We start from the raw sequence: 56294 nt of genomic DNA, 5'->3' as shown, positions 1-56294 counted from the left end.
ACGGCGCCGAGGTCGAGGCCGCGCGTCGGCTGGGCGGCGACGACGCAGCGCAGCGGGTCGAGGCTGAGCTCGCGGGCCAGCACGGCCTTCTGCTGGTTGCCGCCCGAGAGCGAGGAGAGGGGCGCGTCGAGGTCGGCGGCCCGCACGTCGAACCGGGCCGCGAGGTCGCGCGCGTCGGCGCGCAGCGCACGCCGGTCGAGGAGCCCGAACCTCCGGTAGGCGCCGAGACGCCCGAGCAGGAGGTTCGTCGTGACGCTGAGCGCCGGGACGACGGCCTCGTGGTGGCGGTCCTCGGGGACGACGCCGAGGCCGAGCGCGGTGCGCCGTCCCGGCGTCGCGCGGGTGATGTCGTGCCCGTCGAGCAGGACCTGTCCCGCCGCCGGGGCGCGCGCCCCGGAGAGCGCCGCGACGAGCTCGCTCTGGCCGTTGCCCTCCACGCCCGCGATCCCGACGACCTCGCCGGGTCGGACGGCCAGGTCGACGTCGTCCACCAGCCGCTCGCCGTCCGCGCCCTCCACGACGAGGCCGCGGACGTCCAGCGCGACGGGCAGGGACGCGTCGGGTCGCGGCGGCGCCGGACGGCGGGCCGCCGCCTTCCCCTCCACGTCGACGCTCGCGGCGAGCACCGGGTCGAGCCCCCCGACGTCGCGACCGATCATCAGGGTGACCAGGTCCGCCGTGCCGAGCGCGTCGGGACCGCCGCCGTCCTCGGCCTTGGGGCCGCCGTCGCCGGGGCGGGCGATCCGGCCGCCCCCGACGACGCGCCCGCCCCGCAGCACCGTGGCGCGGTCGCCGACGCGCCGCACCTCCGCCAGCTTGTGGGTGACGAGGACGACGGCCGTCCCGGCGGCCGCAACGCGGCGACAGGTCCCCAGCAGCCGCTCGACGTCCTCGGGGCCGAGGACGCCCGTGGGCTCGTCGAGCAGCAGCAGGCGCGGCCGGTCGAGCAGGGCGCGCACGATCTCGACCTGCTGGCGCGCGCCGATGCTGAGCTCCCCGGTCACGGCCGCCGGGTCGACACGCAGGCCCAGGTCGTCCTCGATCTCCGCGAGCCGCGTCGTGAGCCCCGCCAGGTCGGGGCGCAGCCGCCGCCCGCGCCCGAGCAGGAGGTTCTCCCGCACGGTGAGCGTGGGGACCAGCGAGAAGTGCTGGTGGACCATGCCGATGCCCAGGCGGATCGCCTCGGCGGGGGACGCGGGGGCGTACGGCGCTCCGTCCAGCAGCAGCTCGCCGCGGGTGGGGGGCAGGGTGCCGAAGACGAGGTGGCACAACGTCGACTTGCCGGCGCCGTTCTCGCCGAGCACGCAGTGCACCTCGCCGGCGGCGACCGTGAGGTCGACGTCGTCGAGCGCGGTGTGCGCGCCGAAGCGGCGGGTGACGCCGCGGAGCTCGAGCGCGGGCGTGTCGCCCGGTCGCGGTGGGGGCACGGGACCTCCTCGGTCGGTGGTCGGTCCGGCAGGACGGAGCCGGGTCGGTACGGGGCCGGGTCGGTACGGGCCGGGTCAGTACGGGGCGACGTCGCCGCTGGCGACGGACTCGGTGAGGGTCGAGAGCGCGTCCGCGGTCTCGGGGTCGTCGCCGCACAGGACGAACTCGGTACCGCCACGCTCGGACGTCAGGCCGAAGGGCACCTGCGCCGCCTCCCACGTGCCGTCCAGCACCGCCTGCACGGCGTACTCGACCTCGGTGCCGATGTCCGTGCGCACGTACCCGGCGTACGGTCCGGTGCACTCGCCGGGGATCGGCCCGCCGATCATCGCGGCGTCCGCGTCGGCCGCGGCCTGCTCGATGCCCTGCTTGCCGAGGTTCACGATCTGCCCGACGACGTCGACCCCGACACCGAAGTTCGCGGCGGCGGCCTGCTTCGCCTTGGCCGGGTCGTTGAAGTCGCCGAGGAACTGCGGCGTCACCACGGTGGTGCCCGGGACGGCGGCCTCGGCGCCGTTCGCGAAGGCGGCCGAGGCGTTGACGATGGCCGGCAGCTCGACCCCGCCGATGAAGCCGATCTTCCCGGTGGACGACGACAGGGCCGCGACGGCGCCCGAGAGGTACTCGGCCTCTGCCTGCTGAGGGTCGTAGTAGGCGAGGTTGTCCAGCGGCTCGGCGTCGGCCGGCCCGCCGATCTCGACGAACGTGACGTCGGGGAACTGCGGAGCCACCTTGCGGAGGTCGGCGTCGGTCTGCCCGCCCACGGAGATCACCAGGTCGGAGCTGCCCGCGAGCCGCACCAGGGTCTGCTCGTAGTCGGCCGCGGCGACCTCCTCGACGAACGACATGTCGACCTCGTCGCCGAGCTCCTCCTCGACCCGCTGGTACCCGAGGTAGGCCGACTGCATGAACCCCGTGTCCGAGGTCGAGCCGGGGAGGAACACGCCCACGGCCAGAGGCCCGTCGGCCGTCGGGTCGGTGCCGGAGGCGGCAGGGGAGCCGCAGGCCGCGAGAGCGAGGGTCCCCGCGGCGGCGAGCGCGGTGGCCAGGCGCCGGCGGGTCGGTGCGGCGGCAGACGGTCCGGTGCGGTGGGTGCGGGTTCCGGGGCGGGGGCTGCGCATGTCGTCCTCCAGTGAGTTAGCGGTATACCACTAATGGAGGAGTCTCGGGACGTCGTGTTTCCAGGGGGTCAACCGGCCGTAAATGCTGCGTGACCGTGCATCGGTCAGCCGGCGCGCCGGCCCCGGTTGCGCGACCGGGTCGCCTCGACGGGGTCGACGGGGGAGGAGGCCCAGGTCTCGGCGAGCGCGAGGCTCGGCCCGCGTCCCGAGGCCACGTGCCGCTGGGCGAGCGCGCCGACGGTCTCCGCGTCGCGGGCCTCGATCGCCGCGAGCATCGCCGCGTGCTCCTCGCACTGCTCGCGGGTGTCCCGACGCTTCGTGAGGTGGAAGAGCCAGCGCACCCGGGCGTCCAGCGGCGCGAGCATCGACCGCAGCAGCGTGTTGCCGCACGCCTGCACCACCGCCGCGTGGAAGCCGGCGTTCGCCGCGGCCGTCGCGGCGTCGTCGTGGGCGTCGAGGGCCTCGCGCGCGGCCTGCACGGCGGCCGCCATCGTCTCGAGGTCGGCGGCCGTGCGACGCAGCGCCGCGAGCCGGAACGCCAGCACCTCGACGCTCTCGCGGACCTCGAAGAGCTGCTCGACGTCCTCGCGCGTGAAGGGCGCGACCAGCGCCCCCTGCCGGGGCACCAGGATGACCAGGCCCTCGCCCTCGAGCTGCTGGAGCGCCTCGCGGAGCGGGACGCGCGAGACGCCGAGCTCGGCGGCGATGTCCCTCTCGACCAGCCGCTGACCCGGATGGAGGTCGAGGCCGATGATGCGTGCCTTGATGGTCTCGTAGGCGGTCTCGCGCAGCGAGCGGCTGTCGCCGCGGGGCGCGGGGGGCGTGGTCACGCACCGATCCTAAGGAGCGGGCGGGGCCGGTGGCCGGACCGGGGCCCGGCCTAGACTGGTCCGGTGATCCGACGCATCGACCTCCGCGGGCAGGACCTGACCCGCACCGAGCTGCTCGGGGTGCTGCCGCGCCCCGAGATCGGGGTGGACGAGGCCGTCCAGGCCGTCACCCCGATCATCGCCGACGTCCGGGCCCGCGGTGCCGCCGCGCTCCGCGACCTGTCGGAGCGCCTCGACGGCGTGCGTCCGGAGCATCTGCGCGTCCCGGTGGAGGCGCTGGCCGCCGCCCTCTCGGGGCTCGACCCGCAGGTGCGGGCGGGGCTCGAGGAGGCCATCCGGCGGGTCCGGGCGGTGCACGCCGCGCAGGTGCCGACGGAGCACGCCACGCAGCTCGCGCCGGGTGCGGTGGTGCGACAGCGGTGGGTCCCCGTGCAGCGCGTGGGCCTGTACGTGCCCGGTGGCCGCGCCGTGTACCCGTCGTCCGTGATCATGAACGTGGTCGCCGCGCAGGAGGCCGGGGTGCCCGGGCTCGCCGTCGCGTCGCCGCCGCAGAAGGACGCCGGTGGGCTGCCGCACCCGACGATCCTCGCGGCGTGCGCGCTGCTCGGCGTCGACGAGGTCTACGCGGTCGGCGGGGCCCAGGCGGTGGCGATGTTCGCGTACGGCGCCGCCGGCACCGAGCCGCAGGACGGCGACGTGCTGTGCGACCCGGTGGACGTCGTGACGGGCCCCGGCAACGTGTACGTGACGGCGGCCAAGCGCCTGGTGCGCGGCGTCGTCGGCATCGACGCCGAGGCCGGGCCCACGGAGATCGCCGTGCTCGCCGACGAGACGGCCGACCCGGGGCACGTCGCCCTCGACCTCATCAGCCAGGCCGAGCACGACCCGATGGCCGCCTCCGTCCTGGTCACGCCGTCCGTGGAGCTGGCCGGCGCCGTGGAGGCCCGGCTGAGCGACCTGGTGGGCTCCACCAAGCACTCGGCCCGCGTCCTGCAGGCGCTCGGCGGACCGCAGTCCGCCGTCGTGCTCGTCGACGACCTGGAGCAGGGTCTCGCGGTGGTGGACGCCTACGGCGCGGAGCACCTGGAGATCCAGACCGAGGGGGCAGCGGCGCTCGCGGAGCGCGTGCGATCGGCGGGGGCGATCTTCGTCGGTCCGTGGTCGCCCGTCTCCCTCGGCGACTACATGGCGGGCAGCAACCACGTGCTCCCCACCGGCGGCTCCGCGCACTTCTCCAGCGGCCTCGGCGTCCACGCCTACCTCAAGTCCGTCCAGGTGGTGGAGTACACCCGCGACGCGCTCGAGGAGCTCGCCGACCGCATCGTCGCCGTCGCGAACGACGAGGACCTGCCCGCGCACGGCGAGGCCGTCCGCGGGCGCTTCCTCTGAGCAGCCGCACCACGCCCACGACCGGTCCTCGCCGGCGCGCGGAATAGTGTGCCAAGCGGCACGGCCCACGGCGTCGGCCACGTCGGAGGGCCGTGCGAGCATGGACGCATGCCCGCGCCGCCACCCCGCCTCGACCCGGTCGTGGTGGGCGACGTCGTCGGGAGCGCCGCGTTCCGCCGCGCCCAGGGCTACCAGCGTGCGGGCATGGTGCGCACCTGGCACTGGGACCCCGACGCGCGGGCGCTCACGGCCCGCGTCGCGGGCAGCGGGGCGCAGCCCTACGCCTGTCGCGTGACGTTCACCGTCGGGGCCGACGGGCGGTACGCCTACGACGGGTCGACCTGCAGCTGTCCGGTGCGAGCGGACTGCAAGCACGTCGCAGCCGTCCTGCTGCACGTCGGTGCCCAGCCCGAGGCGGTCGGGACCGCCGTGGCCGCCGTCAGCGGTGACGAGGACGGCGACGAACCCGTGGGCTGGAGGGGGCGCCTCGCCGCGGTGACCGGAGCCCCGGACGCCGGGTCCCGCCGGCCGGCCGCGCACGGCACCCGCGACGGCGGCACCCTGCCGGTCGCGCTGCGGTTCCGGCTCGACGAGGAGTTCGGCGGCCTGCCCCCGGAGCTCTCGGTGCGGCCGGTCGTGCCGGGGCGCACCGGCTGGAAGGTCGCGCCCGAGGCGAGCTGGGAGGCGCTGGCCACCGGCCTGTACGCGTTCGCCGACGTGCGGGCCACGCCCGCGCCCGAGGTGCGGCGCTGGTTCGCCGACCTCGGGTCCGCCCTCGGCGACGGGGGCGGGTTCGGCCGCGGCCGGCGCGCCTGGCGCCCCCTGGCCGCCGGCGGCCGCGGGCTGTGGGCGCTGCTCGCCGAGGCCGCGGACCTGGAGATCCCGCTCGTCGCGCACGGGGCGCGTGACGAGGTGCTCCTGGCGGACGCGGCGGAGCTCCGCCTGAGGGTGGGGACCGCGGTCGGCGCGGCGGACGGCGGGGTGCACCTGGACCCGGTCGTGGCCTTCGACCGCGTCGACGTGGCCCCGGGTGCACCGCTCGGCACGGTGGGGGACACCGGCCTGTACGCGGTCGAGGCCTCCGGCCGGCGGACCGTGCTCCGGCTGGGGCCCACGCCGCGGCGGCTGTCCGACGCCGCGCGGGAGCTCGTGGCCGTGGGCCGGGTGGAGGTGCCGGGCGACGACGTGGCGGAGCTCTACGCCGAGCACCTCCCCGCGCTCCGTCGCGCCGTGCGCGTCGTCACCGACGGCTCCGTCGCGCTGCCCGACCCGCCGCGCCCGGTGCTCGTGGCCGAGGTCGCCTTCCCGTCGCCGGAGCACGCTCTCCTGACGTGGGCGTTCGAGTACCCGACGCTCGAGCACACGACCCCGGGCGCGGGCAGGGTGCGTCGCGTCGCGCTGGACGGGGCGACGTCGGACCCGGTGCGGGACCCGGAGGCCGAGGCCGAGATCCGGGCCAAGGCGCAGGCGACCGTCCGCGGCGTGCCCGGCTTCGAGCGCTTCGACCTCGCCGCCCGGACGGACGTCAAGGGCCTGGACGCACTCGACCTCGCCCACGGCGTGCTCCCCGCGCTGGCCGCCACGGGCGACGTGCGCGTCGAGGCCGGCGACGTGCCGCACTACCTGCACTTGGACGCCGCGCCCCGCGTGGTCGTCTCGGGCGCGCCCTCGGGGGACTCCGACTGGCTCGATCTCGGCGTCTCGGTGACCGTCGGCGGCAAGGAGCTCCCGTTCGCCCGCCTGTTCACCGCCCTCGCGCGCGGCGACAAGCGGCTGCTCCTCGTCGACGGGTCGTGGCTGCGCCTCGACCAGCCGGTGCTGGGCCGCCTGCGTGACCTCATCACGGAGGCCACTGCGCTGAGCGACCGGCCGGGCAAAACGCGGGTCAGCCGCTACGACGCGCACCTGTGGGGCGAGCTCGAGGACGTGGCGGACGTCGTCGAGGCCGCGGAGGCCTGGCGGCGGTCGCTGGCCGGCCTGCGCGCGCTCGCCGCGGGGGAGCGTGTCGCGGAGGCGTTGGACGTGCCCGACGGCGTGCGCGCCGAGCTGCGGCCGTACCAGCGGCAGGCGTTCGAATGGCTGACCTTCCTGTGGCAGCACGGGCTCGGGGGGATCCTGGCCGACGACATGGGGCTCGGCAAGACGGTCGAGACGCTCACGTTCCTGGCGCACGCGCGGACGACGGCGGCGGACGCCCCGCCCTTCGTCGTCGTCGCCCCGGCCTCCGTGGTCGGGAACTGGGTGGACGAGGCGGCGCGCTTCACCCCCGGGCTGCGGGTGGTCGCGATGCCCGCGACCTCGCGCACGCTCGGCACCGACCTGGCCGAGCTCGCAGCCGGGGCCGACGTGGTCGTCACGTCGTACGCCGTCTTCCGTCTCGAGTTCGACGCGTTCGACGCGCTCGAGTGGGGCGGGCTGATCCTCGACGAGGCGCAGGTGGCGAAGAACCCGCGCACGCGGGCGCACGAGACCGCCCGGCTGCTGCGCGCCCCGTTCAAGCTGGCGGTCACGGGCACGCCGCTCGAGAACAACCTCATGGAGCTGTGGGCGGCCCTCGCGATCGTCGCGCCGGGGCTGTACCCGTCGATGCACCGCTTCAAGGCGGAGACCGCGCGGCTGGTCGACGCCGCGGCCGCCGACGACGACCCCCAGGTGGTCGCGGCCGGCAACCGCGCGCTCGCACGCCTCAAGCGGCGCATCCGCCCGCTCGTGCTGCGCCGCACCAAGGAGCAGGTCGCCCCCGAGCTCCCCGAGCGCACCGAGCGCGTGCTGCGCGTGCCGCTCACCCCCGACCACCGCAAGGTCTACGACACCCACCTGCAGCGCGAGCGACAGCGGCTGCTCGGGCTGCTGGAGGACTTCGACGCGAACCGCGTGGCGATCTTCCGGTCGTTGACGACGCTGCGCCGCCTCGCGCTCGACGCGTCGCTCCTCGACGACGCGTACGCGGGCGTGGGCTCCGCCAAGCTCGACGTGGTGACCGACGAGCTGACCGAGATCGCCGCGGAGGGCCACCGGGCGCTCGTCTTCTCGCAGTTCACGTCGTTCCTGCGGCGCGTCGAGCAGCGCGTCACCGCCGCTGGGCTGCCCGTCGTCTACCTCGACGGCGCCACCCGCCGGCGCGCGGACGTCGTGCGGGCCTTCAAGGAGGGCGACGCCCCGGTGTTCCTCGTCTCGCTCAAGGCGGGCGGCGTCGGGCTCAACCTCACCGAGGCCGACTACGTCTACCTGCTGGACCCGTGGTGGAACCCCGCCACCGAGGCGCAGGCCGTCGACCGCACCCACCGCATCGGGCAGACCCGCAACGTCGTCGTGACGCGCCTGGTCGCGCAGGACACGATCGAGGAGAAGGTCATGGCGCTCGCGCGGCGCAAGGCCGCGCTGTTCGACGCCGTGCTCGACGACGTGGCGGGCACGTTCGCCCGGGCGCTCGCGGCCGACGACGTCCGGGGGCTGCTCGACGGCTGACCCCGGTGCCCCGCCGCGGCGCGCGCGGACCCGTCAGCGCACGCCGAGCACGAACGGGTGCACCGCCGCGGCGCCGGCCTGGCGCAGCAGCCGGGCGGCCACCGTGAGCGTCCAGCCGGACTCGGTCCAGTCGTCCACCAGCAGCACGGTGCGGCCCGGCAGGCCGCGCAGGGCGGCGTCGCCCAGCTCCGGTCGCAGGCGCCGCGCCACACCCGCGAGGCGCATCGCCGAGTTCACGTCGTGCCGGTCGGGCTGCTCGGAGCCGGCGGCCGGCCCGACCGCGCCGATGAGCGGCACGCCCAGGTAGGCGGCCAGCCCCGAGGCCAGGTGGTAGGTGAGCTGCGGACGGGTGGCCGACCGCACCGCGACCACGCCCTCGATCGCGTGGGACGCGCCCGCGTCGTCCGCCCCGTCGCCGCCGTCGCTGCGGCCGGGGTGGATGGCGTCCCAGTCGTCGAGGACCCGCGCGGCGGCGTGCCGCAGCGGCACGGGCACCTCGCCGTCGGGTGCACCCGCCGCGAAGAGGTCGCGCAGCGGGCCCGACCAGCCCAGGCCGTCGAGGCGGGCGACCGCGCGTCCCGGCTCGGCGCGCTCGCCGGGCGCGATCTTGCCCTTGAGGTCGAGGCCGAGGGCGGCCAGCCCGGACGGCCACATCGCGCGCGGTCCGACCTCCACGCCGGGCCGGTCCATGTCGGCGCGCGCGGCGGCCACGGCCTCCGCGTCGGGGACGGCGGGCAGCGTGACACCGTCGCACCGGTCGCAGCGGCCGCAGGCCCAGCCGTCGGGCAGCTCCGGGTCGTCGAGCTGGGCGCGCAGGTACGCCATCCGGCACCCGGAGGTGGCCACGTAGTCGACCATGGCCTGCTGCTCCGCCTGGCGGGTGGCCTCCACCCGTGCGTAGCGCTCGGCGTCGTACGCCCAGGGGGTGCCGGTGGCGACCCAGCCGCCCTGCACGCGGCGCACCGCGCCGTCGACGTCGAGCACCTTGAGCATCGTCTCGAGCCGGGACCGCTTGAGGTCGACCTGCGTCTCGAGCGCGGCGGTCGACTGCGCGCCCTCGGACGCCCCGAGGGCGCCGAGCGTGGCGCGGACCTGCGGCTCGGCGGGGAACGCCTGCGACCCGAACCAGTCCCAGATCGCCCGGTCCTCGTGCCCGGGCAGAAGCACGACGACGGCGTCGTCCACGCCACGGCCCGCGCGGCCCACCTGCTGGTAGTAGGCGATGGGGGAGGAGGGGGCGCCGAGGTGCACGACGAACGCGAGGTCGGGCTTGTCGAAGCCCATGCCGAGCGCGGACGTCGCCACCAGGGCCTTGACCCGGTTCTCCTTGAGGTCCTCCTCCAGCTGCTCCCGCTGGGTGGGGTCGGTCCGGCCGGTGTAGGCCGCGACCGCCAGCCCCGCGCCCCGGAGCTGCTCGGCCACCTGCTCGGCGGCGGACACGGTGAGGCAGTAGACGATGCCCGACCCCTCGACGTCCTGCAGCGCCTCCACGAGCCACGCCACCCGCGTGGGCTGGTCGGGGAGCTCGAGCACGGCGAGGTGCAGCGACTCGCGGTCCAGCCCGCCCCGCAGCACGAGCACGTCCTCGTCGGGGACGGGGTCGCCGCCGGCGGCCGTTCCGTGCACGCCGAGCTGCTCGGCGACGTCGGCGGTGACGCGGGCGTTGGCCGTGGCCGTCGTGGCGAGGACGGGGATGCCGGGCGGCAGGTCGGCGAGCAGCGTGCGGATGCGGCGGTAGTCGGGCCGGAAGTCGTGGCCCCAGTCGGAGATGCAGTGCGCCTCGTCGATCACCACGAGGCCGGCGTCGGCCGCCAGGCGGGGGAGCACCTCGTCGCGGAACGCCGGGTTGTTGAGCCGCTCGGGCGAGCACAGGAGCACGTCGACCTCGCCCGCCGCGATGTCCGCGTGCACCTGGTCCCACTCGGTGACGTTCGAGGAGTTGATCGTCACGGCGCGGATCCCGGCGCGCGACGCCGCCGCGATCTGGTCGCGCATGAGCGCCAGGAGCGGGGACACGATGACGGTGGGACCCGCGCCCCGGGACCGCAGCAGGGACGTCGCGACGAAGTACACGGCGGACTTGCCCCACCCGGTGCGCTGCACGACGAGCGCGCGGCGGCGGAACGCGACGAGCGCCTCGATCGCGCGCCACTGGTCCTCCCGCAGCGTCGCGTCCTCGCGGCCGACCAGCGCGCGCAGCGACTCCTCGGCCTGCTCGCGCAGCGTGCCGCCGCCCTCGCCCGCGCTGTCGAGCAGCCCGCGGAGCATCGCGAGCTTCGCGCGCTTGGCGGCGTCGGGCGCCGACGCAGTTTCGGGGGACGGGACGGGCGGCGGGGCGGTCCGCGGCCCGGGCGGGGCGCCGTGCTCGTTCTCGTTCTCGGGCGCCTGGTCGTCAGGCGGCGGGACGTCCTCGTCCGTCGGGTCGAACACGAGGTCGGCGTACGGGTCGTCGGGGTGGCTCACGTCTTCGATCGTAGGGGGCGCCGCCGACGGCTCCGGCCCGTCCTCCACAGGCCGTCAGCGCACGTACTCCCGCAGGAGCGCCACGGACGACGCCACCACCGCGACCACCTCGGCCGCGGCGGCGACGATCTCGGTGGCCCCCGCGAACGTCTCGTTGACGCCGTAGAAGCCGACCGTCGTCGACAGGACGAACGCGAGCAGCGTCAGGCCGCCGAAGCCGATGCCGCCGACGAGCGGCAGCCAGTGCCGCCAGGCCACGAGCAGCCCGGCCAGCACGACGCCCGCCACGGCGTTGAGGAGGAAGAGGGGGCCGACGACGGCGATCGTGTCGTAGCCGTCGACGTACAGCACGACGTGGACGACGGCGGAGACGAGGACCGCGAGCGCGGCCGCGAGTCGCCAGCCGCGCGCGACGGGCGGCCGGGCCGAGGGGGTGGGCCGCGGCCGGGGTGGCACCGCGCCGTGCGACGAGTCCATGATGATGATGCTCCCACTCCTCGGTGGTGCCGTCAGCGGAAGCGTCCGGCGGGCCGGGGCCCGACCCACCGGAGGCGCCATGCCGACCAGCCCAGCGACCAGCCCTCAGGCCAGCCCTCAGGCCAGCCCGACCGTGCCCGACGCGGCCGCCTGCTCCTGCGGTCCGACCCGCCGACAGCTGCTGCGCGGCACGGGCGCGGCGGCGGGCGCGATCGCGGGCGCCGGGGTGCTCGCCGCCTGTGCCGAGCAGAAGCCGACGCCGCAGGAGGCCGCGGCCTCCGCGAGCGCGGCGGGCGCGGGCACGGTCGTCGTCGCGCTCGCCGACGTGCCGGTGGGCGGCGCCGTCGCCGCGAAGGTCGGTGGTCAGGACGTGCTCGTGACCCAGCCGACCCAGGGCGAGGTGCACGCGTTCAGCGCGATCTGCACGCACGCGGGCTGCACGGTCGCGCCCGGCGAGGGCGAGCTGCTGTGCCCGTGCCACCAGTCGCGCTACGCGCTGACGGACGCCGCGGTGCTCGGCGGGCCGGCGCCCGAGCCGCTCCCGTCGATCCAGGTCGAGGTCTCGGGGGACGACGTCGTGCGCGGGGAGCGTCAGCTCCGCATGTCCATGACGACGCGGCCGTCGATGCTGCCCGCGATCATCTCGTCGAAGATCGCGTTGATGTCGCCGAGGGGGCGCACCGTGTAGGTCGGGTCGACCTTGCCGCGGGCGAAGAAGTCGAGGGCCTCCGCCATGTCCTTGCGGGTGCCGACGATCGAGCCGCGCACGGTGAGCCCGAACAGGACCGTGGTGAAGATGTCCAGCGGGAACTTCTCCGGGGGCAGGCCCACGAGGGACACCGTGCCGCCGCGGCGCAGCGCGCCGACGGCCTGCGGGAACGCGTGGGCGTTGACCGCGGTCACCAGTGCGCCGTGGACGCCGCCGCCGGTCTTCTCCTGCAGCTCGGCCGCGGCGTCGGCGGAGGTGGCCGCGTTCACGGTCACCTCGGCCCCGTGCTTGCGCGCAAGCTCGAGCTTGGCGTCGTCGACGTCGACCGCGGCGACGCGGCGGCCCATCGCGACCGCGTACTGCACGGCGATGTGGCCGAGGCCGCCGATGCCGGAGATCAGCACCCACTCGCCCGGCTTGGTGTCGGTGACCTTGAGGCCCTTGTAGACGGTGACGCCGGCGCACAGGATCGGGCCCACGGCCGACAGGTCGACGCCCTCGGGGACGATCGGGGCGTACCGGGAGTCGACGAGCATGTACTGGCCGAAGGAGCCGTCGACCGAGTAGCCGCCGTTCTTCTGGTTCGGGCAGAGGGTCTCCCAACCGGTCTCGCAGTACTCGCACTCGCCGCAGGCGCTCCACAGCCAGGCGTTGCCGACGGTGTCGCCGACCTTGACGCGGGTCACCTGGTCGCCGACGGCGACGACGTGCCCGACGCCCTCGTGGCCGGGGACGAACGGCGGGCTCGGCTTGACCGGCCAGTCGCCGTGCGCGGCATGCAGGTCGGTGTGGCACACCCCGGTGTAGTCGACCTTGACCAGGGCCTCGTGCGGGCCGGGCGTCGGGATCTCTCGGTCCTCGACGGTCAGGGGCTCGGTGAACGAGTGGACGACCGCGGCCTGCATGGTGCTCATCTGCTTCTCCCTCTCACGGGCCGCTCGCGGGCGGCCCACATGTCGAACTGCTGATACCTCGACGGTAGGCGCGATGCCTCCGCGACGCAGCCCCAGGGCCTTGTGAAGGCTGTCACAAGCCGCACGATCAGGCCGTTCGCTGCATGTGTAATCCTTCACAAAGTGGATGGTCGGTCGATCCGGCACGGTCGGCAGCGGTCGGCCCGACCCGGGCTCGCGTGCCCGGCCGAGGGGCGGACGCCGCCCTCGGGCGCTCCGGCCGTTCCGTAGACTGGCGCGGTGACCACCCCCCTGTCCGCCGCACCCGCGGGCGGCGTCGACGGCGCGCGGCTGCCGCTGCGTCCCGAGCTCGCCGCCGAGGTGCCCTACGGCGCCCCGCAGCTCGACGTGCCTGTGCGGCTGAACGTCAACGAGAACCCGTACGCCCCGTCGGAGGCCGTGGTCGCGACGATCGCCCACCACGTCGCCGAGGCGGCGCGCGGGCTCAACCGGTACCCGGACCGCGACTTCGCCGCCCTGCGTGGCGACCTGGCCGACTACCTGGCGCTCGAGTCGGGGGTGCGGGTCGCGCCCGAGCAGGTCTGGGCCGCCAACGGCTCCAACGAGGTCATGCTGCACCTGCTGCAGGCGTTCGGGGGCCCCGGCCGCACCGCGCTGTCCTTCGCGCCGACCTACTCGATGTACCCCGAGTACGCGCGCGACACGCACACGCGCTGGGTCACCGGCCGCCGCGAGACCGACTTCACGCTCGACGTCGACCACGCGGTCGCGACGATCGAGGAGGTCCGCCCGTCCGTGGTCCTCCTCGCCAGCCCGAACAACCCGACCGGCACGGCGCTGCCGCTCGCGACGGTGGAGGCGATCCTGGACGCCGCGGCGAGGACCGAGGTGCCCGACGCCCCCGAGCGCGACGGTCGCCGCGCCGGCGCCATCGTCGTGGTCGACGAGGCGTACGCGGAGTTCCGCCGCCCCGGCACGCCGTCGGCCCTCGAGCTGCTCGGCACGCACCCCCACCTCGCGGTCTCGCGCACGATGTCGAAGGCCTTCGCCGCGGCCGGGCTGCGGCTCGGCTACCTGGCCGCCTCCACCGCGCTCGTCGACGCCCTGCGTGTCGTCCGGCTGCCCTACCACCTGTCGGCCGTCACGCAGGCGGCCGCACGGGGAGCGCTGGCGCACCACGACGAGCTGCGGGCCCAGGTGCGCGACCTGCGCGACGAGCGCGACGCCCTCGTGGCGTGGCTGCGCGCGCAGCGCGTGGACGGCCGCCCGCTGCAGGTGGCGGACTCCGACGCGAACTTCGTGCTGTTCGGCACGTTCGAGGACCGGCACGCCGTCTGGCAGGGCCTGCTCGACCGCGGGGTCCTCATCCGCGAGACGGGGCCCGACGGCTGGCTGCGCGTTTCCGTCGGCACGCCCGGCGAGAACGCCGCGTTCCGGGCCGCGTTCATCGAGGTCGTCAGCGAGACGGTCACCGGCGCCACGGCGCCCGAGGAGGAGGACTGATGCAGCACCGCACGGCCCGCGTGGAGCGCACGACGAGCGAGTCGAGCGTCGTCGTCGAGCTGGACCTCGACGGCACGGGGCGCACGGAGATCTCGACGACCGTGCCGTTCTACGACCACATGCTCACCGCGCTCGGCAAGCACTCGCTGATCGACCTCACGGTGCGCGCGACCGGCGACACCCACATCGACGCGCACCACACGGTCGAGGACGTCGCCATCGTGCTCGGCGAGGCGCTGCGCGAGGCGCTGGGCGACAAGCGCGGCATCTCCCGCTACGGCGACGCGACCGTGCCGCTCGACGAGGCGCTCGCGCTCGCGGTCGTCGACGTCTCCGGCCGGCCGTACCTGGTGCACTCCGGCGAGCCGGAGGGGCAGGAGTACCACCTCATCGGCGGGCACTTCACCGGGTCCCTCACGCGGCACGTGCTCGAGTCGATCGCCCACCACGCGGGCATCTGCCTGCACGTGCGGGTCCTCGCGGGCCGCGACCCCCACCACATCGTCGAGGCCCAGTTCAAGGCGCTCGCCCGCGCGCTGCGCGCCGCCGTCGCCCCCGACCCGCGCGTCGAGGGCGTCCCGTCCACGAAGGGTGCGCTGTAGCCGCATGACCACCGATCCCGACCGGCAGCCCGACCCGCAGCCGGACCTGCCCGACGACCTGCCCGAGGGCTTCGAGGTCCCCGACGACCTGTCGGGTCTCGACGGCACCCGCAAGGACCCCGACCTGGCGGTCCTCATCACACAGATCGCCGGCGCGGAGCCCTTGGCGGCCGCCTGCTCGCTCGCGGAGCTCGACGTCGACGCCGTGCCCACGCCCGTGGGCGCCGTCGCCGTGCTGCGCGACACGAGCGACGATGCCCCCGACCACGCCGCCGCGGCGATCTCGAAGCTCGTGGCGGGCGTCCCGCTGGTGCTCGTGACCCGCTGGGGCGAGCAGCTCACCTGCGTGCGCTACGCCGACGGCGAGGCGCAGGGCGAGCTGCCCCCGGGCCTGGTGCTGGGAGGCGCGCCGGAGGCGCTCGAGGACCTCGTCACCGGCCAGCTCACGGTGGCCGACCTGCCGGGCGTCGTGCCGTCGACGAGCATCGGCCGCTTCAAGGCGATGCGGATGCTCACGGGCGCCGCGCGCAAGGCCCGCAAGAAGCAATAGGGGAGACGCATGCCGGACACGCCCAGCGACTCGACCAGCAACTCGACAGGCACGGTCGACCGGGACAGGATCACCGCGGCGCAGGAGGCGGCGGGGATCACGCCGTTGCTGCCGCACGGCGGCGCCGCGGCCGACCTCAACCCCGCGCCGGCGCCCGCGCGCCCGGACGGACGCTCCCACGTCGTGGTGCTCGACTACGGCTTCGGCAACGTCCGCTCGGCCGTGCGCGCGCTCGAGCGGGTCGGTGCCGACGTGGAGCTCACCGCCGACCTGGCGCGGGCCGCCGAGGCCGACGGCCTCGTCGTGCCGGGCGTCGGCGCGTTCGCCGCCTGCATGGCCGGCCTCCGTGCCGTGCGGGGCGACCAGGTGATCGACCGGCGCCTCGCGGGGGGTCGCCCGGTGCTGGGCATCTGCGTCGGCATGCAGGTCATGTTCGACGCCGGCGTGGAGCACGGCGAGCGCGCCGAGGGCCTGGGCGAGTGGCCCGGCGTCGTCGAGCGGCTCGACGCCCCGGTCGTGCCCCACATGGGCTGGTCGCCCGTGGAGGCTCCCGAGGGCTCCCGCCTCTTCGCGGGGGTCGAGCACGAGCGGTTCTACTTCGTGCACTCGTACGCGGCGCAGCAGTTCACGCAGGGGCACGACGGCGACGCGGACCCGCGCTACACGCCGCCGCTGGTCACCTGGGCGCGGCACGGGGCGCCGGGCGCGGAGTCCCGGTTCGTCGCCGCCGTCGAGAGCGGTCCGCTGGCCGCCACGCAGTTCCACCCCGAGAAGTCCGGCGACGCCGGCGCGACCCTGCTCGAGAACTGGGTCCGCTCGCTCTGAGCGCCGTCGACCCGATCACCCCCGCACCCGAACCTGCCGTTCCAGAAGCTGGAGACACCCTGATGACCGACCGCCTCGTGCTGCTGCCCGCCGTCGACGTCGCCGACGGCCAGGCCGTCCGCCTCGTGCAGGGGGAGGCCGGCTCGGAGACGTCCTACGGCGACCCGCTGGCCGCCGCCCGCGACTGGCAGGCGGGCGGCGCCGAGTGGATCCACCTCGTGGACCTCGACGCGGCGTTCGGTCGCGGCTCGAACGCCGACCTCCTCGCGCAGGTCGTCGCGGAGCTCGACGTCCAGGTCGAGCTGTCCGGCGGCATCCGCGACGACGCCTCGCTCGAGCGCGCGCTCGCCACGGGAGCCCGGCGCGTCAACATCGGCACCGCCGCCCTGGAGGACCCGGAGTGGACCGCCCGCGTCATCGCCGAGCACGGGGACGCCGTCGCCGTGGGCCTCGACGTGCGCGGCACGACGCTCGCCGCCCGCGGCTGGACCCAGGAGGGCGGCGACCTGTGGGAGGTGCTCGCCCGCCTGGACGACGCCGGCTGCTCCCGGTACGTCGTCACCGACGTGACCAAGGACGGCACGCTGCGCGGCCCGAACGTCGACCTGCTGCGAGAGGTCGCCTCGCGCACGCCGGCCAAGGTGGTCGCGTCCGGCGGCATCTCCTCGCTCGCGGACCTCGAGGCGCTGCGCGCCCTGGTGCCGGACGGCGTCGAGGGCGCCGTGGTGGGCAAGGCCCTGTACGCCGGGGCGTTCACGCTGCCCGAGGCGCTCGACGTGGCGGGCCGGCCGTGACGGCCGGGGACGGCCGGGCCCTGCCGGGCCACCTGAAGTCCATCCAGCCGACGTCGCAGTTCGCGGGCGACGACGGCTCGGCCGACCCGGAGCTCGCCGCGCTGCTGGTCGCGCACGCCGCGGGCACGGGGTCGCTGGAGGACGTCGTGCGGCGCCTCGCCGTGACCCGTGTGCTGGTCCCCGTGCTCGCCGAGCTGGCCGTCGCCGACGTCGTCGAGCACGAGGGGCCCGCGGGCACGCAGGAGCTGCACGTCGACAAGGAGGCCGCGGCCGGCGTGGTGGCGATCGAGGCGCCCGACGGTCGCCGCGCGCTCCCCGTCTTCACGTCGGTCGGCGCGATGACGGCCTGGCGGCCCGACGCCCGTCCCGTCCCGGTCGAGGCGGCCCGCGCGGCCCTCTCGGCGGTGAGCGAGGACTGGTCGCTGCTGGTCGTGGACCCGGCCGGGCCGGCCACCGCCCTCGTGCCCCGGCCTGCGGTCTGGGCGCTCGCCCAGGGCGAGGAGTGGCGCCCGGCGCTGGTCCCCGCGGGCCCGGACGGCGCCCTCGACGTGGACCCGGAGGTCGCGGCCGCGGTCGCGGACGCCGCGGCGCCGGTGCAGCACGTGGTGCGCGCGCACGCCGAGCGCGGACGCCGCGCGGAGGTCGCCGTCGTCCTGGCCCTGGACCCGGGGCTGGACCGGCCGGGGCTGGACCGCGTGCTCGCGCAGGTGAACGCCCGTCTCGGCGCCTCGACGGTGATCTCCGGCCGCGTGGACTCGCTCGAGCTGCGGGTGGGCGCGGCGCGCTGACCCGGCGTGCTGACCCGGCGTCGCCGGGCCTCCTAGCCGGTGGGCGTCGCGGACGGGCTGCCGGACGGCTGTGCGCACGGCGGCAGCGCCCGGAAGCCGTCGGCGTCGTCGAGCAGCCGTTCCAGGGTGGAGAGCGGCACCAGCAGCGAGCGGCCGTCGGAGGTCTTCGCGTACACGACGCCGATCACCCGCCCCCGCGTGTCGAGGGCGGCCGACCCCGACGAGCCCGGTTCGACGGGGGCGTCGGTGAGCAGCACCTCGCCCAGGTTCTCGTGCAGCGGGTCGGTCGTCGGCCCGATGACCTCGCCGGCGGTGATCGTCAGCTCCCCGCCCTCGGGATAGCCGACCACGGTGACGGCGTCGCCGGGCCGCGGGTCGGCCTCCGCGAGCGTCGGGTAGCTGGGCAGCGGGTCCGCGGTGCGCACGAGGGCGAGGTCGGCCAGGGATGCGCTGCCCGCGGCGGAGACCTCCAGGTCGCGCCCGTCGTAGGTGCTGACCTCCAGGGACTCCGAGTCCGCCACGACGTGGCGGTTGGTGACGAGGGTGTGCGCGTCGACGGCGAAGCCGGACCCGGTCGACAGGCCGTCGCAGCCGACGTTCCGGATCCGCACGGCCATGCGCTGCACGGCGTCGAAGCCGTCGGGGGACAGGCCCTCCGCGTCGTCGGGGGAGAGCGACGCCGGGGCGGACGGCGCGACGCGCGTCGGGACGACGTCGTCCGGGACCGCGGGCGGGAGCGCGGGGAGCACCCCGCAGCCGGCGAGCGTCGCGGCGAGGAGGAGGGCCGGCGCCGGGCGCAGGCCGCGCGCGCGGCCTGGCCGGGTACCTGGCCGGGTACCTGGTCGGGTCACTGCTCGAGCTCCTGCTCGAGCTGGTCGTTCGCCTCGGAGGCCTGCCGGCACAGCGTCTCGACGTCGGAGGCGAACCGGTCGAGGTCCTTCGCGTCGTAGGAGCCGCGGTCCTCGAGGTACGTGATGAGCTGCGACTGGGCGTCGACGCAGTCGCCGAGCGCCGTGGTCACGACGCCCGCCGCCTCGCTCACGCGCCGCTGGTAGTCGAGGTACTGCTGCGAGGCGACGTTCTCGTCCCCGAGCTGGGCCTTCTCGTTGGCGAGGTCGGTGATGCGGGCCGTGGCGGTCGCGAGCTGCTCGCGGGCCGCGACCAGCTCGGCGTCGGTGGCGTCGAGCTCGGCGTCGAGGGACGCCACCCGGTCGGCGTACCCCCGCGCCTCGTCCTCCCAGGCCGCGCTGTGCGCCTGCCAGCGCGTGGTGGTCACCCACAGGTACGCGCCGATGCCGAGCGCCCCGGCGAGCAGCACGGCCAGGACCGCCACGACCGGGCGGCGGTCGCGGCGACGGACGGGTGCGCCGCTCCCCGCAGGGGGTGGCGAACGGTCCGGGGGCGGCGGCCAGGCGGACGGGGCGGACATCTCAGACGACGGAGCCCGTGAACTTCTCGCCGGGGCCCTCGCCGGGCGCGTCCGGCACGACCGACGCCTCGCGGAACGCGAGCTGCAGGGACCGCAGGCCGTCGCGCAGCGAGCGGGCGTGCTGGTTGCCGATGTCGGGGGCGCTCGTCACGACGAGCGCGGCGAGCGCCGTGATCAGCTTCCGCGCCTCGTCGAGGTCCAGGTGCCCCTGGGCGTCGGCGTCCTCCGCGAGGCCGCACTTCACGGCGGCGGCGCTCATGAGGTGCACGGCCGCGGCGGTGATGACCTCGACCGCGGCGACGTCGGCGATGTCACGGGTGGCGTCGTCGGCCGCGGCGTCGGCGGTGGAGGGGGTCGCGGGGGTCGCGGTCGCGGAGTCGGTGGAGATGGCGTCGGGCGAGGTGCTCATGGGGTCCATCTTCGCATCGGGCGGGACCGTGACGGCCCGGGGGGACGGCCGAGGCCGGGCCCCCGCGGGGACCCGGCCTCGGTGAGCGGCGACGGCGGACGCGCGTCGCCGTGCCTGTCGCGTCAGATGCCGACGGGCTCGACGTCCGGGCCCGAGCCGGCGGCGGCCGGCGACGGCACGTGCCCGGCCGACACCTCGGCGCGGAGCTTGGCGCCGAGCTCGGCGTCGACGTTCGTCCAGTACTGGAAGAACCGCTCGCGGATCTCGTCGATCGTGATGGCGAGGCCCTGGCCGGTGAGGGTCTCGAGGAACCGCGCCTTGGCGCCGTCGTCGAAGACCTCGCGGTACAGGGTGCCGGCCTGGCCGAAGTCGTCGTCCTCGGCGTGCAGGGTCTGCGCGGAGCGCAGCAGCGCGCCGTCCGACTCCCACGCCGCCTCGACGCCGAGCAGCGGGTCGGCCACGGGGCCGCCGGCCTCGCCGAACGAGTTCGGCGTGTACACGCGGTGCTCGGCGCCGTTGAAGTGGTACTGCATGTTGCCCTGGTGCATGTAGTTCGCGACCGGGGCGGCGTGCGGCTGGTTGACCGGCAGCTGGTTGAAGTTCGTGCCGATGCGGTGGCGCTGGGCGTCCGGGTAGGAGAACACGCGGGCCATGAGCATCTTGTCCGGCGAGATGCCGGTGCCCGGCACCTGGTTGCCCGGCGAGAACGCGGCCTGCTCGATCTCGGCGAAGAAGTTCTGCGGGTTCCGGTTCAGCGTGAACGTCCCGACCTTGATGCGCGGGTAGTCCTTCTTCGACCAGGTCTTCGTCATGTCGAACGGGTTGAAGCGGTACGTCTTCGCGTCCTCGTACGGCATGACCTGCACGTAGACGTCCCACGAGGGGAAGTCGCCGCGGTCGATGGCCTCGTACAGGTCGCGGCGGTAGTAGTCGGCGTCCTCGCCGGCGATGCGCTCGGCGTCCTCCGCCGACATGTGCTCCACGCCCTGGTTCGACAGGAAGTGGTACTGCACCCAGAAGCGCTCGCCCTCGGCGTTGACCCACTGGTAGGTGTGCGAGCCGTAGCCGTTGAGGTGCCGCCACGACTTCGACAGGCCGCGGTCGCCCATGACGTAGGTGACCTGGTGGGCCGACTCGGGGGAGAGGGTCCAGAAGTCCCACTGCATGTCGGCGTCGCGCAGGCCCGAGGCGCCGAGGCGCTTCTGCGAGTGGATGAAGTCCGGGAACTTCATCGCGTCGCGCAGGAAGAACGTGGGGGTGTTGTTCCCGACGATGTCGAGGTTGCCCTCGGTGGTGTAGAAGCGCAGGGAGAAGCCACGCACGTCGCGCCAGGTGTCGGGGGAGCCCTGCTCGCCCGCGACGGAGGAGAAGCGCAGCAGCGTCTCGCTCGTCGCGCCCTTCTGGAAGACCGCGGCGCGGGTGTACTGCGACACGTCCTCGGTGATCACGAGCTCGCCGAAGGCGCCACCGCCCTTGGCGTGCGGGTTGCGCTCGGGCACGCGCTCCCGGTTGAAGGAGGCGAGCTTCTCGACCAGGTAGCGGTCGTGCAGGACGGTGGGCCCGTCCGCGCCCACGGTCAGCGAGTGCGCGTCGCTCGCGACCGGGGTGCCGGTCTGCGTCGTCGTGAACGGCGTCGTCATGAGATGACGTCCTTTCTCAGGGGGGTTCCGGTTCAGAAGGTCGTGCCGTGGCCGGCCGCCGGGACGGGGTCGGCGGCCGAGCGTCCGGCACAGTCGGGGCACAGGCCCCAGAAGGTGACCTCGGCGAGGTCGACGGCGAACCCGTGGGACGCGCTGGGCGTCAGGCAGGGTGCGTGACCCACGGTGCAGTCGACGTCGGCGACGGCGCCGCACGAGCGGCACACCACGTGGTGGTGGTTGTCGCCGGTGCGGCGCTCGTAGCGCGCGGGGTGCCCGGCCGGCTCCATCCGGCGCAGGAGGCCGGACGAGGTGAGCGCGTGCAGGCAGTCGTAGACGGCCTGCACGGACACCGAGCCGAGGTCGGCCCGCACCGCGCGCACGACGTCGTCCGCGGTGGCGTGCGGGTGCTCGGAGAGCGCGCGCAGGACGGCGAGCCGGGAACCGGTGACGCGCAGGCCCCGCTCCCTCAGCAACGTCTCGTCCGTCCTCGCCGTGGTCATGGCCGCGACCCTGCCACACTTTCTGGAACGATTCCAGTAAAGGTCGTGGCAGGGTCGGCCGAGACGCTCGCCACACCGGCCGGACGGGCGGCGATCCCGTGCTAGCCTTGACAGCTGACCGACCTGGGTCCGTCCGTACGCCGCTCCGCGGAGCGTCTGCAGGGCTCAGGTGCATCAAGTGGATCTCATCCCACCCGAGCACCGACCGAGCGCCCCCGGCGCCGACAGGAGCCGGGTCCCGGTCGGACGTCCCTCGTGGACGTCCGCCTCGGTCGTCGGAGCGTTCGCGCCCCGGCGTCGGTAGATGGCCTCCACCTGTGCTCAGGTCGGGGGCCTTTCCCGTCCCTGGCGGTCTACCGACGAGTTCCTAGGAGCATCACCATCAGCGAGCCTCGCATCAACGATCGGATCCGCGTCCCCGAGGTCCGACTCATCGGCCCGGGCGGGGAGCAGGTCGGCGTGGTCGCCACGGGAGTCGCCCTGAAGCTTGCCCAGGACGCCGACCTCGACCTCGTCGAGGTGGCCCCGGACGCCCGTCCGCCCGTCGCCAAGCTCATGGACTACGGCAAGTTCAAGTACGAGTCGGACATGAAGGCGCGCGAGGCGCGGCGCAACCAGGCGAACACGGTCCTCAAGGAGATCCGGTTCCGCCTGAAGATCGACCCGCACGACTACGGCACCAAGAAGGGCCACGTCGTGCGCTTCCTGGAGGCCGGCGACAAGGTCAAGGTCATGATCATGTTCCGTGGTCGTGAGCAGTCCCGCCCCGAGATGGGCGTGCGCCTGCTGCAGCGCCTCGCGGAGGAGGTGTCGGACCTCGGCTTCGTCGAGTCGATGCCGAAGCAGGACGGCCGCAACATGACCATGGTGCTCGGCCCGGTGAAGAAGAAGGCCGACGCCAAGGTCGAGCAGCGCAAGCGGTCCAGCGAGATCAACGCGCAGCGCAAGACCAAGTCCGAGGTCAAGGCCGAGGCCCGCGCCCAGGCTGCGCCCTCGCAGCCGACGCCGGAGCCCGAGCCGACGGAGCCCGAGCCGACGCAGCCCGAGGTCGAGGTGCAGGAGGCGCCGGCCCCCGAGGCCGTGCAGCCGACCCCTGCACCGGTCGCCGAGGAGAAGCCCGCCGCTGCTCCGGCGAAGGCTGCCGCTCCGGCCAAGCCGGCCGCCGCTCCGGCCAAGCCGGCCGCTGCTCCGGCCAGGCCGGCCGCCGCGCCGAAGCCGGCCGCCGCGACGCCGAAGCCCGCGACGCCGAAGCCGAGCACCCCTCGGCCGGCCGCGCCGCGGCCGCCGAAGCCGAGCCCCCGCGCAGGGCGCTGAGGCCGAACACACACGACCATCTGGCACCGGGCCGCTCGCCGGCCCCGGTCCGCACCACGTCCCCGCCGGCCGGCGGGTGACCGACACGAGGAGAGACGGCAGTCATGCCGAAGAACAAGACGCACTCCGGCGCCAAGAAGCGTTTCCGGGTCACCGGCAGCGGCAAGATCATGCGTGAGCAGACGAACGCTCGCCACTACCTCGAGCACAAGTCCAGCCGCCGCACGCGTCGTCTGGCCCAGGACCAGGTGGTCTCGGCCGCCGACGTCAAGACCATCAAGAAGCTGCTCGGCAAGTGAGCCCTCGGCGGCCACCCGCTCCCGGTGACACCGAGGAGCACGGCCGCCGGGTCCACTTCCGACCCGACACTGCAAGGAGCATCACGTGGCACGCGTGAAGCGGGCGGTCAACGCCCACAAGAAGCGCCGTACGACCCTCGAGCGCGCCAGCGGCTACCGCGGCCAGCGTTCGCGCCTGTACCGGAAGGCGAAGGAGCAGGTCACCCACTCCCTCGTCTACTCGTACCGCGACCGCAAGGCGAAGAAGGGCGACTTCCGCAAGCTGTGGATCCAGCGCATCAACGCTGCGTCCCGCGCGCAGGGGCTGACCTACAACCGCCTCATCCAGGGCCTCAAGGCCGCTGAGGTCGAGGTCGACCGTCGCATGCTCGCCGAGCTCGCGGTCAACGACGTGGCGGCGTTCAACGCGCTCGTCCAGGTCGCCAAGGACGCGCTGCCGGCCGACGTCAACGCGCCGAAGGCCGCCTGAGCCACCGCTCAGCACCCGGACGCCCGGACACCCCCGACCTGTCGATGCCGCGCATGATCTCAGGCATCCCCGACGTGACGCTCGCGAACCCGCGGGCGGACCGGGTCAAGCAGGTCAGGGCGCTGTCCGGGCGTCCTGCGCGTTCCCGGCACGCGCAGTACCTCGTCGAGGGCCCTCAGGGCGTGCGCGAGGCGGTCCGCCACGCGGCCCACGACGTCCGGGACGTCTATCTGACGCCCGCCGCGGCCGAGCGCTACGACGAGATCCTGCGCGACGCCCTCGACGCCGGGCTGCACCTGCACGTCGGGACGCCCGAGGTGCTGGAGGCGATGAGCCCCGACGCCCAGGGCGTCCTGGCGGTCGTGCGGGCACGGTCGTACGGACTCGACGAGGCGGTGGCGTCGTTGGCCACGGCGCGGGCCGCCGAGGGGCGCTCGCTGCTCGTCTCCGTGCTGGCCGCCGTGCGCGACCCGGGGAACGCAGGCACGGTGATCCGCGCGTCCGACGCCGCCGGCGCGGACCTGGTGGTCCTCGCGGGCCACAGCGTCGACCCGCACAACCCGAAGGTGGTGCGGTCCACGGCCGGCTCGCTGTTCCACCTCCCGGTCGTCACCGGGGCGTCGCTGGCCGAGGCCGTCGCCGTCCTCCGGTCCGCCGGCTGTGTCGTCCTCGCCGCCGACGGCGCGGGGACCCACGACCTGGACGACCTGCTCGACGTCGCGGGCGCGGCCTCGCGAGAGCCCGACCAGCCCGACCTCTCCGGCTCGACGGCATGGGTCTTCGGCAACGAGGCCTGGGGTCTGCCCGAGGCCGACCGTGCCCTCGCCGACGCGGTCGTGCGCGTGCCGATCCGCGGCCAGGCCGAGTCGCTCAACCTCGCGACCGCCGCGACCGTCTGCCTGTACGCCAGCGGGCGCGCCCAGCGCTAGGGCGCGTCTCCTGGACGGGCGTCGAGGCGCGCGGCAGACCGACCAGGTGACGTCTTCCCGGTACCGTGTGTCCGGTCCTCGACCTCGTGCTGCGGACGCTGCCGGAGGCCGCCGCGCCAGGTTCTTGACGCGGTTCTTGACGCGGCGGCCTCCGGTCACAGGGTTCGTCGGACGTCGTGGGCGTCGGTCGAGCGAGGCGTCAGGCAGGAACCCTGTCGAGGAAGCCGCGAACGTCGCGGATGCGCTGGTCCGCGTCGACCACGAGGACGTCGAAGCCGATCACGACCGGCTCCTCGCCGGCCGGTCCGAGGCCCCACTGGAAGCGGACCTGCTGATGGTGGGCGTCGATGTCGCCCACGGGGGTGAAGATGAAGCCGGGGAACTGAGCCTGGACAGCCCGAATGGTCGTCTCGACCGCTTCGCGGCCCTGCGCCTCGGCGAGCGGGTCGACGTAGGCGCAGTCCTCGGCCCAGTGGCTGGTGAGGAGCTCGGCGCGGGCCGACGTGTCGGTGGCGTTCCAGGTGTCGAGGTAGCGGGTCACGATCTCGTCCATGGCGTCTTCCCTTCTCGAATGACGTTGCACCCGAAGACTCGCCGCTCGTCGACCGTCCGGTCGATGACCTCTGAGGTCATGGTCGCCTTCGACAGGCGCCGCCTACGCTCCTCCCATGACCTCGACGGTGATGGCTCCATCGGTCGGCAACGAACTGCGCCGTTGGCGTGAGCTGCGGTCCTTGAGCCAGCTCGCGCTCGCCACCCAGGCGGAGGTGAGCACCCGGCACGTGAGCTTCGTCGAGACCGGAAGATCCCGGCCGACCCCGGAGATGATCCTCCGGCTGGCCGAGGTGATGCGGGTACCCCTGGGCGAGCAGAACCGCCTCCTGCTCGCGGGGGGCTTCGCTCCCCGTTACGCGCACCGTGCCACCGACGACGAGGCGCTCGCGCCGGTGATGGCCGGGTTGCGGTCCTTGTTGGACGCCCACGCGCCGTACCCGGCGTTGCTCCTCGACGACCGTTGGGACGTGGTCGACGCCAACCGGCCCGTCGACGCGCTGGTCGCCGGCTGCGACCCGAGGCTGCTCGAGCCTCCGCTCAACGTGATCCGGCTCTGCCTGCACCCGCGAGGACTCGCACCACGCATCCGCAACCTGCCCACCTGGCGAGAGCACCTGCTTCACCAGCTCCAGCAGCGCATCGCCCGCACCGGCGGCGACCACGACCTGGTCGCGCTCCGGGAGGACGTCGTCGACTACCCCTGCGACGGTGAGCCCCCCACCCGACCATCGGCCGACCCTGTCGTCCCGCTGGAGATCGAAGCGGGTGGGGAGGTGCTCCGGATGTTCAGCGTGGCCAGCCAGATCGAGAGCGCCTCCGACGTCACCCTCGACGGCCTGCACCTCGAGACCTTCCTGCCTGCCGACGACCACACGCGCCGGCTGCTGAACCCCTGACGTGCGCCCGAAAGGCCGTGGCGGGTCCGTCCGCTTCTCGGTCGGCCGTCGAAGGTGGTCTCGAACGCGTCGCGGGCCGTGACAGCGAGTCACCGAACGGGCGACGCGCCTGAGCCCCGCCGGTCCGCTCGCCCCTCGGCGCGGTCCCGGATGCCGCGCAGCATCGCGGCCGACATCACCCAGCTCGCCACCTGCGTGGCCTCGACGACGAGCCGCCCCGCGGCGCCGTGCGACCGGTACCGCTCCCGCACGAGCAGCCGCGTCCCGGCGGACCGTCCGGGCCACGGGCGCAGCACGAACGCCCACGAGAAGTCGAAGGGCGGCGCGCCGTCGGGACCGCCCTCGTCGCCCAGCAGGACCAGGTGGCGCCGCGGCTCCAGCGCGGCCACGCGGAGCCCGAAGCCCTCGGCGAGGTGCACCCGGTCGCCCGGGCCGAGGCGCTGCCACTCGGGCACCACGCGGTCCGCGGAGCGGATGTCCAGGCCCATCAGGCGCTCGATCCGGTCGTAGGAGTAGAACCCGCCGCGGCCGTAGCCGAGCTGCAGCAGCCAGGGCCACACGGCGGCGGCGGGCGTACGGACGCCGACGGCGCGGGTCGCGACCACGTCGGCCGACGGCACGAGGTCGTCCCCGGGCAGCGGCTGGTCGGCCTCCAGGGCGGCCGTGCCCCAGGTCTGGGTCATGCGCCGGGTCAGGAGCGCGGCGCCGACGCCGGCGACGGCCAGGGTCGTGCCGGCGAGCGCGCGGCGGGTCGTGGGCATGCCCCCAGCCTGCCGCGGGGCCTAGCATCGCGCCATGCGCCTGTTCACGGCCGTGTACCCGTCCGCCGAGGCCCTCGCCCACCTGGAGCTCGCCCTCGCCGGCGTGGGCGGCGCGTCCGTCGCGGACCCGGGCCGCGGGCTGCGCTGGGTGCCGCCCGAGCAGCGTCACGTCACGCTGGTCTTCCACGGCGAGGTGCCGGACGGGGCCGTGCCGGACTACGTGGACGCGTTGGGCGACGCGCTGGCCGACGTGCCGCCGTTCGAGCTGGCCCTGAGCGGCGGCGGCACCTTCGGCGGCCGCACGCTCTGGGTGGGTGTGGCCGGGTCGGTCGACGACCTGAGGCGCGCCGGCGAGGTCGCGCAGGACGCCGCCGTCGGCGCGTCGGGCCTGCCCGCCGCGGACCGCACGTCGGGACGGCCGCACCTCACGGTCGCGCGGGCGACCGCTCGTGCGACCGTTCCTGCCGCGGCGGGCCGGCGGCGGGTGGACTCCGCACGCGGAGGCACGCGGGGGCCGCGCGGGCGGGAGGCCGACGCGTCGCCGCTGGTGCCGTGGGCGCGGGCGCTCGCCGTGTACCGGGGGCCGTCGTGGCGGGTGGACGCCGTGCACGTCGTCGCGTCCCGGCTCGGGGAGGGGCGGTCGGGCGGGCCGCTGCACGAGGCCGTCGCCGAGGTCCCGCTGGCCGGCGCCGCCTAGGGCGCGTCGGCCGCGCCGGGCGAGGCGTGCTGGACGTCCGCCAGGCGGTGCACGGTGTCCCGCGTCGTGCGGTACAGCTCCCGGTAGCCGTCGTAGAGGATGTCGTAGCGCGCCGCCCGGGCAGGGTCCGGCTCGATCCGGGTCGTCAGGGGGTTCCACCGCGCGATGTCGACCTCCGCCACGGCGGACGCGGCGAGGTAGGCCGCGCCGAGGCACGCGCCCGACGACCCGTCGGCGAGGACCTGGGGGAGCCCGGTGACGTCGGAGACGATCTGCGGCCACAGGGCGCCCTGCGACCCCCCTCCGACGGCCACCCCGCGCAGCGCCGGCGCTCCGGCGCCGCGCAGGAGCTCGAGGTTCTGGCGGACGCCGAAGGCGGTCGCCTCGAGCGCCGCGCGGTACACGTCCCCCCGGGAGTGCTCGAGCGTGAGCCCGGCGATGACGCCGCGGGCGTCCGGGTCGTGCAGCGGGGTCCGCTCGCCGGCGAAGTACGGGAGCATGAGGAGGCCGCGGCTGCCCGCCGGGGAGCGCTCGGCCTCCGCGACCAGCTCGCCGAACCCGGGGCCGCCGAACAGCCCGCGCAGCCAGCCGGTGACCGCCCCGCTGGTGGCGGTGCCGGCCGTGAGGTCGTACGTCCCGGGCCGGACACCGACCGCCGACCAGAGGTCGCGGTGGTGCAGCAGGCGGTGGCCCGACGCGATCATGAAGAGCGTGCTGCCGTACATGAGGGCGACGTCGTCCGGGGCCGTGGGGACGCTGGCAGCCTCCGCCCAGGCGTCGATCGTCCCGAGCACGACGGGGGCGCCCTCGGGCAGGCCGGTCCGCCGCGCGGCGTCGGCCGTGACCTTCCCGGCCACGTCACCGGGCAGCCCGAGCGCGGGCAGGGTGACCTGGCCGCGCAGCCGGTCGGCCCAGCGCTCGTGCCAGGTGCCGGCGCGCAGGTCGTAGAGCGGCGCGGCCTGGCTGGCCGACGTGTGGTCGAGGCGGTAGACGCCCGTGAGCCTCCAGACGAGCCAGGACGACGGCATGAACAGGCGGCGGGCGCGGGCCCAGACCTCCGGCTCGTGCTCGGCGACCCACGCGAGCTTGGGCCCCACGGCCTGGCTGGAGAGCCGGGAGCCGGTGGCCCGCTCGACGGCCTCGGCCCCGAGCTCTGCCTCCAGCCGGTCGATCTGCGCGGACGCGCGCGTGTCGACGCCGTAGAGGATGGCGGGGCGCAGGGGCGTGCCCGCCGCGTCCGTGAGGACGGCGCAGGGGCCGACGCCGCTGGTGCCCACCGCGACGACGGGGACGTCGCACCGGCGGCGCAGCCGCGCCGTGAGCTCCGCGAGCTCGTCCCACCAGACCTCCGGGTCCATCTCGACGTGCCCGGGACGAGGGCGGTCGGGCTCGTGCTCGATCGTGGCGCGCGCCAGCACACGACCGTCGAGGTCGACGAGCACCGCCTTCGCGCTCGAGGTCCCGATGTCGACGCCGAGGACGGCCCCGGTCATGGGCGGCGCGCCGCCGGCCGGTCGAGCGCCTCGAGCAGGGCGCGCGCCGTCGGCGCGTCGGTCACGAGGGAGCGCACGAGTCCGGCCCGCACGGCGCCGACGATGCTGGGCACCTTCTCGACGCCCACGGCGACGCCGACGCACCGGTCGAGCCCCTGGAGCAGCTCGCGGGGGGTGCGCACCATCCGGTCGCTGCCGGGGAACTCGATCGCGGCGCCGGCGGCGTCGAAGAAGTTCATGCACACGTCCCCGATGGCGTCGCGGAACGTCGACGCGTCCGCAGGGATCGAGCGGGAGATCGAGTTCCGGGTGGCGGTCGGCGCGCCGATGCCGACCACGGCGGCGCGGGCGGACCGCCAGAGGCCGATCACGTGCCGGAAGGTCGGGTCCTCGTCGAGCGAGCGGCGCATCGGGACCGTGGGCAGCACCTCGGTGAACAGGAACGCCGGGAAGGCGCCCGTGCTCTCGGCGGCAAGGCGGGCGATCTCGTTGGTCTGGTACCAGGCGACGGGCTCGCTGAGGCCGCCGACGGTCGGGACGACCTGCACGCCGGTCATCTTGGGCAGCGGCTCGCGCACGACCTCGTAGACGGTCCGCCCGGACGAGAGCAGCAGCACGTCGCCGGGCTCCAGGCCCATGTCCTCGATCTCCGCGCCGACGGCGGGGGCGAGGTCGGGGCCGAGCCGGCTGGGATGGACGGGCGGCACGACGCGGGCGCCGTCCAGGCCGAGGGCCTCGCGGAGGCGCGCGGCGAGCACGCCGCGCTCGTCGGAGCGGGGGTCCACGACCTCGATGCGCACCAGGCCGAGCCGACGCGCCTCGGTGACGAGCCGGCTGACGGTGGGGCGCGAGACGTCCAGGCGCTCCGCGATGGCGGCCTGCGTCTCGTTGTCGACGTAGTACATCCGCGCCGCCTGGTACGCCAGGTCGGCGGCGGTCACCTCGTGATCGCTCCGGTGCTCGCTCCGGTGCTCGCTCAGGTGGTCCGTCCGGTCAGGCCTCGCGTCGTCGCGCTCGCTCACGGTGCTCCCAGGGTCTCGGGACGTCGTCGGACGACGGTGATTCTTCCCCTTCCGCGCGCCCGGCGCTCCGCTCCTGAACAAGTGTGCGTGACAAATGTTCACGGAGTGGCTACGGTGGCCGCGTCCGGAACCCAGAGCCAACGGAGGCCAGACCCGTGCCCCTCGTCACGAACGCCGAGACCACCCTTCCCGAGACCATGCGCGCCGTGGTCGTCCACGGTCCCGAGGACTACCGACTCGAGACCCTCCCCGTGCCCGTCCCCGGGCCGGGGGAGCTCCTGCTGCGCGTCGACGCCGTCGGCGTCTGCGCCAGCGACCTGAAGTGCTACCACGGCGCCGCGAAGTTCTGGGGCGACGAGCACCGCCCGGCCTGGGCGCAGAAGGGCGTGACGCCCGGCCACGAGTTCGCCGGCACCGTCGTCGCGGCCGGCGACCAGGGCGCGCTCGACAAGCGCGAGGCCGCGCTCGGCGACCGGCTCGCCTGCGAGCAGATCGTGCCCTGCTGGGAGTGCCGGTACTGCCTGCGCGGCGCGTACTGGATGTGCGGCCCGCACGACATGTTCGGGTTCAAGGGCTTCAACGGGGCCATGGCCGAGTACGTGCTGGTGCCGGAGCGGGCCCTGACGCACCAGGTCGACCCCTCGATCGCGCCGCAGCACGCCGCGTTCGCCGAGCCGCTGTCCTGCTCGATGCACGCCGTCGAGCGCGGCGGGATCCAGCTGGACGACGTCGTCGTGGTGGCCGGCGCGGGCCCGATCGGCCTCGGCGCCATCGCCGGCGCCCGCCAGAAGAACCCGTACCTCGTCGTCGCGCTCGACATGAGCGACGCCAAGCTCGAGCTGGCGAGCAAGGTCGGCGCCGACGTGACGATCAACATCACGACCGAGGACGCCGTCGCGCGGGTCAAGGAGCTCACCGGCGGCTACGGGGCCGACGTCTACATCGAGGCCACCGGCCACCCGTCCGCCGTCGCGCAGGGCCTCGACCTGCTGCGCAAGCTCGGCACCTTCGTCGAGTACTCGGTCTTCAAGGACGACGTGACCGTGGACTGGTCGATCCTCTCGGACGACAAGGAGCTCGACGTGCTGGGCGCGCACCTCGGTCCGCACTGCTGGCGCCCCGCCATCAAGCTCATCGAGTCCGGCACCCTCCCGCTCGAGGAGGTGTGCACGCACCAGTTCCCGCTCGAGCGCTTCCAGGACGCCCTCGACCTGGTCGGCGACTCGGCGGGCGGCTCGGTCAAGGTGTCGATCGTCCCGTCGCTGCCCTGACCTCGCCCCACCGCCACGGATCCGACCGTTCGAAGGAGAACCATGTCTGAGACCACGACGCGCGACGACGCGCCGTCGCCGGCCACCGAGTCCCGGCTGGAGCGGATGGGCATCCCCCGCTCCGTCGCGTGGGGCTATCTGGGCGTCCTGCTGTTCATGACCGGGGTCGGCGTCGACTCCAACTTCATCACCCCGCACCTCGTTGAGGCGCTCGGCAGCCCCGAGGCGACCGTCGCCACGATCATCACGGCGTACAGCCTCACCGTGCTCGTGGGCAGCTATCTGTCCGGGGCGCTCGCGGACCTCCTCGGGCCGCGCAAGGTGATGCTGCTCGGGTTCGGCGTCTGGGTCGTCTTCCAGGCCCTGTTCCTCGTCGCCCTGGACAGCGGCAGCTTCTGGGCGGTCGCGCTGACCTACGCGATCCGGGGCTTCGGCTACCCGCTGTTCGCGTTCGGCTTCCTGGTCTGGGTGAACGTCGCCACGCGCCCCGAGCGCAACGGCTCCGCCGTCGGCTGGTTCTACGTCGCGTTCACCGGCGGGCTGCCCACCCTCGGCTCGCTCTTCGCCATCGGCGCCATCCCGACGTTCGGCGGCGGGTTCGCCGGCGAGGCCGGTGCGATGTGGGCGTCGCTGCTCCCGGTGACGCTCGGCTTCCTCGTCGCGTGGTTCGGCGTGCGCGACCCGCGCGGGTCGCGCCGGATCGCGCCCGCCGGCGACTCGGCCTCGACGGTCATGCTGTCCGGCCTGTCGCTGACGGTGCGCAGCCCCAAGGTGCTCATGGGCTTCCTGGTGCGTCTCATCAACACCGCGCCCCAGTACGGCATGTTCATCGTGCTTCCCGCCGTGATCGCCGACGAGCGCGGCTGGGGCCAGGCCCGGTGGCTGACGATGACCGTGCTCGTGTACGCGACCAACATCCTCGTCAACGCCCTCTTCGGGTGGATCGGCGACCGCATCGGCTGGCAGCGCACGGTGAAGTGGTTCGGCGTGTTCGGGTCGTCGCTCGGCCTGCTCGCCTGGTGGTACGTGCCGCAGCTCGTGCCCTACGGCTCCGACTGGGGCTTCTGGGTCGCGACCGCCGCCGGGTGCGTCTTCGGCTGCCTGCTCGCCGGGTTCGTCCCGATGGGCGCGATCATGCCGGCGCTCGCCCCCGAGCGGAAGGGCGCCGCGATGGCCATGTACACGACCGCCGCGGGCGGGGCCGCCTTCCTGGGCTCGGCCGTCGTCGCGCTGGGCTTCGCCGTCGGCCTCGGCGGCCAGGGCATCGTCTGGATGTTCGTGGCCCTCTACGCCGCGGCCTTCGTCATGGTCGGCCGGCTCACCGTCGACCAGCCGGGGCACGCCCCCGCACCCCGCGCGGCCGCCGTGGCGGCCCGCTGACGACCGCGCCGTCGTCCCCTGGTACCTCCCCGTACGACCCACGAACGAAGGACGCTCCCATGACGAGGATCTTCGACGACCCGGAGGAGTTCGCCGACGACCAGCTCGCCGGATTCCTCGACCTCTACGCCGACCGCTTGCGCGGCGTGCCCGGCGGCGTCGTGACGCTGCCGGACGGCGAGCCGCAGGTCGCCGTCGTGATCGGCGGCGGCTCGGGCCACTACCCGGCCTTCTGCGGCACGGTGGGGTCCGGCCTGGCGCACGGCGCCGTGGTCGGCAACATCTTCACCTCGCCGTCCGCGGCCCAGGCGTACTCCGTCGCGAAGGCGGCCGACCAGGGGCGCGGGGTGGTGCTCAGCTTCGGCAACTACGCCGGCGACATCATGAACTTCGGCATCGCCGCCGAGCGGCTGCGCAAGGAGGGTATCGACGCGCGGGTCGTCGTCGTGACCGACGACGTCGCGTCCGCCGAGGACCCCGAGCAGCGCCGCGGCATCGCGGGCGACTTCTCCGTCTTCAAGGCGATGGGCGCCGCGGCCGCGGCGGGCCTCGACCTCGACGAGGTGGAGCGGGTCGGCCGCACGTCGAACGCCGCGACCCGCACGCTCGGCGTGGCGTTCTCCGGCTGCACGATGCCGGGCGCCGAAGCCCCCCTCTTCCAGGTGCCCGCCGGGCACCTGGGTCTCGGCCTCGGCATCCACGGCGAGCCGGGCATCGAGGACGTCCCCCTGCTGCCGGCGGAGAAGCTCGCCGGCCTCCTCGTGGAGCGCCTCCTCGCCGCGGCGCCGGACTCGTCGTCGACGCGCCTCGCGCCGGTGCTCAACGGCCTCGGCACCACGAAGTACGAGGAGCTCTTCCTCCTGTGGCGGCACGTGGCCCGGCTGCTGCGCGAGCGGGGCTTCACCCTGGTGGAGCCGGAGGTCGGCGAGCTCGTCACGAGCCTCGACATGGGCGGCGTGTCCCTCACCCTCCAGTGGCTGGACGACGAGCTGGAGCGGTGCTGGACGGCCGACGCCTACGCCCCGGCGTACCGCAAGCAGCGTGCGCCCCTCGAGCGGCTCGACGCCTCGGGGCGCGGGGGTGCCGCCGAGGGCGTGGCCCAGGACGAGGCCGTGCCGCCGGCGAGCGACGCCTCCCGGGCGCTCGCGGGCGCCGTCCGCGACGGGCTCCGTGCCCTGCACGCGGTCGTCGCCGAGCACGAGGAGGAGCTCGGCCGCATCGACGCGGTCGCCGGCGACGGCGACCACGGCCGAGGCATGCTCAAGGGCGCCAGCGCGGCCCTGCGCAGCGCCGAGCAGGCGCCGCCCGAGGCCGGTGCCGCCTGGCTGCTCGGCCGCGCGGGGCGGGCGTGGGCCGAGCAGGCCGGCGGCACCTCCGGCGTGCTCTGGGGCGCCGCGCTGGAGGCGTTCGGCGGGTCGCTCGGGGACGACGGGGACGTGTACGACCCCCCAAAGGTCGCCGACGCGATCGACGCGTTCGCCGAGTCCGTGCAGGACCTCGGCCGCGCGCAGGCTGGGGACAAGACCCTGCTCGACGCACTGCTGCCGTTCGCCGCGTCGTTCCGTGAGCAGGCGGGGGCCGGCGCCCCGACGAGGGACGCCTGGGCGGCGGCTGCCGACGCGGCGACCGAGGGTGCCCGCGCCACCGCGGACCTGCGTCCGCGCGTCGGGCGGGCTCGGCCGCTCGCGGAGAAGTCCCTCGGCACCCCGGACGCCGGCGCGACCTCGTTCGCGCTCGTCGTCACCCGCGTGGGCGAGGTCCTCGCCCGCGACTGAACAGACCCATCAGCACCTGGCGGCGCCCGCAGCACCGGCGCGGCAGGAGAAGGAGACACCGGCATGACAGCAACGGACGACAGCGCGACCGAGGCGGGCGCGGGGCTGCGCCTCGTGGTCGGGTCCGACGACGCGGGCTTCGACCTCAAGTCCCTCCTCGCGGGGGACCTCGCCGACGACCCCCGCGTCGCGACGGTGACGGACGTCGGCGTGGGTGCCGACGGGCACACGGCGTACCCGCACGTCGCGGTCGAGGCGGCCCGGCTCGTCGCGGCCGGCGAGGCCGACCGGGCGCTCCTGGTCTGCGGCACGGGCCTGGGCGTCGCGATCGCGGCGAACAAGGTGCCCGGCGTCCGCGCGGTGACGGCGCACGACTCGTACTCGGTCGAGCGCTCCGTGCTCAGCAACGACGCGCAGGTGCTCTGCCTGGGGCAGCGGGTCGTCGGCCCGGAGCTCGCCCGCCGGCTCGTGCGCGAGTGGCTGGGCTACGCGTTCGACCCCGCCAGCGCGTCGGCGGCGAAGGTCGAGGCGATCTGCGGCTACGAGGTCGCCTGAGACGTGACGAGACCGGCGTGTCACGCCTCCCGTGCCATCATGGGAGGCGTGACACTCCGCGACCGCCGATTTACCGGGCCCGCCACGGGCCCGGCCCCGGCGACGCGCGCGCGCTGAGCGCGGCACCGCGGACGCCGACCTGACCGGCCCGGGCGGGCACATAAACTGACCCCGCCGCCCACACCCCTCGCAGGGCCCCTCTCAGGAAGGCACGCATGTCCACGCCCGCACCCACCCCAGAACCCGGCGTCGAACGGCAGAGCCCCGACCCGTTGGACGTCGCGGCGCTCGACGCCGTCGTCGACGAGGCCCTCGCCGCGGTCGCCGCCGCGCGCGACCTGGACGAGCTGAAGGCCGTCCGCACCGCGCAGACCGGGGACAAGAGCCCGCTCGCGCTCGCGAACCGCGCCATCGGGTCCCTGCCGGGGCCGGAGAAGGCCGCCGCCGGCAAGAACGTCGGGCCTCGCCGCGGCCGCGTGAACCAGGCGATCGCCGCGCGCCAGGCGGAGCTCGAGGCCGAGCGCGACGAGCGCGTCCTCGTCGAGGAGACCGTCGACGTCACGCTGCCGACGGACCGTCGCGCCGTCGGGGCGCGGCACCCGATCGAGCTGGTGCAGGAGCGCATCGCGGACTTCTTCGTCGGGCTCGGCTGGGAGATCGCCGACGGCCCCGAGGTCGAGGCGGAGTGGTTCAACTTCGACGCCCTGAACTTCGACCCGGACCACCCGGCCCGGCAGATGCAGGACACGTTCTACGTCGCGGGCGACGGGGACAAGCCGTCCAACCTCGTGCTGCGCACGCACACGTCGCCGGTGCAGTCGCGGTCCCTGCTCGAGCGCGGCGTGCCGCTGTACGTCGCGTGCCCCGGCAAGGTGTTCCGCACCGACGCGCTGGACGCCACCCACACCCCGGTCTTCCACCAGGTCGAGGGCCTCGCGGTCGACAAGGGCCTGACGATGGCGAACCTCGTCGGCACGCTCGACGCGTTCGCGCGGGCCATGTTCGGCCCCGAGGCGCGCACGCGGCTGCGCCCGAGCTTCTTCCCGTTCACGGAGCCCAGCGCCGAGATGGACCTGTGGTTCCCGCAGAAGAAGGGCGGCGCGGGCTGGATCGAGTGGGGCGGCTGCGGCATGGTCAACCCGAACGTGCTGCGCGCGGCAGGGATCGACCCCGAGGAGTACCAGGGCTTCGCGTTCGGGATGGGCATCGAGCGCACGGCGATGCTGCGCCACTCGATCGCCGACATGCACGACATCGTGGAGGGCGACGTGCGCTTCTCCACCCAGTTCGGGACGGAGATCTGATGCCCCGCATCGTCACTGACTGGCTCGGCGAGCACGTCGAGCTGCCGGCGGACCTCACCGCGGAGCAGCTCGCGGCGGCCCTGGTGAAGGTCGGCCTGGAGGAGGAGGAGATCCACCCCGCCGCCGTCACCGGCCCGCTCGTCGTGGGCCGCGTGCTCGCGCAGACCCCGGAGCCGCAGAAGAACGGCAAGACCGTCAACTGGTGCCTCGTCGACGTCGGTCCCGAGCACAACGAGGCGCACGTCAAGGGCGTCGACGACGCCGACGTCCCCGCCGGCGGCGCGCGCGGGATCATCTGCGGCGCGCACAACTTCGGCGTGGGGGACTACGTCGTCGTGTCGCTGCCCGGCACCGTGCTGCCCGGCGGCTTCGCCATCGCGGCGCGCAAGACGTACGGCCACGTCTCCGACGGCATGATCTGCTCGGTGCGCGAGCTCGGCATCGGCGAGGACCACGACGGCATCCTCGTGCTCACGCGCGCAGGCTTCGACGCCGCCGACCTCACGCCGGGCCAGGACGCGATCGCCCTGCTCGGCCTCGGCGACGAGGTGCTCGAGATCAACGTGACCCCGGACCGCGGGTACGCGTTCAGCTACCGCGGCGTGGCGCGCGAGTACGCCCACTCCACGGGCGCGCGGTTCACCGACCGCGGGCTGCCCGAGAACCTCGGCACCACCCCGCCCGCCCCCACGGCCGACGGGTTCGGCGTCGAGGTCGACGACGCGGCGCCGATCCACGGGCAGGTCGGCTGCGACCGGTTCGTCACGCGCGTCGTGCGCGGCATCGACCCCGCCGCGCCCACCCCGCCGTGGATGAAGCGTCGCCTCGAGGGGTCGGGGATGCGGTCCATCTCCCTGGCCGTCGACGTCACGAACTACGTGATGCTCGACCTGGGCCAGCCGCTGCACGCCTACGACCTGGACCGGGTCGCGGCGCCGATCGTCGTCCGCCGTGCCGTCCCCGGCGAGCGCCTGACGACGCTCGACGACGTCGACCGCGCGCTGGACGCCGAGGACCTGCTCATCACCGACTCGCCGGCGGGCGAGCGCGGCGCGCGGGTGCTCGGGCTGGCCGGCGTCATGGGCGGCGCGTCGTCCGAGGTGAGCCCCACCACGACCGACGTGCTCGTCGAGGCCGCGCACTTCGACCCGATCACCGTGGCCCGCACCGCCCGGCGGCACCGGCTGCCGTCCGAGGCCGCCAAGCGGTTCGAGCGCGGCGTGGACCCGCGCCTGCCCGCCGTCGCCGCGCAGCGGGTGGTCGACCTGCTCGTGGAGCTGGGCGGCGGCGCCGCGGACGGCGCCGTGAGCGACCTCGACACCACGATCCCGCCCAAGCCGGTGCGGCTCGACGTCAGCCTGCCCACGCGGCTGTCCGGCGTGGAGTACGACCGCGCCACCGTGGTCGGCATCCTCGAGCAGATCGGGTGCACCGTGACCGACGCCGTCGCCGGGGCCAGCGTGGACGCCGTCCGCGTGACGCCCCCGTCGTGGCGCCCCGACCTCACCGAGCCGGCGGCGCTGGTCGAGGAGGTCGTGCGGATCGCCGGTTACGACCAGATCCCGTCCGTGCTCCCGTCCGCCTCGGGAGGCCGCGGCCTCACGCCCGAGCAGCGGGCCCGCCGGTCGGTGGCGCGCGCGCTCGCGGAGGCCGGCCTCGTCGAGGTGCTGTCCTACCCGTTCGTGGGCGAGGCCGACCTGGACGCGCTCGGGCTGCCCGACGACGACGTGCGCCGCACCACGCTGCGCCTGGCCAACCCGTTGGCCGACGACCGGCCGTTCCTGCGCGCGGACCTGCTCTCGACGCTGCTCGAGACCGCACGCCGGAACGTCTCGCGCGGCCTGCCCGACGTGGCGGTCTTCGAGGTCGGCCTGGTCACGCGGCCGACGCCGGGCACCCCGGCCCCGCCGCAGCTCCCGGTGGGCGTGCGGCCGTCCGACGACGACCTGGCGGCACTGGTGGCCGCGGTCCCCGACCAGCCGCGGCACGTCGCGGGCGTGCTCACCGGCCGCGCGGTGCCCGCCGGCTGGTGGGGCGACGGCCGCGCGGCCGACTGGACGGACGCCCTCGACGCCGCGCGCCTCGTCGCCGAGCGCGCGGGCGCGGAGGTCACGGTCCGGGCCGACTCCGGCACGATGCCGTGGCACCCCGGCCGCTGCGCGGCGGTGACGCTGCCCGACGGCGCCGTCGTCGGGCACGCGGGCGAGCTGCACCCGAAGGTGGTCGAGGCCCTGGGCCTGCCCGCCCGGGCGGTGGCGTTCGAGCTCGACCTGGGCGCGCTGATCGCCGCCGGCGGGGACGCCCCGGTCGCGGCCGAGCCGGTGTCGGCGTTCCCCGCGGCGAAGGAGGACTTCGCGTTCGTCGTCGACGCGGGCGTGCCCGCCGCCGACGTGCACGCGGCCGTCGTCGCCGGCGCGGGCCCGCTGCTCGAGGACGCGCGCCTCTTCGACGTCTTCACCGGAGAGCAGGTCGGCGAAGGGAAGAAGTCGCTCGCCTACTCGGTGCGGCTGCGCGCCGCCGACCGCACGCTGACGGCCGACGACGTGCGCGCCGTCCGCGAGGGCGTGGTCGCCGCGGCGACCGAGCGTGTCGGGGCCGTGCTGCGTGGCTGAGCGCGCCGCCGGGTCCGGGCCGCGGGGCGACGTCCCCGCGGCCCGGACCGCGCTCGTCACCGGGGCGAGCCGCGGCATCGGCCGCGCGGTCGCGCTCGGGCTCGCCCGGGCCGGGCTGGACGTCGCGCTCGTGGCGCGGGACGCGGGCCGGCTGGCGGAGGTCGCGCGCGAGGTGCGCGCCCTCGGCCGGGTCGCCCTCGAGCTGCCGGCCGACGTCACCGACGCCGCGGCGGTGGCGGCCGCCGTGCGGGCGGCCGAGGCGTCCCCGGCCGACGGGGGGCTCGGGTCGGTGGACCTGCTGGTCAACAACGCCGGCCGCATCGACGCCGAGGTGCCGCTGTGGGAGGCCGACCCGGACGAGTGGTGGTCGGTGCTCGAGACGAACGTCCGGGGCCCGTTCCTGCTCGCCCGGCACGCGGTGCCGGGGATGCTGGCGCGCGGCGGCGGGCGGGTCGTCGACCTCAACAGCGGCGCCGGCTCGCACGACAACGGCGACGCGACCGCCTACAACGCGAGCAAGACCGCGTTGATGCGCCTCGGCGCCGGTCTCCACCTCGCCGGCCACGACCGGGGCCTGCGCGTGCTGGAGGTCGCGCCCGGCGTCGTGCGCACGGACATGACGGGGGCGATGCGCGCCCACGAGGGGCGGACCGAGTGGACGCCCGTCGAGCGGACGGTCGACCTCGTGACGGCGTTCGCGCGCGGCGACCTCGACGCCTGCTCCGGCTGGTTCGTCCGCGCCTCGCACGACACCCCGGAGTCCCTGGCACGTCTCGCGCAGGAGGCGGCGGCCCCCGCCGCCCGCCGGCTGCGCGTGCAGCCCGCGGCGGCGGACGACCCGCTGGCCGAGGTGCTCACCGGTCGCTGACCGGGGCACCCCGGCCGGGGCGCGAGCGGCGGGTCAGCGGCGCTCGTCGCGCCAGCGCACCCACTGCTCGACGAGCGACAGGTCGTAGTCGGGCCCGCTCGTGCCGATCGTGAACAGCGTGGCCCCGGCGTCGAGCAGCTTCTGCCCGACCTCCTCGGGCGGCGCGCCCACGCCGACCGACCGCTCCACGAGGCGACCGGTGTCGCGCCCGACGGCCTCGCCGTGCTCGTCGAGGATCGCGGACTTGCGGGTCAGGGTGTCGACGTCGCCGAAGGAGTGCCAGACGTCGGCGTGCTCGGCCACGAGGCGCAGCGTCTTCTTCTCGCCGCCCCCGCCGATCAGGATCGGGATCTCCCGCGTCGGGGCGGGGTTGGCGGCCGCGAGCCGCGCCTTGATGCGGGGGAGCGCCGCGCCCAGGTCGGCGATGCGCGAGCCCGCCGTGCCGAACTCGTAGCCGAACTGCTCGTAGTCCTTGGCGAACCAGCCGGCGCCGATGCCGAGGATCAGCCGGCCGCCGCTGATGTGGTCGACCGTGCGTGCCATGTCCGCGAGCAGGTCGGGGTTGCGGTAGGAGTTGCAGCTGACGAGGGCGCCGATCTCGACGCGCTCGGTCTGCTCGGCCCAGGCGCCGAGCATCGTCCAGCACTCGTAGTGCTTGCCGTCCGGGTCGCCCGAGAGCGGGAAGAAGTGGTCCCAGTTGAAGATCACGTCGACGCCGGCGTCCTCGGCGCGCCGGACGGCGTCGCGCATCTGGGCGTAGTCGGCGTGCTGCGGCTGGAGCTGGACCCCGATGCGGATCGGGTGGCTGGTCTCGGTCACGGCGCGAGCCTACGACCGTTCGTGCCCGTCGCCGTCACGAGCTCCGCGTGGCGACCACGAAGACGCGGCGGAAGGCCAGGGGCGTGCCGAACGGGTACCTCGGGTAGGCCTCGCGCAGGGCGGCGCCGAGCTCGGCGTCGAACCGGGCGCGCAGGTCGGTGCCGTGCGCGGCGTCGTGCGCGTCGAGCGCGTGCAGCACCGGCTGGGCGCCGGTCGCCGAGATCCAGCGCAGCACCGGGTCCTCGCCGTCGAGCACGTGCGTGTACGTGGTCTCCCAGGTGTCGACCGACCAGCCCGGCCGGCCGAGGAGCGCGAGGTACTCGGCGGGGTCGCCGACGGCGCGGCGCTCGACGGGCCCGACGACGGCGGCGTACGGCCCGCGCCCGGCGACCTCCCGCAGGGTGCGGTGGCTCGGGGCGTCGTGGTTGCCTGGGACGGAGAAGGCGAAGGTCTGGCGGGCCGTGGCGGCGAGGGCGGGGAGCAGGTCGCGGTGCCCGGGCACCCACTGCAGGGTGGCGTTGCTGATCACGAGGTCGGCCTCGGGGGCGGGGCCGCGTCCGGCGGCGTGGTCGCGCACGTCGGCGAGCTCGTAGCGGCCCCCGGGGTCGGCGGCGCGCGCCTTCTCGATCATCGCGGGGGAGGCGTCGAGCCCCACGAACGTGGCGGCCGGCCACCGCTCGCGCAGCACGGGGGTGAGGTGCCCCGGGCCGCAGCCCAGGTCGACGATGCTCGCCGGGTCGCGCACGACGCGCGCGACGAGCTCGCCGAAGGGGCGCGACCGTTCGTCGGTGTAGCGCAGGTACGCGGTGGGGGACCAGTCGGCCACGACAATTCCTCTCGACATCAAGTCTCTTGATGTCGAGAGACTAGCGCGCGGGCCCCGCACGCACCAGGCTGTCGACATGGAGCCCGACAGGATCGCGCCGCCCGGCCGCGGCGGGTCGACCCCTGCGACCGTCGTCCCGTACCTCGCCGTGCGGGGGGCGTCCGAGGCGATCGACTACTACCGCAGGGCCTTCGGCGCGCAGGAGCGCTTCCGGATCGAGGAGGCCCGTCTCGAGCGCGGGGTCGACGACGGGCCCCAGGAGGGCTGGCGCAGCGCCTGGGTCGTGGACCCGTACGGGCACCGCTGGCACGTCTCGAGCCCGACGGCGGGCTGACCGCCACCGGTCAGGGGACCAGGAGGACCTTGCCCGTCGTGCCGCGCCCCTCCAGGGCGCGGTGCGCCTGCGCTGCGTCGGCGAGCGGGAGCCGCTCGCCGATCCGCACGTCCAGGTCGCCCGCGGCGGCCGCCCCCAGCACCTCGGCGGCCCGCCACTCGAGCTCGCCCCGGGTGAGGAGGTAGTGGGCCAGCGTCGGCCGGGTGAGGTAGAGCGACCCGCCGGAGTTCAGCCGCTGCGGGTCGAAGGGCGGCACCTGACCCGACGCCCCGCCGAACAGCACGAGCGTGCCGCGCGGGCGCAGGGACGCGAGCGAGGCGTCGAACGTGGCGCGGCCCACGCCGTCGTACACGACGTGCACGCCGCGCCCGTCGGTGAGGTCCCGCACGACGGCGGGCAGCTCGGTCGCGAGGTCGTCCATCGCCGCGTAGTCGACGGTGTGCGCGGCGCCGGCCGCTGACGACAGGGCCGCCTTCTCGGGCGAGGACACGGTGGTGATGACGCGCCCGCCGCGCGCCACCGCGAGCTGGGTCGCGAGCAGGCCGACGCCGCCGGCGCCGGCCGTGAGCAGCACGTCGTGGCCGGGCCCGACCTCGAAGGTCGACGCGACGAGGTAGTGCGCCGTCATCCCCTGCAGCGGCAGGGCGGCGGCCGTGACGAGGTCGAGGCCCGCGGGGACGCGCACGGCGTTCGCCGCCGGGACGACGGCGAGCTCGGCGTACGAGCCGGGCGCCTCGTTCCAGGCCACCTCGTCGCCGACGGCGAAGCCCTCCACGCCGTCGCCGAGCGCCTCGACCGTCCCGGCGCCCTCGACGCCCACGACGTGCGGGTAGCGCATGGGGTACACGCCCGCCCGGCGGTAGGTGTCGATGAAGTTGACCCCCGCCGCCGCGACGCGGACGAGGAGCTCGCCCGCGCCGGGCGCGGGGTCGGGCTGCTCGACGTACTCCAGGACCTCGGGACCACCCGCCGCGCGGGCCACGACTGCGTGCATGCGCCCGAGCCTACGCAGCCGGAGGCCGGTCCAGCCGCTCGCCCGCGCGCACGGGCGCGTCGACCCGATTGCCGGCCGGGGCGAGCGGGCAGGTCCAGGCGGGGTCGTACCGGCAGGACGGGTGGTACGCCAGGTTGAGGTCGACCACCACGAGGCCGTCGCGCCCGCCGAGGTCGGCGCCCTTGGCGGTGTCGAGGACGTACCGTCCGCCGCCGTACGTCTCGGCACCTGCGGTGCCGTCCCGCAGCGGCACGAACAGCCCGCCGCCGTACTGCGCCAGCCACCAGGCGTCGAGCGTGCCCAGCCCGGGCAGCTCGAGCACGCCGACCCGCTCCATCGTCGTCGTGCCGTCCGCGCCCGTGTCGAGCTCGAGCCGCGCCGGCGGCGCCGGACGCAGCGGCACCTCGAAGCGCACGGCCGGGTCGTACGGCCAGTACGGCAGGCCGGAGGCGCGCAGCGGGTCGTCGGCGGGCAGCGGGCTCTGCGGGTGGTCGCGGAAGAGGCCGTCGCGGCCCGCCCGCCACGTCGCGTGCCCGCTCGCGGGGTCGGGCGCGGCGCGGACCGCGGCATACAGCTCGGCGACGCGCCGTCGCCAGTCGGCGAGCTCGACCGCGGTGGCCGGCGTCACCGTGGGGCTCCCGCGTCGGACATCGCGGTGGGCACGTCGGCGGGGAGAAAGGTCACGGCCTCGACCCTATGCTTCGCCCGTGACCCGAGACACCCGCGCGCCGTTCATGATCCGTCCCGCGACCGACGACGACTGGCCCGCCCTCTGGCCGACCGTCGAGGCGGTGGTGCGCGAGGGCGAGACCTACGTCTACCCGCTGGACCTCACGAGCGCGCAGGCGCGGGAGATTTGGATGGAGCGCGCCCCGGGCGCGACGGTCGTGGCGGTGGGCGCCGACGGGGCGCTGCTGGGCACGGCCAAGATGGGGCCGAACCGGCCGGGACACGGCGACCACGTGGGCACGGCGTCGTTCATGGTGTCGCCCGCCGCGCGCGGGCTCGGGGTGGGCCGGGCGCTCGGCGAGCACGTCGTCGCGTGGCACCGGGAGCAGGGCTTCCGCGGCATCCAGTTCAACGCGGTGGTGGAGTCCAACGAGGTGGCCGTGCGGCTGTGGCGGTCGCTGGGGTTCGAGGTCGTCGGCACGGTGCCGGGCGCGTTCCGCAGCCCGTCGCACGGGTACGTCGGGCTGCACGTGATGTACCTGCCGCTCGTCGCGTGACCCGCGGCGCCCGTGCCGTGAGAAACAGGTCCCGACGCTCTGCATAGGTATGTATAGTGCTGCATATGGTCAGCACTGAGTCGCGCACGTTCCGTGTCGCCGTCGCCGGTGCCTCCGGGTACGCCGGGGGCGAGTTCCTGCGCCTCGCGGCGCGCCACCGCGCGCTGGAGATCGGGGCGCTCACGGCGCACTCGAACGCGGGCGCGCGGCTCGGCGCGCTGCAGCCCCACCTGCGCTCGCTCGCCGACCGTGTCCTCGAGCCGACCACGCCCGAGGCGCTCGCGGGCCACGACGTCGTCGTGCTCGGACTCCCGCACGGGGCGTCCGGGGAGATCGCCGCGCAGCTGCCCGACGACGTGCTCGTCCTCGACCTCGGTGCCGACCACCGCCTCGCGTCCGCCGCCGACTGGGAGCAGTTCTACGGCTCGGCCCACGCGGGCACCTGGCCCTACGGCCTGCCGGAGCTGCTCCACGCGGACGGCGCGGGGCACGTCACCGGGGCCCAGCGCGACCACCTCGCGGGCGCCCGTCGGATCGCCGTGCCGGGCTGCAACGTCACCGCCGTCACCCTCGGCCTGCAGCCGGGCGTCGCCGCCGGCCTGGTCAGCCCGGCCGACGTCGTGGCGGTTCTCGCCAACGGCTACTCGGGCGCGGGCAAGTCGCTCAAGCCGCACCTGCTCGCTGCCGAGGGCCTGGGTTCCGCCGTGCCGTACGCCGTCGGCGGCACGCACCGGCACATCCCCGAGATCGCGCAGAACCTGCGCACCGCCGGGGCGCCCGCGGTGTCGATCAGCTTCACGCCCACCCTGGTGCCCATGTCGCGCGGCATCCTCGCCACCGTCACGGCGCGCCTCGCGCCGGGCCACGAGGACGCCACCGCCGCCGACGTCCGCGCCGCCTGGGCGGAGGCCTACGCCGACGAGCCGTTCGTCGAGCTGCTGCCGGAGGGTCAGTGGCCGACGACGGCCGCCACGCTCGGCGCCAACACCGCCCTGGTGCAGGTCGCCCTCGACGCCGCCGCCGGGCGGGTCGTGACCGTCACCGCCATCGACAACCTGGTCAAGGGCACCGCCGGTCAGGCGGTCCAGGCCATGAACCTCGCCCTCGGCCTGCCGGAGACGGCCGGCCTCGTCACCGAAGGAGTCGCACCGTGAGCGTCACCGCAGCGCAGGGGTTCCGGGCCGCCGGGATCACGGCCGGACTCAAGGCCTCCGGGACCCCCGACCTCGCCCTCGTCGTCAACGACGGCCCGCAGCACGCCGCCGCCGCCGTCTTCACGAGCAACCGTGTGGTCGGCGCGCCGGTGATGTGGTCGCGTCAGGCGATCAAGGACGGGGTCGCCCGCGCCGTCGTGCTGAACTCGGGCGCCGCAAACGTGTGCACCGGCCCGGGCGGGTTCCAGGACTCCCACGCCACGGCGGAGAAGGTCGCCGAGGTGCTCGGGATCGGCGCGATCGACGTCCTGGTGGCCTCGACCGGCCTCATCGGCGTGCGCCTCGCGGCCGAGAAGCTCCTCGCCGGGATCCCGGTCGTGGCGGAGTCGCTCGGGTCGGACGAGGCGTCGGGCACGAGCGCCGCCACGGCCATCATGACCACGGACTCGGTCCCGAAGACGGCGGTGCGCACGATCGAGACGCGGTCCGGCACGGTGACGGTGGGCGGGATGGCCAAGGGGGCGGGCATGCTCGCTCCCGCGCTCGCCACGATGCTCTGCGTCATCACGACGGACGCCGTCGTGGACGCCGGGACCACCGACGCGGCGCTGCGCGCCGCGACCCGCACGACGTTCGACCGGGTCGACTCCGACGGCTGCATGTCCACGTCCGACACCGTGGTGCTGATGGCGTCGGGCGCGTCCGGGGCGACGCCGGACGACGCCGCGTTCGCCGAGGCCGTGACCGCCGTCTGCGCCGACCTGGCGCGCCAGCTCGTGGCCGACGCGGAGGGCGCGTCCCACGACGTCGCGATCACGGTCACGCACGCCACGAGCGAGGACGCCGCCCTGGCCGTCGCCCGGGCCGTGAGCCGGTCCAACCTGGTCAAGGCCGCGATCTTCGGCAACGACCCCAACTGGGGCCGGATCCTGTCGCAGGTCGGCACGGTCCCGGAGGACGTCGCGCCGTTCGACCCGCTGGAGCTCGACGTCAGCGTCAACGGCGTCATGGTGTGCAAGGCGGGCGGGGCGCACGAGTCGCCGGAGAACGTGGACCTCGCCGCGTCGCGCGACGTCGACATCACGATCGACCTGCACGCCGGGGACGCCGAGGTCACGCTGTGGACCAACGACCTCACCCACGCGTACGTGCACGAGAACAGCGCGTACAGCTCATGAGCAGCGACGTCGTGAACGGGCTCGCGCCCGAGCAGAAGGCCGAGGTGCTCCTCGAGGCGCTGCCGTGGCTCCAGGAGTTCGCCGGGGCGCTCGTCGTCGTCAAGTACGGCGGCAACGCCATGATCGACGGCGAGCTCAAGGCCGCGTTCGCGCAGGACATGGTCTTCCTGCGCCAGGTGGGGCTGCGGCCCGTCGTCGTGCACGGCGGCGGCCCGCAGATCAACGCCATGCTGGAGCGCCTGGACATCCACAGCGAGTTCCGCGGCGGCCTGCGCGTCACCACGCCCGAGGCGATGGACGTGGTGCGCATGGTGCTCACGGGCCAGGTCTCGCGCGAGCTCGTCGGCCTCATCAACGCGCACGGCCCGCACGCCGTCGGGATGTCGGGGGAGGACGCCGGGCTGTTCCGCGCCGCCCGCCGCCACGCCGTGGTCGACGGCGAGCCGGTCGACGTCGGCCTCGTGGGCGACGTCGTGCAGGTGGACGCCGGGGCGGTGCAGGACCTGCTCGACGCCGGCCGCATCCCGGTCGTGTCGACCGTCGCGCCCGACGTCGACGACCCGACCCAGGTGCTGAACATCAACGCCGACACGGCCGCCTCCGCGCTCGCGGTGGCGCTCGGCGCGAGCAAGCTCATCATGCTCACCGACGTCGAGGGCCTGTACACGTCGTGGCCCGACAAGGACTCCCTCGTCGAGGAGATCTCCGCGCCGGACCTCGCGGCCCTCCTGCCGAGCCTGACGTCCGGCATGGTGCCCAAGATGGAGGCGTGCCTGCGCGCCGTCCAGGGCGGCGTGCCGCGCGCCACCGTGATCGACGGCCGCCAGCCGCACTCCGTGCTCCTGGAGGTCTTCACCACCCGCGGCAACGGCACCATGGTCGTGCCCGCGCCGACGGCCACCACCACCGATCCCACTGCGAGCAAGGAGGCAGGCGCGTGAGCGACACCCTGCAGTCGGTGAGCGGAGGCGCCCTCGCCGACGCCTCGAACGCCGCCTGGACCGATCGCTACACCCATGCGGTGATGGACACGTTCGGCCCGCCCCAGCGTGTGCTGGTGCGCGGCGAGGGCGCCTACGTGTGGGACGCGGACGGGCGGCGCTACCTCGACCTGCTCGCCGGGATCGCGGTGAACGCGCTCGGCCACGCGCACCCCACCCTCACGGCGGCGATCAGCGCGCAGCTGGGCACCCTCGGGCACGTGTCGAACTTCTTCGCCACGCCCACCCAGATCGGCCTGGCCGAGCGGCTCCTGCACCTCGCGGGCGCGCCCGAGGGCTCCCGGGTGTTCTTCACCAACTCGGGCACCGAGGCGGTGGAAGCGGCGTTCAAGATGGCGCGCCGCAACCGTTCCGACGGACCTGGCGACGACGGCACCCGCACCCGCGTCCTGGCCCTGGAGGGCGGCTTCCACGGCCGGTCGATGGGCGCCCTCGCCCTCACGGCGAAGGCCGCGTACCGCGAGCCGTTCGAGCCGCTGCCCGGCGGCGTCGAGCACGTGCCGTTCGGCGACACCGCCGCCCTCGACGAGGCGTTCTCGCCGGAGGCCGTCGCGGAGCGGGGCGGCGTCGCGGCGCTCGTCGTCGAGCCGCTGCAGGGGGAGGCCGGCGTGCGGCCGCTGCCCCCGGGCTACCTGGCGCACGCCCGGCGGCTCACCGCCGAGGCGGGCGCGCTGCTCGTCCTCGACGAGGTCCAGACGGGCGTCGGCCGCACGGGCTCCTGGTTCGCGTTCCAGCAGCCGGAGATCGGCGGCGGCGTCGTGCCCGACGTCGTCACCGTGGCCAAGGGTCTCGGCGGCGGCTTCCCGGTGGGTGCCGCGATCGCGTTCGGCGAGCGCGCCGCGACGCTGCTCGGCCGTGGCCAGCACGGCACCACCTTCGGCGGCAACCCCGTCGCGGCCGCCGCCGGGCTGGCGACGCTCGGCGTCATCGAGCGCGACGGCCTCCTCGAGAACGTCCGCCGCGTCGGCGAGGTGCTGCGGACCGAGATCGAGGCGGCGGGCAACCCGCTCGTCGCCGGCGTGCGCGGGCAGGGTCTCCTGCTCGCCGTCCAGCTCACCCGGCCCGTCGCGGCCGACGTCGCGGCGGCGGCCCTCGAGGCGGGCTTCGTCGTCAACGCCGTCGCCCCGGACGCGATCCGCCTGGCCCCGCCGCTGATCCTCACGGCCGAGCAGGCGCGCGACGTCGCCCGGTTCTTCGCCGCCGTCACCGTCCCCGCCTCGACGCCCGTCGACCAGCCCGTTGAAGGGAAGCCCTGATGCCCCGCCACTTCCTCCGCGACGACGACCTCACCCCGGACGAGCAGCGCGAGGTCCTCGAGCTCGGCATGGCGTTCCGGGAGGACCGGTTCGTGCGCACGCCGCTCGCGGGCCCGCAGGGCGTCGCCGTGCTGTTCGACAAGCCGACGCTGCGCACGCAGGTCTCGTTCTCGACCGGCGTCGCCGAGCTCGGCGGCTTCCCGATGATCGTCGACGGCCGCCTCGCCCAGGTGGGCGTGCGCGAGTCCGTCGCGGACGTCACGCGCGTGCTCGACCGTCAGGTGTCGGCCATCGTGTGGCGCACGTTCGGCCAGGAGCGCATCGACGAGATGGCCGCCGTCTCGCGGGTGCCGGTCGTCAACGCGCTCACCGACGGCTTCCACCCGTGCCAGATCCTGGCCGACCTGCTGACGGTCGCGCAGCACCGGGGCGGCATCTCCGCCCTGGCCGGGCAGCGGCTCGCGTACGTCGGGGACGCCGGCAACAACATGGCCGCGTCGTACCTGCTCGGCGGCGTCACCGCCGGCCTCCACGTCGCCGTGGCCGGCCCCGAGGGCTATCTCCCGCCCGAGGACGTCGTCGCCCGCGCCCGGGAGATCGCCGCCACGACCGGTGGCTCGGTGACGGTCACGACCGACGTCCGGGAGGCGGTCGCCGGGGCCGACGTCGTCGCGGCGGACACCTGGGTCTCGATGGGCGACGAGGACGAGGCCGCCGAGCGGCTCGCCGCGCTCGACGCCTACCGCGTGGACGACGCGCTGCTGGCCGCCGCGGCCGACGACGCGATCTTCCTGCACTGCCTGCCCGCCTACCGCGGCAAGGAGGTCAGCGCCTCGGTGATCGACGGCCCGTCCTCCGTCGTCTGGGACGAGGCGGAGAACCGCCTGCACGCGCAGAAGGCGCTGCTGACCTGGCTGCTGGAGCACCGGTGAGCGCGGCGGACGGGGCCCCGTCGGGCCAGGTCGCGGGCCCGACGACGAAGGCCGCCCGGCACGCGCGGATCGTCGAGATCGTGCGGCGCACGGCGATCCACTCGCAGGCCGAGCTGGCCCGCGAGCTCGCCGACGCGGGCGTCAGCGTCACGCAGGGCACCCTGTCGCGCGACCTCATCGAGCTGCGGGCCGAGAAGGTGCGCAACGCGGCAGGGGCGCTCGTCTACGCCGTGCCCGGCGAGGGCGGCGACCGCAGCGTGCAGGCCGCGGGCGTGGGGGAGCACGACGTCGAGTACGTCGCCGCGCGCCTCGCCCGGCTCTGCAACGACCTGCTCGTGTCGGCGGAGGCGTCCGGGAACCTCGTGGTGCTGCGCACCCCGCCCGGCGCGGCCAACTACCTCGCGTCCGCGATCGACCACTCGGTCTTCCCGGGCGTCCTCGGCTCCATCGCGGGCGACGACACGATCCTCGTGATCGCCCGCGACCCGCTCGGCGGCGACGACCTGGCCCGGCGCTTCCTCGAGCTGACCGGGCCCTGACCCGGTCCGGACGACGCGGGACCGTGGCCCCCACGGTCCCGCACTGCCAGACTTGACCCGAACCCCCTCGCAAGAAAGAGAACTGTGATGACTGATCGCGTCGTGCTCGCCTACTCGGGCGGCCTGGACACCTCCGTGGCCATCGGCTGGATCGCCGAGGCCACCGGGGCCGAGGTCGTGGCCGTGGCCGTCGACGTCGGCCAGGGCGGCGAGGACATGAACGTCATCCGCAAGCGCGCGCTCGACTGCGGCGCCGTCGAGGCGTACGTCGCCGACGCGCGCGACGAGTTCGCGGCGGAGTACTGCATGCCCGCGCTCAAGGCCAACGGGATGTACCTCGACCGCTATCCGCTGGTCTCCGCGATCTCCCGCCCGGTGATCGTCAAGCACCTCGTGCGCGCCGCGCGCCAGTTCGGTGCGACGACCGTCGCGCACGGCTGCACCGGCAAGGGCAACGACCAGGTCCGCTTCGAGGTCGCGACGACGTCGCTGGCCCCGGACCTCAAGTCCATCGCCCCGGTGCGCGACCTCGCGCTCACGCGCGAGAAGGCCATCGACTACGCGGAGCGGCACGACCTGCCGATCGCGACCACCAAGAAGAACCCGTTCTCGATCGACCAGAACGTGTGGGGTCGCGCGGTGGAGACCGGCTTCCTCGAGGACATCTGGAACGAGCCCACCAAGGACGTCTACTCCTACACGGACGACCCGACGTTCCCGCCGGTCGCCGACGAGGTCGTCATCACCTTCGACCAGGGCGTGCCGGTCGCGCTCGACGGCGTCGCCGTGACCCCGCTGCAGGCGATCCAGGAGATGAACCGCCGCGCCGGCGCCCAGGGCGTGGGCCGCATCGACATCGTCGAGGACCGCCTCGTGGGCATCAAGTCCCGCGAGATCTACGAGGCGCCCGGCGCCGTCGCGCTCATCGCCGCGCACCAGGAGCTGGAGAACGTCACGCTCGAGCGCGAGCAGGCCCGCTTCAAGCGGCAGGTCGAGCAGCGCTGGACCGAGCTGGTCTACGACGGCATGTGGTTCTCCCCGCTGAAGAAGAACCTCGACACCTTCGTCGACGAGACCCAGAAGTACGTCTCCGGCGACATCCGCATGGTGCTGCACGGCGGCCGGGCCACCGTGACCGGCCGCCGCTCGGAGTCGAGCCTGTACGACTTCAACCTCGCCACCTACGACGAGGGCGACTCGTTCGACCAGTCGCACGCCCGGGGCTTCATCGAGATCTACGGCCTCGCCGCCAAGCAGGCCGCGGCCCGTGACGAGAAGTTCGGCAACGGCGTGGACTTCGGCGTCGGGGAGTTCTGACGTGGGCTCCGAGGTCACGCCGGGCGCAGGGCCCGGCGCGGTGACGACGCAGGGCGACAACGTCTCCCTGTGGGGCGGCCGGTTCTCCGGCGGCCCGTCGCCGGAGCTGCAGGCGCTGTCCCAGTCGACGCACTTCGACTGGGTGCTCGCGCCGTACGACATCCGCGGCTCCCGGGCGCACGCCCGCGTGCTGCACGCGGCGGGCCTGCTGACCGACGACGAGCTGGCCGGCATGCTCGATGCGCTGGACGTCCTGCTGGCCGACGTCGAGTCGGGCGCGTTCCTGCCGGTGCTGGGCGACGAGGACGTGCACACGGCCCTCGAGCGCGGCCTCATCGAGCGCGCGGGCACCGAGCTCGGCGGCAAGCTCCGCGCGGGCCGCTCGCGCAACGACCAGATCGCCACCCTCGTGCGGCTGTACCTGCGCGACCAGGCGCGCGTCGTCGTGCGGCAGGTGCTCGACGTCGTGGACACGCTCATCGTGCAGGCGCAGGACGCCGGCGAGGCCGTGATGCCGGGCCGCACGCACCTGCAGCATGCCCAGCCGGTGCTGCTGGCGCACCAGCTCCTGGCCCACGCGTGGCCGCTGCTGCGCGACGTCGACCGGCTCGTGGACTGGGACGTGCGCGCGGCACGCTCGCCCTACGGGTCGGGGGCGCTCGCGGGCTCGTCGCTGGGGCTCGACCCGGCGGCGGTCGCGACCGAGCTCGGCTTCGACGGCCCGGTGGAGAACTCGATCGACGGCACGGCCGCGCGCGACGTCGTCGCGGAGTTCGCGTTCGTGTCCGCGATGGTCGGGATCGACCTGTCCCGGCTCTCGGAGGAGATCATCCTCTGGAACACGAAGGAGTTCGGCTTCGTGCGGCTGGACGACTCGTGGTCGACCGGGTCGAGCATCATGCCGCAGAAGAAGAACCCCGACATCGCGGAGCTCGCCCGCGGCAAGGCGGGCCGGCTCGTGGGTGACCTCACCGGGCTGCTCACCACGCTCAAGGGCCTGCCGCTGGCGTACAACCGCGACCTGCAGGAGGACAAGGAGCCGGTCTTCGACCAGGTCTCCACCCTCACGGTGCTGCTTCCTGCGTTCGCGGGCATGGTCCGCACCCTCACGTTCGACACGGCGCGGATGGCCGAGCTCGCCCCGCAGGGCTTCTCGCTGGCCACCGACATCGCCGAGTGGCTGGTGCGCGAGGGCGTGCCGTTCCGGGTCGCGCACGAGGTGGCGGGCGCCTGCGTCCGGGTCTGCGAGGAGCGCGGCATCGAGCTGTGGGACCTCACGGACGCCGATCTCGCCGCGATCTCCGAGCACCTGACCCCGGGGGTGCGCGAGGTGCTGAGCGTCGAGGGCTCCGTGGCGTCGCGCGACGGCGTCGGCGGCACGGCGCCCGCGCGGGTCACCGAGCAGGTGGAGGCAGCCAAGGAGCGCTCGGCCGAGTTCCGCATCTGGGCGGACAGCTGAGCGGATCCGTACCGACGTCGGCCGCGCCCTCTCCGGAGGGTGCGGCCGACGTCGTCCGCGGTGCGGGTCGTCCGGCAGGGAGAATGTCCGACGTGACGACGACCGACCTCGAGGAGGGACAGGCGTGACGGTGCCCGACGACGTCCTGGGGCGACTGGCGTCGCGCGTGCGCGCGACGCCGCCCAGGCTGCCCGTCCGGGGAGCGGACCGGCCGGAGGAGGGGACTCGGCTCGTGGTCGTGGACGGCCCGGCGGGCTCGGGCAAGTCGTCGTTGGCCGCGCAGCTCGCACGGGTTCTGCCCGCGCAGGTGGTCCACATGGACGACCTCTACGACGGCTGGTCCGGGCTGGCCGCCGGCGTCGAGCGGCTGCACGAGCAGGTCCTCGGCCCGCTCGCCGCGGGCGAGGACGGCCGCTACCAGCGCTACGACTGGGAGAGCGGCGGGTACGCCGAGTGGCACGACGTCCCGCGCGCGCCGTACCTCGTCGTGGAGGGCTGCGGGGCCGGGGACCCGAGGGTCGACGACGTCTCGGCCCTGCTCGTGTGGGTCGAGACCGACGACGCGCTGCGGCTCACGCGCGGCCTCGCGCGCGACGGCGAGGAGGCGCGGGGGCACTGGAAGGCGTGGATGGCGGCGGAGAGCGCGCTCTACGCGGCGCACCGGACCGCGCGCCGCGCCGACGTGCGCCTGGACGGTTGGGGTCAGGTCACGTGGCCGACGCACGGGATCTGACGGTGCGGGGCGGCGAGCGGGACGCCGTCGTGCCGGCGCGCGAGTGGTTCGCGCGGGACGTCCGGCTCGTCGCGCGGGACCTGCTCGGCGCGCTGCTCACCCGCCGCGCGCCCGATGGCGCCGTCACCCTGCGGATCACCGAGGTGGAGGCGTACGCGGGCACGGCCGACCCGGGGTCGCACGCGTTCCGGGGTGAGACGGCGCGCAACCGCACGATGTTCGGCGAGCCCGGACACGTCTACGTGTACCGGCACCTGGGGCTGCACCACTGCATGAACGTCGTGTGCAGCCCGCCGGGCGAGGCGTCGGCGGTGCTGCTGCGGGCGGGCGAGGTGGTCGGGGGAGCGGACCTCGCCCGCGAGCGGCGCGCGGCGGCGGGCGTGACGCGGTCCGACGTCGACCTGGCGCGCGGCCCGGCGCGGCTCACGGTCGCCCTGGCGATCGACCGGGACGACGACGGCGCGGACGTCACGGACCCGGACGGCGACCTGGTGCTGCGGGTGCCCGACCGTACCGCCGACCGTGCCGCCGATGAGGTCGCGACGGGTCCCCGCGTCGGCGTGAGCGGCGAGGGAGGCCGGGCGGACCGCTTCCCGTGGCGGGTGTGGCTGGCGGGTGACCCGACGGTCTCGCCGTACCGGGCCGCGGAATCCCGGCGCCGACGGCGGTAGGCGTCGGGCACACTAGGAGGGCGGCCCGACCGGGTCGCGATCCCTTTCCCCGAGGAGCACACGGTGACCGACGTTCTCGACGAGCTGCACTGGCGAGGCCTGGTGGCGCAGTCCACCGACGAGGCCGCGCTGCGTTCTGCGCTGGCCGAGGGACCCGTCACCTATTACGCGGGCTTCGACCCGACGGCGCAGAGCCTGCACGTCGGGCACATGGTCCAGCTGCTGAACATGCGTCGGCTCCAGCTCGCCGGGCACCGTCCTCTTGCGCTGGTCGGCGGGGCCACGGGGCTGATCGGCGACCCGCGCCCGACCACGGAGCGTTCGATGCAGTCGCGCGACGTCGTCGCCGGCTGGGTGGACCGCATCCGCGCGCAGATCGAGCCGTTCCTGGACTTCGAGGGGCCGGCGGCCGCGCGCATGGTCAACAACCTCGACTGGACCGGCGCCATGTCGGCGATCGACTTCCTGCGCGACGTGGGCAAGCACTTCCGGGTGGGCACGATGCTCGGCAAGGACATCGTGGCCCGGCGCCTGCGGTCGGACGAGGGCATCAGCTACACCGAGTTCAGCTACCAGGTGCTGCAGGGCATGGACTTCCGGGAGCTGTACGAGCGCCACGGGTGCACGCTGCAGCTCGGCGGCAACGACCAGTGGGGCAACCTGCTGTCCGGGGTCGAGCTGATCCGCAAGACGGACGGCGCGGCCGTGCACGCCCTGACGTCGCCCCTCATCACCAAGGCCGACGGCACCAAGATGGGCAAGTCGGAGGGCGGGGCGGTCTGGCTCGACCCGGAGCTCACGAGCCCGTACGCCTTCTACCAGTTCTGGGTGAACACCGCGGACGCGGACGTCGTGAAGTACCTCAAGGTCTTCACCTTCCGGTCGCGGGAGGAGATCGAGGCGCTCGAGGGCGAGGTGGCGGAGCGCCCCTTCGCCCGCGAGGCGCAGCGGGCGCTCGCCGGCGACCTGACCACCCTGGTGCACGGTCAGGCGGCGACCGACGCCGTCATCATGGCGAGCCAGGCCCTCTTCGGGCGCGGCGAGCTGCAGGGACTGGACGCGGGGACGCTCGGCGCCGCCGTCGCGGAGCTCCCGCGCACGACGGCGAAGGCGGGCGACCTCGTCGTCGACGCCTTCGTGGGCTCGGGCCTGGTCGCGTCGAAGGCCGCCGCGCGCCGCGCGATCGGCGAGGGCGGGGCCTACGTGAACAACACCAAGGTGGAGTCCGAGGACGCGGCCCTGCGCACCGAGGACCTGCTGCACGGCCGCTACGCCGTCCTTCGTCGCGGCAAGCGGACCCTCGCGGTGGCCGTCGCGGAGTGATGCCCCGCGTGCTGTCGTCCGCGTGATGTCGAGGGCCCCGGGGGAGCGCGAGCTCCCCCGGGGCCCTCGCCGCACGTCGAGAGCGGCCCGCACGGCGACGACGGCCGCACCAGACCGTGCGACGTCCCGGTATTCCTGCAGGTCAGAGCGCGATTTGGCGCCCCGGCCGGAGTGTGTGTAATGTTCTGGTCGTTCGCCCGACAGGGAGAACGGACACCGAGGAGACAGCCGCGAGGCTGGGTACCGGTGGCCGGCCCGGGGCGGACACCCGAATCCTTCTTCACGAGGTCGACTAGTGCGCCCTCGTTCGGGACCGGGACGTTCGAACCGACACGCCGGGCCAACGGCCGGGAGTTGACGGGGAAGAACGAACCGAGTAAGTTTGAGGGGTTGCCCCGGCGGGGTCGGAACGGTTGGTTCTGGTTCTGCGGTGTGCGTCGGTTGTTTGAGAACTCAACAGTGTGTTTGATAGTCAATGCCAAATTTTTGAACC

The 56294-nt window shown here is 74.8% G+C and carries 54 protein-coding genes (1 of these 54 running past the window's edge); 35 read left to right on the top strand and 19 right to left on the bottom strand.

Annotated features, from left to right (window positions below):
* From ACFQ8E_RS19710 to ACFQ8E_RS19700, 3 genes are all read right to left on the bottom strand, one after another.
* Positions 1–1427, bottom strand: partial view of an ABC transporter ATP-binding protein gene (locus tag ACFQ8E_RS19710; RefSeq protein ID WP_430552260.1) — the 5' portion only. 202 nt of this gene lie to the left of the window's left edge; 1427 of the gene's 1629 nt are visible here — the first part of the coding sequence; its start codon is at positions 1425–1427; its stop codon lies off the left edge, out of view.
* 75 nt (positions 1428–1502) lie between these two features.
* Entirely contained in the window at positions 1503–2549 is a 1047-nt protein-coding gene (locus ACFQ8E_RS19705) for a BMP family ABC transporter substrate-binding protein (protein WP_430552259.1), read from the bottom strand.
* 104 nt (positions 2550–2653) lie between these two features.
* Positions 2654–3379 carry a GntR family transcriptional regulator gene (locus ACFQ8E_RS19700; RefSeq protein WP_430552258.1) on the bottom strand — a complete coding sequence of 242 codons (726 nt, stop codon included), beginning with the start codon at positions 3377–3379 and terminating at the stop codon, positions 2654–2656.
* A gap of 63 nt (positions 3380–3442) precedes the next feature.
* Here ACFQ8E_RS19700 and hisD point away from each other — a divergent pair, with 63 nt between their 5' ends.
* Together hisD and ACFQ8E_RS19690 are read left to right on the top strand one after the other, a co-directional pair.
* Entirely contained in the window at positions 3443–4768 is a 1326-nt protein-coding gene (hisD, locus tag ACFQ8E_RS19695) for a histidinol dehydrogenase (protein WP_430552257.1), read from the top strand.
* A 108-nt stretch (positions 4769–4876) separates the two neighbouring features.
* Positions 4877–8236 carry an SNF2-related protein gene (locus ACFQ8E_RS19690; RefSeq protein WP_430552256.1) on the top strand — a complete coding sequence of 1120 codons (3360 nt, stop codon included), beginning with the start codon at positions 4877–4879 and terminating at the stop codon, positions 8234–8236.
* A gap of 33 nt (positions 8237–8269) precedes the next feature.
* On the opposite strand, the gene ACFQ8E_RS19685 is transcribed toward ACFQ8E_RS19690, so the two are convergent.
* Positions 8270–10504, bottom strand: a complete 2235-nt coding sequence (locus ACFQ8E_RS19685) for a RecQ family ATP-dependent DNA helicase (RefSeq protein ID WP_430552304.1) — start codon at positions 10502–10504, stop codon at positions 8270–8272.
* A 249-nt stretch (positions 10505–10753) separates the two neighbouring features.
* Positions 10754–11176 (bottom strand): hypothetical protein, encoded by a 423-nt coding sequence (locus ACFQ8E_RS19680; protein ID WP_430552255.1) that lies wholly within the window; start codon positions 11174–11176, stop codon positions 10754–10756.
* A gap of 79 nt (positions 11177–11255) precedes the next feature.
* On the opposite strand from ACFQ8E_RS19680, the gene ACFQ8E_RS19675 reads away from it, so the two are divergent.
* A complete protein-coding gene (locus tag ACFQ8E_RS19675) occupies positions 11256–11864 on the top strand; it encodes a Rieske (2Fe-2S) protein (RefSeq protein WP_430552254.1) in 609 nt (202 codons plus the stop codon).
* On the opposite strand, the gene adhP is transcribed toward ACFQ8E_RS19675, so the two are convergent.
* Positions 11768–12799, bottom strand: a complete 1032-nt coding sequence (adhP, locus tag ACFQ8E_RS19670; protein ID WP_430552253.1) for an alcohol dehydrogenase AdhP — start codon at positions 12797–12799, stop codon at positions 11768–11770. The two genes, ACFQ8E_RS19675 and adhP, sit on opposite strands and share 97 nt — an antisense overlap.
* A gap of 279 nt (positions 12800–13078) precedes the next feature.
* On the opposite strand from adhP, the gene ACFQ8E_RS19665 reads away from it, so the two are divergent.
* The 6 genes from ACFQ8E_RS19665 (at position 13079) to ACFQ8E_RS19640 (ending at position 17861) form a co-directional block, all read left to right on the top strand.
* Entirely contained in the window at positions 13079–14302 is a 1224-nt protein-coding gene (locus ACFQ8E_RS19665) for a histidinol-phosphate transaminase (protein ID WP_430552252.1), read from the top strand.
* Positions 14302–14904 (top strand): imidazoleglycerol-phosphate dehydratase HisB, encoded by a 603-nt coding sequence (hisB, locus tag ACFQ8E_RS19660; protein WP_430547395.1) that lies wholly within the window; start codon positions 14302–14304, stop codon positions 14902–14904. Before ACFQ8E_RS19665 ends, hisB begins: the two co-directional genes overlap by 1 nt.
* Positions 14905–14908: 4 nt before the next feature.
* Positions 14909–15454, top strand: a complete 546-nt coding sequence (locus ACFQ8E_RS19655) for a hypothetical protein (protein WP_430552251.1) — start codon at positions 14909–14911, stop codon at positions 15452–15454.
* 9 nt (positions 15455–15463) lie between these two features.
* The gene (gene hisH, locus ACFQ8E_RS19650) at positions 15464–16279 is read left to right on the top strand and encodes an imidazole glycerol phosphate synthase subunit HisH (RefSeq protein WP_430552250.1); all 816 of its coding nucleotides are present in this window, start codon (positions 15464–15466) and stop codon (positions 16277–16279) included.
* A 62-nt stretch (positions 16280–16341) separates the two neighbouring features.
* Entirely contained in the window at positions 16342–17073 is a 732-nt protein-coding gene (gene priA, locus ACFQ8E_RS19645) for a bifunctional 1-(5-phosphoribosyl)-5-((5-phosphoribosylamino)methylideneamino)imidazole-4-carboxamide isomerase/phosphoribosylanthranilate isomerase PriA (protein WP_429762153.1), read from the top strand.
* On the top strand, positions 17070–17861 hold the full coding sequence (locus tag ACFQ8E_RS19640; RefSeq protein WP_430552249.1) for an SseB family protein: 792 nt from the start codon (positions 17070–17072) through the stop codon (positions 17859–17861). Before priA ends, ACFQ8E_RS19640 begins: the two co-directional genes overlap by 4 nt.
* A 32-nt stretch (positions 17862–17893) precedes the next feature.
* Here ACFQ8E_RS19640 and ACFQ8E_RS19635 read toward each other — a convergent pair whose 3' ends face one another.
* From ACFQ8E_RS19635 to ACFQ8E_RS19615, 5 genes are all read right to left on the bottom strand, one after another.
* Positions 17894–18712 carry a S1C family serine protease gene (locus ACFQ8E_RS19635; RefSeq protein ID WP_430552248.1) on the bottom strand — a complete coding sequence of 273 codons (819 nt, stop codon included), beginning with the start codon at positions 18710–18712 and terminating at the stop codon, positions 17894–17896.
* Positions 18709–19194 (bottom strand): hypothetical protein, encoded by a 486-nt coding sequence (locus ACFQ8E_RS19630; RefSeq protein WP_430552247.1) that lies wholly within the window; start codon positions 19192–19194, stop codon positions 18709–18711. Before ACFQ8E_RS19630 ends, ACFQ8E_RS19635 begins: the two co-directional genes overlap by 4 nt.
* A 97-nt stretch (positions 19195–19291) precedes the next feature.
* The gene (locus ACFQ8E_RS19625; protein WP_430552246.1) at positions 19292–19699 is read right to left on the bottom strand and encodes a DUF1844 domain-containing protein; all 408 of its coding nucleotides are present in this window, start codon (positions 19697–19699) and stop codon (positions 19292–19294) included.
* 122 nt (positions 19700–19821) lie between these two features.
* Entirely contained in the window at positions 19822–21339 is a 1518-nt protein-coding gene (locus ACFQ8E_RS19620; protein ID WP_430552245.1) for a catalase, read from the bottom strand.
* A 32-nt stretch (positions 21340–21371) separates the two neighbouring features.
* Positions 21372–21839 carry a Fur family transcriptional regulator gene (locus ACFQ8E_RS19615; RefSeq protein WP_430552244.1) on the bottom strand — a complete coding sequence of 156 codons (468 nt, stop codon included), beginning with the start codon at positions 21837–21839 and terminating at the stop codon, positions 21372–21374.
* A gap of 315 nt (positions 21840–22154) precedes the next feature.
* Here ACFQ8E_RS19615 and infC point away from each other — a divergent pair, with 315 nt between their 5' ends.
* From infC to ACFQ8E_RS19595, 4 genes are all read left to right on the top strand, one after another.
* Entirely contained in the window at positions 22155–23153 is a 999-nt protein-coding gene (gene infC / locus ACFQ8E_RS19610) for a translation initiation factor IF-3 (RefSeq protein ID WP_430552303.1), read from the top strand.
* A gap of 104 nt (positions 23154–23257) precedes the next feature.
* Positions 23258–23452 carry a 50S ribosomal protein L35 gene (rpmI, locus tag ACFQ8E_RS19605; RefSeq protein WP_079576291.1) on the top strand — a complete coding sequence of 65 codons (195 nt, stop codon included), beginning with the start codon at positions 23258–23260 and terminating at the stop codon, positions 23450–23452.
* A gap of 85 nt (positions 23453–23537) precedes the next feature.
* A complete protein-coding gene (gene rplT / locus ACFQ8E_RS19600) occupies positions 23538–23921 on the top strand; it encodes a 50S ribosomal protein L20 (protein WP_430552243.1) in 384 nt (127 codons plus the stop codon).
* 53 nt (positions 23922–23974) lie between these two features.
* Positions 23975–24850, top strand: a complete 876-nt coding sequence (locus tag ACFQ8E_RS19595) for a TrmH family RNA methyltransferase (RefSeq protein WP_430552242.1) — start codon at positions 23975–23977, stop codon at positions 24848–24850.
* 199 nt (positions 24851–25049) lie between these two features.
* Here ACFQ8E_RS19595 and ACFQ8E_RS19590 read toward each other — a convergent pair whose 3' ends face one another.
* The gene (locus ACFQ8E_RS19590) at positions 25050–25403 is read right to left on the bottom strand and encodes a nuclear transport factor 2 family protein (RefSeq protein WP_430552241.1); all 354 of its coding nucleotides are present in this window, start codon (positions 25401–25403) and stop codon (positions 25050–25052) included.
* Between the two features lie 115 nt (positions 25404–25518).
* Here ACFQ8E_RS19590 and ACFQ8E_RS19585 point away from each other — a divergent pair, with 115 nt between their 5' ends.
* A complete protein-coding gene (locus ACFQ8E_RS19585) occupies positions 25519–26301 on the top strand; it encodes a helix-turn-helix domain-containing protein (RefSeq protein WP_430552240.1) in 783 nt (260 codons plus the stop codon).
* A gap of 89 nt (positions 26302–26390) precedes the next feature.
* Here the strand turns inward: ACFQ8E_RS19585 and ACFQ8E_RS19580 are convergent, their stop codons facing one another.
* The gene (locus ACFQ8E_RS19580; protein ID WP_430552239.1) at positions 26391–27062 is read right to left on the bottom strand and encodes an SRPBCC family protein; all 672 of its coding nucleotides are present in this window, start codon (positions 27060–27062) and stop codon (positions 26391–26393) included.
* 34 nt (positions 27063–27096) lie between these two features.
* Between ACFQ8E_RS19580 and ACFQ8E_RS19575 the strand changes: the two genes are divergently transcribed.
* Positions 27097–27759 (top strand): 2'-5' RNA ligase family protein, encoded by a 663-nt coding sequence (locus tag ACFQ8E_RS19575; protein ID WP_430552238.1) that lies wholly within the window; start codon positions 27097–27099, stop codon positions 27757–27759.
* On the opposite strand, the gene ACFQ8E_RS19570 is transcribed toward ACFQ8E_RS19575, so the two are convergent.
* Complete coding sequence (locus ACFQ8E_RS19570; RefSeq protein WP_430552237.1) at positions 27756–29252, bottom strand: FGGY-family carbohydrate kinase; 1497 nt, start codon at positions 29250–29252, stop codon at positions 27756–27758. The two genes, ACFQ8E_RS19575 and ACFQ8E_RS19570, sit on opposite strands and share 4 nt — an antisense overlap.
* Positions 29249–30193, bottom strand: a complete 945-nt coding sequence (locus tag ACFQ8E_RS19565) for a sugar-binding transcriptional regulator (protein ID WP_430552236.1) — start codon at positions 30191–30193, stop codon at positions 29249–29251. The genes ACFQ8E_RS19570 and ACFQ8E_RS19565 overlap by 4 nt, the downstream gene beginning before the upstream one ends.
* Positions 30194–30429: 236 nt before the next feature.
* Here ACFQ8E_RS19565 and ACFQ8E_RS19560 point away from each other — a divergent pair, with 236 nt between their 5' ends.
* The 7 genes from ACFQ8E_RS19560 (at position 30430) to ACFQ8E_RS19530 (ending at position 40039) form a co-directional block, all read left to right on the top strand.
* Positions 30430–31545, top strand: coding sequence for a zinc-binding dehydrogenase (locus tag ACFQ8E_RS19560; protein WP_430552235.1), 1116 nt, complete (start codon positions 30430–30432; stop codon positions 31543–31545).
* A gap of 42 nt (positions 31546–31587) precedes the next feature.
* Complete coding sequence (locus ACFQ8E_RS19555) at positions 31588–32925, top strand: MFS transporter (protein ID WP_430552234.1); 1338 nt, start codon at positions 31588–31590, stop codon at positions 32923–32925.
* Between the two features lie 59 nt (positions 32926–32984).
* Positions 32985–34700, top strand: a complete 1716-nt coding sequence (locus ACFQ8E_RS19550; RefSeq protein ID WP_430552233.1) for a dihydroxyacetone kinase family protein — start codon at positions 32985–32987, stop codon at positions 34698–34700.
* 63 nt (positions 34701–34763) lie between these two features.
* Positions 34764–35255: a ribose-5-phosphate isomerase gene (locus ACFQ8E_RS19545; RefSeq protein ID WP_430552232.1), complete on the top strand. Its 492-nt coding sequence runs from the start codon at positions 34764–34766 to the stop codon at positions 35253–35255.
* A 215-nt stretch (positions 35256–35470) separates the two neighbouring features.
* Entirely contained in the window at positions 35471–36559 is a 1089-nt protein-coding gene (gene pheS, locus ACFQ8E_RS19540) for a phenylalanine--tRNA ligase subunit alpha (RefSeq protein WP_430552231.1), read from the top strand.
* The gene (pheT, locus tag ACFQ8E_RS19535; RefSeq protein WP_430552230.1) at positions 36559–39171 is read left to right on the top strand and encodes a phenylalanine--tRNA ligase subunit beta; all 2613 of its coding nucleotides are present in this window, start codon (positions 36559–36561) and stop codon (positions 39169–39171) included. The genes pheS and pheT overlap by 1 nt, the downstream gene beginning before the upstream one ends.
* Entirely contained in the window at positions 39164–40039 is an 876-nt protein-coding gene (locus ACFQ8E_RS19530) for an SDR family NAD(P)-dependent oxidoreductase (protein WP_430552229.1), read from the top strand. The genes pheT and ACFQ8E_RS19530 overlap by 8 nt, the downstream gene beginning before the upstream one ends.
* 33 nt (positions 40040–40072) lie before the next feature.
* On the opposite strand, the gene ACFQ8E_RS19525 is transcribed toward ACFQ8E_RS19530, so the two are convergent.
* Both ACFQ8E_RS19525 and ACFQ8E_RS19520 read right to left on the bottom strand, forming a co-directional pair.
* Positions 40073–40858 (bottom strand): LLM class F420-dependent oxidoreductase, encoded by a 786-nt coding sequence (locus ACFQ8E_RS19525; protein ID WP_430552228.1) that lies wholly within the window; start codon positions 40856–40858, stop codon positions 40073–40075.
* Positions 40859–40892: 34 nt separating this feature from the next.
* Complete coding sequence (locus ACFQ8E_RS19520) at positions 40893–41684, bottom strand: methyltransferase domain-containing protein (RefSeq protein WP_430552227.1); 792 nt, start codon at positions 41682–41684, stop codon at positions 40893–40895.
* Between the two features lie 76 nt (positions 41685–41760).
* Here ACFQ8E_RS19520 and ACFQ8E_RS19515 point away from each other — a divergent pair, with 76 nt between their 5' ends.
* The gene (locus tag ACFQ8E_RS19515) at positions 41761–42018 is read left to right on the top strand and encodes a VOC family protein (RefSeq protein WP_430552226.1); all 258 of its coding nucleotides are present in this window, start codon (positions 41761–41763) and stop codon (positions 42016–42018) included.
* 10 nt (positions 42019–42028) lie between these two features.
* Here ACFQ8E_RS19515 and ACFQ8E_RS19510 read toward each other — a convergent pair whose 3' ends face one another.
* Together ACFQ8E_RS19510 and ACFQ8E_RS19505 are read right to left on the bottom strand one after the other, a co-directional pair.
* Complete coding sequence (locus ACFQ8E_RS19510) at positions 42029–43012, bottom strand: quinone oxidoreductase family protein (RefSeq protein WP_430552225.1); 984 nt, start codon at positions 43010–43012, stop codon at positions 42029–42031.
* A gap of 10 nt (positions 43013–43022) precedes the next feature.
* Positions 43023–43640 (bottom strand): DUF1684 domain-containing protein, encoded by a 618-nt coding sequence (locus tag ACFQ8E_RS19505; protein ID WP_430552224.1) that lies wholly within the window; start codon positions 43638–43640, stop codon positions 43023–43025.
* Between the two features lie 79 nt (positions 43641–43719).
* Between ACFQ8E_RS19505 and ACFQ8E_RS19500 the strand changes: the two genes are divergently transcribed.
* The 12 genes from ACFQ8E_RS19500 to tyrS all read left to right on the top strand — a co-directional run bounded on the left by ACFQ8E_RS19500 (position 43720) and on the right by tyrS (position 55801).
* Positions 43720–44238, top strand: coding sequence for a GNAT family N-acetyltransferase (locus ACFQ8E_RS19500; RefSeq protein WP_430552223.1), 519 nt, complete (start codon positions 43720–43722; stop codon positions 44236–44238).
* 65 nt (positions 44239–44303) lie between these two features.
* The gene (gene argC, locus ACFQ8E_RS19495; protein ID WP_430552222.1) at positions 44304–45392 is read left to right on the top strand and encodes an N-acetyl-gamma-glutamyl-phosphate reductase; all 1089 of its coding nucleotides are present in this window, start codon (positions 44304–44306) and stop codon (positions 45390–45392) included.
* Positions 45389–46570, top strand: coding sequence for a bifunctional glutamate N-acetyltransferase/amino-acid acetyltransferase ArgJ (gene argJ / locus ACFQ8E_RS19490; protein ID WP_430552221.1), 1182 nt, complete (start codon positions 45389–45391; stop codon positions 46568–46570). Before argC ends, argJ begins: the two co-directional genes overlap by 4 nt.
* Positions 46567–47511, top strand: a complete 945-nt coding sequence (argB, locus tag ACFQ8E_RS19485) for an acetylglutamate kinase (protein WP_430552220.1) — start codon at positions 46567–46569, stop codon at positions 47509–47511. Before argJ ends, argB begins: the two co-directional genes overlap by 4 nt.
* Entirely contained in the window at positions 47508–48827 is a 1320-nt protein-coding gene (locus ACFQ8E_RS19480) for an acetylornithine transaminase (RefSeq protein ID WP_430552219.1), read from the top strand. The genes argB and ACFQ8E_RS19480 overlap by 4 nt, the downstream gene beginning before the upstream one ends.
* Positions 48827–49759, top strand: a complete 933-nt coding sequence (gene argF, locus ACFQ8E_RS19475) for an ornithine carbamoyltransferase (RefSeq protein ID WP_430552218.1) — start codon at positions 48827–48829, stop codon at positions 49757–49759. The genes ACFQ8E_RS19480 and argF overlap by 1 nt, the downstream gene beginning before the upstream one ends.
* Positions 49756–50298 carry an arginine repressor gene (locus tag ACFQ8E_RS19470; RefSeq protein ID WP_430552217.1) on the top strand — a complete coding sequence of 181 codons (543 nt, stop codon included), beginning with the start codon at positions 49756–49758 and terminating at the stop codon, positions 50296–50298. The genes argF and ACFQ8E_RS19470 overlap by 4 nt, the downstream gene beginning before the upstream one ends.
* An 87-nt stretch (positions 50299–50385) precedes the next feature.
* Positions 50386–51615, top strand: coding sequence for an argininosuccinate synthase (locus ACFQ8E_RS19465; protein ID WP_430552216.1), 1230 nt, complete (start codon positions 50386–50388; stop codon positions 51613–51615).
* A gap of 1 nt (position 51616) precedes the next feature.
* Entirely contained in the window at positions 51617–53074 is a 1458-nt protein-coding gene (gene argH / locus ACFQ8E_RS19460) for an argininosuccinate lyase (RefSeq protein WP_430552215.1), read from the top strand.
* 124 nt (positions 53075–53198) lie between these two features.
* The gene (locus ACFQ8E_RS19455) at positions 53199–53807 is read left to right on the top strand and encodes a uridine kinase (protein ID WP_430552214.1); all 609 of its coding nucleotides are present in this window, start codon (positions 53199–53201) and stop codon (positions 53805–53807) included.
* Entirely contained in the window at positions 53786–54478 is a 693-nt protein-coding gene (locus ACFQ8E_RS19450; protein WP_430552213.1) for a DNA-3-methyladenine glycosylase, read from the top strand. The genes ACFQ8E_RS19455 and ACFQ8E_RS19450 overlap by 22 nt, the downstream gene beginning before the upstream one ends.
* 63 nt (positions 54479–54541) lie before the next feature.
* The gene (gene tyrS / locus ACFQ8E_RS19445) at positions 54542–55801 is read left to right on the top strand and encodes a tyrosine--tRNA ligase (protein WP_430552212.1); all 1260 of its coding nucleotides are present in this window, start codon (positions 54542–54544) and stop codon (positions 55799–55801) included.
* Positions 55802–56294: the final 493 nt, after the last annotated feature.

This window comes from Isoptericola sp. NPDC056573, assembly GCF_042793335.1.
In the GTDB taxonomy this organism is placed as follows: Bacteria; Actinomycetota; Actinomycetes; order Actinomycetales; family Cellulomonadaceae; genus Isoptericola.
This window is presented reverse-complemented; position numbering and strand designations above follow the sequence as displayed.

Coding starts and splice junctions, on each gene's coding strand:
- priA (WP_429762153.1), top strand. CDS start 16,342: ATGACCGACCGCCTCGTGCTGCTGCCCGCCGTCGACGTCGCCGACGGC.
- hisH (WP_430552250.1), top strand. CDS start 15,464: ATGCCGGACACGCCCAGCGACTCGACCAGCAACTCGACAGGCACGGTC.
- ACFQ8E_RS19590 (WP_430552241.1), bottom strand. CDS start 25,403: ATGGACGAGATCGTGACCCGCTACCTCGACACCTGGAACGCCACCGAC.
- ACFQ8E_RS19655 (WP_430552251.1), top strand. CDS start 14,909: ATGACCACCGATCCCGACCGGCAGCCCGACCCGCAGCCGGACCTGCCC.
- pheS (WP_430552231.1), top strand. CDS start 35,471: ATGTCCACGCCCGCACCCACCCCAGAACCCGGCGTCGAACGGCAGAGC.
- ACFQ8E_RS19585 (WP_430552240.1), top strand. CDS start 25,519: ATGACCTCGACGGTGATGGCTCCATCGGTCGGCAACGAACTGCGCCGT.
- argC (WP_430552222.1), top strand. CDS start 44,304: ATGGTCAGCACTGAGTCGCGCACGTTCCGTGTCGCCGTCGCCGGTGCC.
- argF (WP_430552218.1), top strand. CDS start 48,827: ATGCCCCGCCACTTCCTCCGCGACGACGACCTCACCCCGGACGAGCAG.
- hisB (WP_430547395.1), top strand. CDS start 14,302: ATGCAGCACCGCACGGCCCGCGTGGAGCGCACGACGAGCGAGTCGAGC.
- ACFQ8E_RS19620 (WP_430552245.1), bottom strand. CDS start 21,339: ATGACGACGCCGTTCACGACGACGCAGACCGGCACCCCGGTCGCGAGC.
- ACFQ8E_RS19615 (WP_430552244.1), bottom strand. CDS start 21,839: ATGACCACGGCGAGGACGGACGAGACGTTGCTGAGGGAGCGGGGCCTG.
- ACFQ8E_RS19550 (WP_430552233.1), top strand. CDS start 32,985: ATGACGAGGATCTTCGACGACCCGGAGGAGTTCGCCGACGACCAGCTC.
- ACFQ8E_RS19575 (WP_430552238.1), top strand. CDS start 27,097: ATGCGCCTGTTCACGGCCGTGTACCCGTCCGCCGAGGCCCTCGCCCAC.
- ACFQ8E_RS19685 (WP_430552304.1), bottom strand. CDS start 10,504: ATGCTCCGCGGGCTGCTCGACAGCGCGGGCGAGGGCGGCGGCACGCTG.
- ACFQ8E_RS19680 (WP_430552255.1), bottom strand. CDS start 11,176: ATGGACTCGTCGCACGGCGCGGTGCCACCCCGGCCGCGGCCCACCCCC.
- ACFQ8E_RS19510 (WP_430552225.1), bottom strand. CDS start 43,012: ATGCACGCAGTCGTGGCCCGCGCGGCGGGTGGTCCCGAGGTCCTGGAG.
- rpmI (WP_079576291.1), top strand. CDS start 23,258: ATGCCGAAGAACAAGACGCACTCCGGCGCCAAGAAGCGTTTCCGGGTC.
- ACFQ8E_RS19570 (WP_430552237.1), bottom strand. CDS start 29,252: ATGACCGGGGCCGTCCTCGGCGTCGACATCGGGACCTCGAGCGCGAAG.
- argB (WP_430552220.1), top strand. CDS start 46,567: ATGAGCAGCGACGTCGTGAACGGGCTCGCGCCCGAGCAGAAGGCCGAG.
- ACFQ8E_RS19555 (WP_430552234.1), top strand. CDS start 31,588: ATGTCTGAGACCACGACGCGCGACGACGCGCCGTCGCCGGCCACCGAG.
- ACFQ8E_RS19705 (WP_430552259.1), bottom strand. CDS start 2,549: ATGCGCAGCCCCCGCCCCGGAACCCGCACCCACCGCACCGGACCGTCT.
- ACFQ8E_RS19515 (WP_430552226.1), top strand. CDS start 41,761: ATGGAGCCCGACAGGATCGCGCCGCCCGGCCGCGGCGGGTCGACCCCT.
- ACFQ8E_RS19580 (WP_430552239.1), bottom strand. CDS start 27,062: ATGCCCACGACCCGCCGCGCGCTCGCCGGCACGACCCTGGCCGTCGCC.
- pheT (WP_430552230.1), top strand. CDS start 36,559: ATGCCCCGCATCGTCACTGACTGGCTCGGCGAGCACGTCGAGCTGCCG.
- ACFQ8E_RS19690 (WP_430552256.1), top strand. CDS start 4,877: ATGCCCGCGCCGCCACCCCGCCTCGACCCGGTCGTGGTGGGCGACGTC.
- adhP (WP_430552253.1), bottom strand. CDS start 12,799: ATGAGCACCATGCAGGCCGCGGTCGTCCACTCGTTCACCGAGCCCCTG.
- ACFQ8E_RS19625 (WP_430552246.1), bottom strand. CDS start 19,699: ATGAGCACCTCGCCCGACGCCATCTCCACCGACTCCGCGACCGCGACC.
- ACFQ8E_RS19465 (WP_430552216.1), top strand. CDS start 50,386: ATGACTGATCGCGTCGTGCTCGCCTACTCGGGCGGCCTGGACACCTCC.
- ACFQ8E_RS19595 (WP_430552242.1), top strand. CDS start 23,975: ATGATCTCAGGCATCCCCGACGTGACGCTCGCGAACCCGCGGGCGGAC.
- ACFQ8E_RS19675 (WP_430552254.1), top strand. CDS start 11,256: ATGCCGACCAGCCCAGCGACCAGCCCTCAGGCCAGCCCTCAGGCCAGC.
- ACFQ8E_RS19545 (WP_430552232.1), top strand. CDS start 34,764: ATGACAGCAACGGACGACAGCGCGACCGAGGCGGGCGCGGGGCTGCGC.